Annotated in this window: 48 protein-coding genes and 2 tRNA genes (1 of these 50 running past the window's edge); 34 read left to right on the top strand and 16 right to left on the bottom strand. The window is 58.4% G+C overall.

Annotated elements, in window-relative coordinates; translation table 11 throughout:
- Positions 1 to 3,286: the 5' portion of a BTAD domain-containing putative transcriptional regulator gene (locus Q1A00_RS05755; protein ID WP_299755687.1), read on the bottom strand. Its footprint begins 161 nt before the window's first position; the window shows 3,286 of its 3,447 coding nt (coding positions 1-3,286); the start codon lies at positions 3,284 to 3,286; the stop codon falls past the left edge of the window.
- A gap of 200 nt (positions 3,287 to 3,486) precedes the next feature.
- Here Q1A00_RS05755 and Q1A00_RS05750 point away from each other — a divergent pair, with 200 nt between their 5' ends.
- From Q1A00_RS05750 to Q1A00_RS05740, 3 genes are all read left to right on the top strand, one after another.
- Positions 3,487 to 5,529 (top strand): S8 family serine peptidase, encoded by a 2,043-nt coding sequence (locus Q1A00_RS05750; RefSeq protein ID WP_299755684.1) that lies wholly within the window; start codon positions 3,487 to 3,489, stop codon positions 5,527 to 5,529.
- Positions 5,530 to 5,812: 283 nt separating this feature from the next.
- Positions 5,813 to 7,018: a VWA domain-containing protein gene (locus tag Q1A00_RS05745; protein ID WP_298406153.1), complete on the top strand. Its 1,206-nt coding sequence runs from the start codon at positions 5,813 to 5,815 to the stop codon at positions 7,016 to 7,018.
- Positions 7,018 to 7,740, top strand: coding sequence for a tetratricopeptide repeat protein (locus Q1A00_RS05740; RefSeq protein WP_299755682.1), 723 nt, complete (start codon positions 7,018 to 7,020; stop codon positions 7,738 to 7,740). Before Q1A00_RS05745 ends, Q1A00_RS05740 begins: the two co-directional genes overlap by 1 nt.
- A 225-nt stretch (positions 7,741 to 7,965) precedes the next feature.
- On the opposite strand, the gene Q1A00_RS05735 is transcribed toward Q1A00_RS05740, so the two are convergent.
- A complete protein-coding gene (locus tag Q1A00_RS05735) occupies positions 7,966 to 8,847 on the bottom strand; it encodes an alpha/beta fold hydrolase (RefSeq protein WP_298402777.1) in 882 nt (293 codons plus the stop codon).
- A gap of 114 nt (positions 8,848 to 8,961) precedes the next feature.
- Here Q1A00_RS05735 and Q1A00_RS05730 point away from each other — a divergent pair, with 114 nt between their 5' ends.
- The 5 genes from Q1A00_RS05730 (at position 8,962) to Q1A00_RS05710 (ending at position 13,816) form a co-directional block, all read left to right on the top strand.
- Positions 8,962 to 10,002: a TAXI family TRAP transporter solute-binding subunit gene (locus Q1A00_RS05730; RefSeq protein ID WP_298482033.1), complete on the top strand. Its 1,041-nt coding sequence runs from the start codon at positions 8,962 to 8,964 to the stop codon at positions 10,000 to 10,002.
- A 93-nt stretch (positions 10,003 to 10,095) separates the two neighbouring features.
- Positions 10,096 to 12,252, top strand: a complete 2,157-nt coding sequence (locus Q1A00_RS05725; RefSeq protein WP_298490603.1) for a TRAP transporter permease — start codon at positions 10,096 to 10,098, stop codon at positions 12,250 to 12,252.
- Between the two features lie 18 nt (positions 12,253 to 12,270).
- Entirely contained in the window at positions 12,271 to 12,582 is a 312-nt protein-coding gene (locus tag Q1A00_RS05720) for an XdhC family protein (RefSeq protein WP_298402784.1), read from the top strand.
- Positions 12,583 to 12,710: 128 nt separating this feature from the next.
- Complete coding sequence (locus Q1A00_RS05715; protein WP_298402786.1) at positions 12,711 to 13,433, top strand: XdhC family protein; 723 nt, start codon at positions 12,711 to 12,713, stop codon at positions 13,431 to 13,433.
- Positions 13,434 to 13,555: 122 nt separating this feature from the next.
- On the top strand, positions 13,556 to 13,816 hold the full coding sequence (locus tag Q1A00_RS05710) for a hypothetical protein (RefSeq protein ID WP_299755676.1): 261 nt from the start codon (positions 13,556 to 13,558) through the stop codon (positions 13,814 to 13,816).
- Positions 13,817 to 14,010: 194 nt separating this feature from the next.
- Here Q1A00_RS05710 and Q1A00_RS05705 read toward each other — a convergent pair whose 3' ends face one another.
- The 3 genes from Q1A00_RS05705 to moaC all read right to left on the bottom strand — a co-directional run bounded on the left by Q1A00_RS05705 (position 14,011) and on the right by moaC (position 15,659).
- Positions 14,011 to 14,337, bottom strand: coding sequence for a hypothetical protein (locus tag Q1A00_RS05705; RefSeq protein WP_298402790.1), 327 nt, complete (start codon positions 14,335 to 14,337; stop codon positions 14,011 to 14,013).
- Between the two features lie 452 nt (positions 14,338 to 14,789).
- A complete protein-coding gene (locus Q1A00_RS05700) occupies positions 14,790 to 15,101 on the bottom strand; it encodes a hypothetical protein (RefSeq protein WP_299755673.1) in 312 nt (103 codons plus the stop codon).
- A 60-nt stretch (positions 15,102 to 15,161) separates the two neighbouring features.
- Positions 15,162 to 15,659, bottom strand: coding sequence for a cyclic pyranopterin monophosphate synthase MoaC (moaC, locus tag Q1A00_RS05695; protein WP_298402794.1), 498 nt, complete (start codon positions 15,657 to 15,659; stop codon positions 15,162 to 15,164).
- Positions 15,660 to 15,865: 206 nt separating this feature from the next.
- Here moaC and mraZ point away from each other — a divergent pair, with 206 nt between their 5' ends.
- The 17 genes from mraZ to ftsZ all read left to right on the top strand — a co-directional run bounded on the left by mraZ (position 15,866) and on the right by ftsZ (position 34,819).
- Entirely contained in the window at positions 15,866 to 16,297 is a 432-nt protein-coding gene (mraZ, locus tag Q1A00_RS05690) for a division/cell wall cluster transcriptional repressor MraZ (RefSeq protein ID WP_298402796.1), read from the top strand.
- Complete coding sequence (gene rsmH / locus Q1A00_RS05685) at positions 16,297 to 17,202, top strand: 16S rRNA (cytosine(1402)-N(4))-methyltransferase RsmH (RefSeq protein WP_299755668.1); 906 nt, start codon at positions 16,297 to 16,299, stop codon at positions 17,200 to 17,202. Before mraZ ends, rsmH begins: the two co-directional genes overlap by 1 nt.
- 23 nt (positions 17,203 to 17,225) lie before the next feature.
- Entirely contained in the window at positions 17,226 to 17,594 is a 369-nt protein-coding gene (locus tag Q1A00_RS05680; protein WP_066782644.1) for a hypothetical protein, read from the top strand.
- Positions 17,595 to 17,600: 6 nt separating this feature from the next.
- Positions 17,601 to 19,409 (top strand): penicillin-binding protein 2, encoded by a 1,809-nt coding sequence (locus Q1A00_RS05675; RefSeq protein ID WP_298402802.1) that lies wholly within the window; start codon positions 17,601 to 17,603, stop codon positions 19,407 to 19,409.
- A gap of 135 nt (positions 19,410 to 19,544) precedes the next feature.
- Complete coding sequence (gene murF / locus Q1A00_RS05670) at positions 19,545 to 21,008, top strand: UDP-N-acetylmuramoyl-tripeptide--D-alanyl-D-alanine ligase (protein WP_298402804.1); 1,464 nt, start codon at positions 19,545 to 19,547, stop codon at positions 21,006 to 21,008.
- Positions 21,009 to 21,038: 30 nt separating this feature from the next.
- The gene (mraY, locus tag Q1A00_RS05665; RefSeq protein WP_298402806.1) at positions 21,039 to 22,142 is read left to right on the top strand and encodes a phospho-N-acetylmuramoyl-pentapeptide-transferase; all 1,104 of its coding nucleotides are present in this window, start codon (positions 21,039 to 21,041) and stop codon (positions 22,140 to 22,142) included.
- Entirely contained in the window at positions 22,142 to 23,557 is a 1,416-nt protein-coding gene (murD, locus tag Q1A00_RS05660; protein ID WP_298402808.1) for a UDP-N-acetylmuramoyl-L-alanine--D-glutamate ligase, read from the top strand. Before mraY ends, murD begins: the two co-directional genes overlap by 1 nt.
- Entirely contained in the window at positions 23,541 to 24,353 is an 813-nt protein-coding gene (locus Q1A00_RS05655; protein WP_298402810.1) for a rhomboid family intramembrane serine protease, read from the top strand. The genes murD and Q1A00_RS05655 overlap by 17 nt, the downstream gene beginning before the upstream one ends.
- A gap of 486 nt (positions 24,354 to 24,839) precedes the next feature.
- The gene (gene ftsW / locus Q1A00_RS05650) at positions 24,840 to 26,114 is read left to right on the top strand and encodes a putative lipid II flippase FtsW (RefSeq protein WP_299755661.1); all 1,275 of its coding nucleotides are present in this window, start codon (positions 24,840 to 24,842) and stop codon (positions 26,112 to 26,114) included.
- Complete coding sequence (locus Q1A00_RS05645) at positions 26,077 to 27,177, top strand: glycosyltransferase (protein WP_298402814.1); 1,101 nt, start codon at positions 26,077 to 26,079, stop codon at positions 27,175 to 27,177. Before ftsW ends, Q1A00_RS05645 begins: the two co-directional genes overlap by 38 nt.
- Complete coding sequence (locus tag Q1A00_RS05640; RefSeq protein ID WP_298482957.1) at positions 27,174 to 27,818, top strand: hypothetical protein; 645 nt, start codon at positions 27,174 to 27,176, stop codon at positions 27,816 to 27,818. The genes Q1A00_RS05645 and Q1A00_RS05640 overlap by 4 nt, the downstream gene beginning before the upstream one ends.
- Positions 27,815 to 29,248: a UDP-N-acetylmuramate--L-alanine ligase gene (gene murC, locus Q1A00_RS05635; protein WP_299755657.1), complete on the top strand. Its 1,434-nt coding sequence runs from the start codon at positions 27,815 to 27,817 to the stop codon at positions 29,246 to 29,248. Before Q1A00_RS05640 ends, murC begins: the two co-directional genes overlap by 4 nt.
- On the top strand, positions 29,241 to 30,149 hold the full coding sequence (gene murB, locus Q1A00_RS05630; protein ID WP_298402820.1) for a UDP-N-acetylmuramate dehydrogenase: 909 nt from the start codon (positions 29,241 to 29,243) through the stop codon (positions 30,147 to 30,149). Before murC ends, murB begins: the two co-directional genes overlap by 8 nt.
- Before the next feature lie 259 nt (positions 30,150 to 30,408).
- Entirely contained in the window at positions 30,409 to 31,485 is a 1,077-nt protein-coding gene (locus Q1A00_RS05625; protein WP_298402822.1) for a D-alanine--D-alanine ligase family protein, read from the top strand.
- 30 nt (positions 31,486 to 31,515) lie between these two features.
- Entirely contained in the window at positions 31,516 to 32,334 is an 819-nt protein-coding gene (locus Q1A00_RS05620; RefSeq protein ID WP_298402824.1) for an FtsQ-type POTRA domain-containing protein, read from the top strand.
- Between the two features lie 30 nt (positions 32,335 to 32,364).
- Positions 32,365 to 33,612 carry a cell division protein FtsA gene (gene ftsA, locus Q1A00_RS05615; protein ID WP_298402826.1) on the top strand — a complete coding sequence of 416 codons (1,248 nt, stop codon included), beginning with the start codon at positions 32,365 to 32,367 and terminating at the stop codon, positions 33,610 to 33,612.
- A gap of 22 nt (positions 33,613 to 33,634) precedes the next feature.
- The gene (ftsZ, locus tag Q1A00_RS05610; protein ID WP_298402829.1) at positions 33,635 to 34,819 is read left to right on the top strand and encodes a cell division protein FtsZ; all 1,185 of its coding nucleotides are present in this window, start codon (positions 33,635 to 33,637) and stop codon (positions 34,817 to 34,819) included.
- A 138-nt stretch (positions 34,820 to 34,957) separates the two neighbouring features.
- Here the strand turns inward: ftsZ and cysS are convergent, their stop codons facing one another.
- From cysS to Q1A00_RS05590, 4 genes are all read right to left on the bottom strand, one after another.
- Positions 34,958 to 36,160, bottom strand: a complete 1,203-nt coding sequence (gene cysS, locus Q1A00_RS05605) for a cysteine--tRNA ligase (RefSeq protein WP_298402831.1) — start codon at positions 36,158 to 36,160, stop codon at positions 34,958 to 34,960.
- 148 nt (positions 36,161 to 36,308) lie between these two features.
- Positions 36,309 to 36,752: an SH3 domain-containing protein gene (locus Q1A00_RS05600; protein ID WP_298402833.1), complete on the bottom strand. Its 444-nt coding sequence runs from the start codon at positions 36,750 to 36,752 to the stop codon at positions 36,309 to 36,311.
- Between the two features lie 416 nt (positions 36,753 to 37,168).
- A tRNA-Pro gene (locus tag Q1A00_RS05595) sits at positions 37,169 to 37,245 on the bottom strand.
- Between the two features lie 13 nt (positions 37,246 to 37,258).
- Positions 37,259 to 37,346 (bottom strand) — tRNA-Leu (locus Q1A00_RS05590).
- 564 nt (positions 37,347 to 37,910) lie between these two features.
- Here Q1A00_RS05590 and Q1A00_RS05585 point away from each other — a divergent pair.
- The 5 genes from Q1A00_RS05585 (at position 37,911) to lgt (ending at position 45,023) form a co-directional block, all read left to right on the top strand.
- Positions 37,911 to 38,417 carry an arsenate reductase (azurin) small subunit gene (locus Q1A00_RS05585; protein ID WP_298402835.1) on the top strand — a complete coding sequence of 169 codons (507 nt, stop codon included), beginning with the start codon at positions 37,911 to 37,913 and terminating at the stop codon, positions 38,415 to 38,417.
- 26 nt (positions 38,418 to 38,443) lie between these two features.
- Complete coding sequence (locus Q1A00_RS05580; RefSeq protein WP_299755649.1) at positions 38,444 to 41,029, top strand: arsenate reductase (azurin) large subunit; 2,586 nt, start codon at positions 38,444 to 38,446, stop codon at positions 41,027 to 41,029.
- A gap of 919 nt (positions 41,030 to 41,948) precedes the next feature.
- The gene (locus Q1A00_RS05575; protein WP_298402838.1) at positions 41,949 to 43,331 is read left to right on the top strand and encodes a protein kinase; all 1,383 of its coding nucleotides are present in this window, start codon (positions 41,949 to 41,951) and stop codon (positions 43,329 to 43,331) included.
- Entirely contained in the window at positions 43,322 to 44,086 is a 765-nt protein-coding gene (gene purQ, locus Q1A00_RS05570; RefSeq protein WP_298402840.1) for a phosphoribosylformylglycinamidine synthase I, read from the top strand. Before Q1A00_RS05575 ends, purQ begins: the two co-directional genes overlap by 10 nt.
- A 49-nt stretch (positions 44,087 to 44,135) precedes the next feature.
- On the top strand, positions 44,136 to 45,023 hold the full coding sequence (gene lgt / locus Q1A00_RS05565) for a prolipoprotein diacylglyceryl transferase (RefSeq protein ID WP_299755644.1): 888 nt from the start codon (positions 44,136 to 44,138) through the stop codon (positions 45,021 to 45,023).
- 164 nt (positions 45,024 to 45,187) lie between these two features.
- Here lgt and Q1A00_RS05560 read toward each other — a convergent pair whose 3' ends face one another.
- From Q1A00_RS05560 to Q1A00_RS05545, 4 genes are all read right to left on the bottom strand, one after another.
- Complete coding sequence (locus tag Q1A00_RS05560; RefSeq protein ID WP_298402844.1) at positions 45,188 to 46,231, bottom strand: glycosyltransferase family 4 protein; 1,044 nt, start codon at positions 46,229 to 46,231, stop codon at positions 45,188 to 45,190.
- A 94-nt stretch (positions 46,232 to 46,325) separates the two neighbouring features.
- Complete coding sequence (locus Q1A00_RS05555; protein WP_298402846.1) at positions 46,326 to 47,498, bottom strand: GNAT family N-acetyltransferase; 1,173 nt, start codon at positions 47,496 to 47,498, stop codon at positions 46,326 to 46,328.
- Positions 47,499 to 47,701: 203 nt separating this feature from the next.
- The gene (locus Q1A00_RS05550) at positions 47,702 to 48,769 is read right to left on the bottom strand and encodes a class I SAM-dependent methyltransferase (protein WP_299755640.1); all 1,068 of its coding nucleotides are present in this window, start codon (positions 48,767 to 48,769) and stop codon (positions 47,702 to 47,704) included.
- The gene (locus tag Q1A00_RS05545) at positions 48,766 to 49,221 is read right to left on the bottom strand and encodes a hypothetical protein (RefSeq protein WP_298402849.1); all 456 of its coding nucleotides are present in this window, start codon (positions 49,219 to 49,221) and stop codon (positions 48,766 to 48,768) included. The genes Q1A00_RS05550 and Q1A00_RS05545 overlap by 4 nt, the downstream gene beginning before the upstream one ends.
- Positions 49,222 to 49,570: 349 nt before the next feature.
- Here Q1A00_RS05545 and Q1A00_RS18455 point away from each other — a divergent pair, with 349 nt between their 5' ends.
- On the top strand, positions 49,571 to 49,684 hold the full coding sequence (locus tag Q1A00_RS18455) for a hypothetical protein (protein WP_366917417.1): 114 nt from the start codon (positions 49,571 to 49,573) through the stop codon (positions 49,682 to 49,684).
- A gap of 45 nt (positions 49,685 to 49,729) precedes the next feature.
- On the opposite strand, the gene Q1A00_RS05540 is transcribed toward Q1A00_RS18455, so the two are convergent.
- Positions 49,730 to 51,697, bottom strand: a complete 1,968-nt coding sequence (locus tag Q1A00_RS05540; RefSeq protein WP_298402850.1) for a DUF4838 domain-containing protein — start codon at positions 51,695 to 51,697, stop codon at positions 49,730 to 49,732.
- A gap of 294 nt (positions 51,698 to 51,991) precedes the next feature.
- Between Q1A00_RS05540 and glgP the strand changes: the two genes are divergently transcribed.
- The 3 genes from glgP to chrA all read left to right on the top strand — a co-directional run bounded on the left by glgP (position 51,992) and on the right by chrA (position 56,269).
- Positions 51,992 to 54,142, top strand: a complete 2,151-nt coding sequence (glgP, locus tag Q1A00_RS05535; RefSeq protein WP_298402852.1) for an alpha-glucan family phosphorylase — start codon at positions 51,992 to 51,994, stop codon at positions 54,140 to 54,142.
- Between the two features lie 78 nt (positions 54,143 to 54,220).
- Positions 54,221 to 54,991 carry a Fe-S cluster assembly protein HesB gene (locus Q1A00_RS05530; RefSeq protein WP_298402854.1) on the top strand — a complete coding sequence of 257 codons (771 nt, stop codon included), beginning with the start codon at positions 54,221 to 54,223 and terminating at the stop codon, positions 54,989 to 54,991.
- 111 nt (positions 54,992 to 55,102) lie between these two features.
- Complete coding sequence (chrA, locus tag Q1A00_RS05525; RefSeq protein ID WP_298402856.1) at positions 55,103 to 56,269, top strand: chromate efflux transporter; 1,167 nt, start codon at positions 55,103 to 55,105, stop codon at positions 56,267 to 56,269.
- A 72-nt stretch (positions 56,270 to 56,341) separates the two neighbouring features.
- Here the strand turns inward: chrA and Q1A00_RS05520 are convergent, their stop codons facing one another.
- Together Q1A00_RS05520 and Q1A00_RS05515 are read right to left on the bottom strand one after the other, a co-directional pair.
- Positions 56,342 to 57,187 (bottom strand): low molecular weight phosphatase family protein, encoded by an 846-nt coding sequence (locus Q1A00_RS05520; RefSeq protein ID WP_298402858.1) that lies wholly within the window; start codon positions 57,185 to 57,187, stop codon positions 56,342 to 56,344.
- 306 nt (positions 57,188 to 57,493) lie between these two features.
- Positions 57,494 to 57,671 (bottom strand): M48 family metallopeptidase (locus tag Q1A00_RS05515; RefSeq protein ID WP_299755695.1); only part of this gene is annotated, 178 nt, incomplete at its 5' end.

Below are 57,671 nucleotides of genomic sequence, written 5' to 3'. Positions count from 1 at the left end.
GCGGATCGCGATTGGCTTCCAACGCTTGATAAGCTGTCCAATAGATGCGCAACGTCTCTTCGGCGCCGTAGAGATTGCCACCGCCGAGGAGATGCTCGATAATCGGTGTTGCCCGGCGTAGCGCTTCAGCCGCGTCATTGCGCATTAGGGTAACGCGCACAAGGCCCGCCTGTGATTCGAGTGCCAACACATGTCGCCGGAGCCGCTGACGGATCGTGTGAGCCTGTTGATATGCTTGTTCGGCCTCGTCGATTCGACCAAGCGCTAGTAACGCATGCCCCTGAAAATCGTATCCGTATGCCTCTAGGTCAGGAAAGCCTTTGGTCTGAGCCTGTTCGGTCGCCGTGCGTGCGTAGTCAAGTGCCAATTCGTGGTGTTGGTTGTGATGAGCATGCAAGCTGAGGTTGGCCAGTATCACAGTACGATGTTTCGGGTTGCCGACTTTATCACAGAGTGCCAGTGCGATCTGGGTGTGAGCAAGTGCTCGTTCATAGTGACCCATCTGGTCGTAAGAGATACCGAGATTAATATGGGCTACCAACTCGGCATCCCGATTACCGCATTCGCGGGCCAGCACCAAGGCTTGCCAGTAATAGCGTTGTGCTTGGGCATAATCACCGTAGGCGTCAGCGTTTTGCGCTAATAGGTCAAGGACGTTGATTTGATGATAGATTAGCCGTAGCCGTTGATATATTGCCAATGCCTGCTGTAGATAGCGTTCTGAGTCGGCCAAGTTGCTTTGTGTGCTCGCTGCGGTGCTCAATGACTCGCAGCAGCGTGCGAGGGCAAACTGATTGTTGGATTGAATGGCGATCTGAAAGGCTTTTTGGGCATACTGTTCGGCTAAAACTGCGTTTCCTGATCCCAGCTCAAGCTCACTCATACAGCGCCAGTAGGTAATTTCGATAGTCAGCAGGTCTTCGGTCGCATCAGCAGAAGGCATCTGATCAAGGAGCCGACGCGCCTGTTCGAGGTTGACTCGTCCGGCTACGTAGTTGCCGTCGATACACTGCTGCAAGCTCAACCGAATGAGCGTCTGCGCACGGAGCAATGGAATGGTCAGTTGTTCGGCCAATGCCACAGCTTCTTGCAACATCAGCTCAATCGCTATGCCACGGTTTCGGTACCGTTGCATCGTGGCATACGCGAGCAGCAAATGCGTGCGTAGCCGTTGGGCGGCAGGCTGAATCGGTTGGCCGACGTAGCTGAGGCTCTGCTGCATGCGTTCTAGTCCGTCGATGAATCGTCCGCTAAGGTAGAAGAGGTCTTCATACGCTATCACTGCATCGGCTGCCCAATCCCATGCCCCATTGGTCAACGCCCAATGCCATGCTGCTTCAAGATCGCTCAAACTGGCGAAGAGTCGCTCGCGGATTGCAAAGCTTTCCGCACCGTGCATGTCGACGGAGGCGCTGGCAAGCCAATCTAGAAACCAGCGGGCATGGCGGCGCCGGGCTTCGGCGGCCAGTTCGTGCGCGAAGTCGGTGGTGAGCTTCTCGCTAGCAAATTGGCGTACATGCTCGTGGAGCCATACGGTGCTGTCGGTCAGCCGACGGGCTAATGCCAGATCGAATAACTCAGCGAGCGCGTGTTGGTTACCAGTAATCGCCAGCGCAGCCTCGATCGGGCATGGTGCGTTCACGACGCTAAGCACTGCCAATGCCTGCTGGCTCGTGGTCGCCAACGTCTGCCATGTCGACTCGAAGATGGCGTGTAGGCTGCGATGGCGGTACGGGGTGTCGGCGAGTGGGCTTTGTAATACCTTGAGGCCTTGTTGTACAGTTTGGCGTAGTGTGGCCAGACCCATACTGTGCAGCGAAGCTGCTGCCAATTCGATACCGAGCGGTAAGCCGGCGAGATCGGCACAGATGTGTTCGATGTCATCAAACGCCATCGTATCGCTGATCTCGGTACCGCTGCGCTGCGCCAGTTCGAGAAACAGTTGTGCGCTAGGGCTTGGCCCTTCGGTAGTTGCTTTCGTGGGTAGCGGCCCCAACTTCAGTAGGTGCTCGCGGCGCAGATGCAGTGGTTGACGTGCCGTAACCAAAGCGACACAGTTGGGTGCGGCTTCAAGCAATTCGTTCACAAAGAGGTTGGCGGCGGCAGCATGCTCGAAACTGTCAAATACCAGTAGGTAGGCACGCGATTGAAGTGCGGCAATGACTTGCGCCGACAGTGGCAGGCGGTCGTGCAGTTCGATGTGGCAAGCAATCGCAATGGCCCGTGCCAGATGTGTTGCCGCGTCATCGGCAGGAGTCGTCGCGCTCTCTTCAGGATGCAGAAAGATATACTGCACGCCGTCGTGAAAGGCGGCTTGCATCAAGCGAGCGGCGCGGATGGCCAGCCGCGTTTTCCCGATGCCACCCATCCCAATCACGCTAATCAGTTGGATGTCGGAGTCATTGATCAACCCGATCAGCTTTTCGAGTTCGCTTGCCCGTCCGATCAGGGGTAATTGGTCGATGGCGAGAGCTTGCTGTTGCGCCGGGAGGGTTGGCACAACGGCATTTGGCAGATGACCGGTGCGAATAATCGCAACCAGATGCTGCGTTTCTGCCTCTGGCTCAATCCCCAACTCGCGTTGTAATATGTCGCGGCAACTTTGATAATGGGCCAACGCAGCCGTGCGTTGGCCTTGTTGCGCGAGCGCCAGCATCAGTTGCCGATGAGCCGCTTCGTGCCAAGGTTCGAGTTGCAGTTGTTTGCTGGCGTAGGTTTGAGCAGTATGCCAGTCACGTTCACGCAGGGCGTGCTCAGCAAGATGAGCAAAGACCTCGATGGCAGCTCGATGGATCGCCTCGCCTTGATGTATCGTCCACTCGAGCAGTGGTTCGCTTTCCGGCGTTATTCCGGCTAAAAATGGGCCACGATACAGCGTGGCAGCCGCGCGCAAATGGGTCTGACAGCTTGGACATCCTGTGGTCGACCGATGGCGGTGGGTGCGGTAGGCCTTGACAGCTTGTTCAAAGTCTAGCGCATCGACACGCCACGAATCGGGTAAGTCAAGGTTGACGGTCGCGGAGTCGGTGCGGAGGACGTGTTGTGCGTCACCGAGGGCGTGCCGGATACGGCTTAGGGTAACGCGCAGTGCGTTCTGGGCAGCGTTCTGCGGTCGTTCAGGCCAGAGCAAGTTGGCTAGCGTCTCACGCCGCACGGCTTGGCGCTGATGGCAGCAGAGCCATGCAAAGAGCAGCCGCGCGCTGTCAGTTTGGAATGCTCCGCTAAACGAAACGCCGCGCTGCTGAATGTCGAAACCGCCGAGCAGTTGGATATGCCATTCTGTCATGATGAAAGATTGTAATGATTTTGTTACGTGTCTCTGATTATATCATCTGTACAGGACCACGAAAGGGCTTTCAAGCCAGAGTTTGCCAACTGTTAGGGGGAGGTGTTGGTTGCAAACGATGCGGTGAGCGAGACGTTGCACAGCGATGGTCAGCATGGTAGGTATCGATACGTTAATGATTACGATGAAAGAGGTATCTCATGCGAAGAAGGACCAGTTCGATGGTGGTAGGGTTGTTGCTGATCGGGATTGTGTTGTCAGTGCTTCCAACACTCTCGTTCACCGCTCCGTCAAGCTATCTGATACGGCTACGCTCGCGCGAGTTCGTGCCGCGACCGGGTTTTCCTGCTGACCAACGCGCAATACTTCGCACACAAGCTGAGACTACGACAGATGATCGTGTTCATGTGTTGATCCAATTTGCGCACCATCCGAGTGATGAGGTGCATTCTCAACTTGCGCGTGACGGGGTGACGTTGCTCGCATATGTGCCGGAGTCTACGTGGTACGCTTCGATCCCTTCAGTATGGCTTCGCCAGTCAACGTTCCCTGCTGAGGTGCAAGCGATTGTGGCAATCCAGCCGAGCGATAAGGTGTCGCCACGCTTGCTGCATCATCGTGATCAACAGCCGTTACCGGTGTTGGTGATGACGTATCCCGATAGTGATCTTGTAGCCGTGGGCGAGGCTGTCACGCACGTCGGTGGCCTTGTCGAAAAGATGGTGTTAGAGCGCTCGTATTTGCTCGCGTGGTTGCCCGATGCAGCGGCGCTGACCACACTGGCGCAGAGAGATAGCGTGTTCTGGCTTGATATGTGGCCGGGGCCATTTGGCCAAAAGAATGATGGTGGTCGCCAAGCGACCAAGACCACACTGGCGCATGCGGCTGGGTATCACGGTAATCCGGCTTCGGCGCCCGGCAGTATTGTGATCGGTGTGTGGGATTGTGGCTGGGTTGAGAACAATCATCCCGGTTTTGCCGGACGATTGACCATTGGCGATCCGGCATCAACCGATAATGGCTGTGGAGGTGCGGCTGGTATCAATGACCACGCGACTCACGTGGCTGGTACTGCCGCCGGTAGCGGTGCCGGAGGGCCGGCAGGTCGTGATCTGCGCGGGCATGCCGATCAAGCAACGGTGCTCTCGTATGATGTTGATAATGCCGCCCAAGAGGTCATTCTGGCGATCCAGAACTACAATGTCGATATTTCGCAGAATTCCTGGGGGCCTGATCCGGGGAGCTGTGACACCACGGTGTTAGGTGTCTATGACACGACGGCGGCTGAGTTTGATGCGCTCGTGCGTGGCAGTTTTTCCGAGACGATAACAAAGACCGTTCACGTTGTGTTTGCCAATGGGAACGAGCAAACGTATTGCCCTGATGGCTGGCGTACTTCAAGCGGTGGAGCGATGGGTAAGAATGTGATCGCTGTTGGTGCAACCAATTCTGATGATAAAACGATGACGAATTTCAGCTCATTTGGACCAACTGAAGATGGCCGCGTGAATCCGGTTGTGGTTGGGCCGGGTTGTGAAGCCGGTGGCGAAGCGGCAATCTGGTCAACGTTGCCGGGGCAAACGTATGGGGGCAGCGAATGGTGTGGCACCTCGATGGCAGCGCCAGCAGTGTCCGGTATTCTTGGCTTAATGCTCGAAGCGTATAACTTGACCTACAATACCGATCCGATTCCCTCAACGTTGCGTGCAGTGTTGATCCACACTGCTGAAGATTTAGGCAATCCCGGCCCTGATTACCGCTTCGGTTACGGTCACGTTGATGCATTGACGGCGATCAATGTGATAACGACGACTGTTAGTAGCAATACATCAGCCTATATCGTGACGGCGCCGATTACGAATACCGAAATAAAAACGTATTCGATGAATCATGCCGGTGGTTTGCTGAAGTGTACGTTAGCATGGGATGATGTGCCGGCGACGCTCCCGGCTAGCCAGACGCTGGTGAATAACCTTGATCTTGCCTTGATTGCGCCGGATAATACCACGTATTCGCCGTGGGTTCTGGATAAGAATAATCCGGCCAATGCCGCTACGACCGGACTGAATACTGTTGATACGGTCGAGCAAGTTGTGGTTGCCGATGCAATGGCTGGCGAGTGGACAGTGCGAGTGACAGGCAGTAGTGTGCCGCAAGGTCCACAAACCTTTTCGCTCGTATGCCCGTTTGCCGAGACGGCGGTGACGAGTGTGAGTGTTTTTGTTCCATTGATCAGTCGGTAATCAGAAGGGTCAGTTTGCGAGTCCGCTTCTGATAAATGGGCTGCAGATGACCACGGATGTTGACTCGTCCGATCCGTGGTGATCCGTCTCGATCCGTGTGCATCCGTGGGCTATTTCGATCCCTCACGCTCGGGAATAGGCCACGGCTTGCCACGGATGTTGACTTGTCCGATCCGTGCCCATCTGTCTCGATCCATGCATAGATGCTACGCCAGCGTGGTGCTGTGTTACAATACGTTACAGGATCGTCTGATTCGTGCGCATTCTCCGTCATCTATCCACTATGAACGCTCAAACCAGCGGGAATATTTTGTCTCACATCGTCAGTTTCGGCTATCTACTGCGCGAAATGGGTATTCCGGTCAGTCCCGGCCAGATCGTCGAGCTGATCGAAGCCATCGAGCACGTTGGCTTGCTGCGCCGCGAGGATTTGCGGGCCACGATGCGCTGCATACTGGTCTTGCGCCGCGAAGATCTGCCGTTGTTCGAGATGGCCTTTGAATTCTTTTGGAAGAAGGCGCTTGGCGTCGATCTTGAACGCGAAATGATGCGGATGCTCTTGCCAGAGGTCAAGATTCCGCGCCGCCAGTTGCGCTTGCCGCGTCGCCAACCCACTGCCGACGATGCCGAGTCGTCTGAAGGGCAAGAGCGGGAAGAGTTCGATATTCAGCTCACCTTTAGCCGTGACGAGGCATTGCGCACGAAAGATTTCGCCCAGTGTACGTGGGAAGAAGTGCAAGCCTGCAAAGAGCTGATCCGGCGTATGGAATGGCGTATCCCGCCGCGCCGCACCCGCCGGCGCCGTCCGGCCCGTGCCGGTCGCCTGCTCGATATGCGCCGCACCTTGCGCCAAAGTTGGCGATTCGGCGGTGAGCCGGTTGAATTGGCGTGGCGCGATATTCGCACCGAGCCGCGCCCGCTGGTGCTGATTTGCGATATTTCCGGCAGCATGGAGCGATATTCACGCATTCTGCTCCAGTTTGCCCATGCGATTTCGGCTGGCTTGGGCGATGTCGAGACCTTTGTGTTCGGCACTCGTCTGACCCGCATCACCCGCCAGTTGCGCCACAAAGACATTGACGACGCGATTGATGCGGTCAGCAAGCATGTGGTTGATTGGAGTGGTGGCACCCGCATCGGCGAGGCGATCAAGGAGTTCAATTTTCGCTGGGGTCGGCGCGTGCTCGGTCGCAGCCCAGTGGTGCTCTTGATTAGCGATGGCTGGGATCGTGGCGAGCCTGAACTGCTGGCCCGCGAAATGGATCGGCTGCAACGATCGTGCCATCGGCTTATTTGGCTAAACCCGCTGCTCGGTACGCCCGGCTACGAGCCGCTGACCGTCGGGATGCAAGCAGCGCTGCCGTTTGTTGATGATTTTTTACCCGTGCATAATTTAGTGAGTTTAGAGCAACTCGGCGCGAAACTGGCCTCGCTCAGTGCGCAGCGCCCACCGCGCCGCCAGCGCATGACGACGGTGCGAGGGATGTGATGACAAATCCTGATCAGTTAAAGGCGGAAGCCGATGCTTTGATTGCGCACGGCAAGGCGTTAATTGCCACCGATCTGCCGCAGGCGACCGACCTGCTCAATCAGGCAGTCAGGTTGTATTGGGCAGCGGGTGAATACTATAGTGCGGCGGCGCAGACCGGCAACTACGGTTGGGCGTTGCGCCGCATGGGTCGGCCCGATTTGGCTCGGCCCTATCTTGCTCGCGCCGCCGAGATTTTCGCCGATCTTGGTCTGACTGATTTCGCCGAGCGTCATCGGGCCGCTGCCGAAGATATTGCCGCTGATCTGACCCCCGAATTTCTCGCTAGTTTGCCGCCAGCGGTACGGCAGGCGATCGAGCAAGGCGACGGCGCGGCGTTGCAGTTTGCGATCAATGGCTTGCCACTCTCTGAACAGCAACAGGTGATCGACCGGCTAGTCGCAATTGGTCTCATCAGCCTAGCCGATAGTGAAGAAGATACCGCCCACGCCGTACAACAGTTTGAGCCGTTGTTGCAAGCGATAGCCGCCGTTGCCCGCGGTGATGAGAGCGAGCGCGCCGATGTTGAGCAGGCGTTAGATGACCTCGAACGTAAGGGTTGGCGTATCCGCAAAGCTGTGCGCCAAATCTGGCAGGGGGAGCGCCGCCGCCAGCGTCTGACTTATGGTCTTGATGAGGTTGATACAGCGATTGTTAATCGCATCCTCGATCTGTTGGCGTGAGGGATAGCCGTAACAAGGCGTAGAAGATATTGGGGATGGCCCCCGCCCACCTGATGGCGGGTGAGGACAGGAAATAGCCACGACGAGACACAAAAGACCCCAAAAATCGTCTGGTAAACACTTGTATCTGGTTGTGGCGTTTCCCCTAAACTCTCTGCGCCTTCGCGTTCAGACACGCTACGGCTTTGCGATGGCGAAATGCAGCAGCACCCCGCAGCGCGCGCTTCAGTTAAAGAACTGTCGCAACGCCGCAAGCGTCGCTGCCGGCGCCTCTTCAGGCAAGAAATGGCCGCCGGGAACGCTATGGCCCTGCACATCAACGGCATACTCCCGCCAGACTTGCAGCACATCGTAACGCTTGCCGACAAAACCGTCGCTACCCCACAACACCAGCAGTGGGCACGTCACTTTGCGTCCAGCCCGGAAATCTTCATCATCGTGCGCGAGATCGATGCTGGCCGCTGCCCGGTAATCGGCGCAACTGGCGGCAATTGCGGCAGGATCGCGAAAACAGCGCACATATTCGGCTACAGCCTGATCGGTAAAAGCGGTTGGCGTGCGTCCCCAATGCGCCAGCTTGCTGCGCACCCAGAACTCAGGATCAGCCCCGATCAGCCGTTCGGGCAGCGGGGCCGGTTGGATGAGAAAAAACCAGTGGTAGTAAGCTGTGGCAAAGGCGCGGTCAGCGGTGAGGTACATATGATGAGTCGGCACAATATCGAGCATGGCGGCGCGTGTTACCCGATCAGGATGGTCAAGGCACATACGATGCGTTACCCGTGCCCCGCGATCGTGCCCGGCGACGGCAAAGCGGGCAAAGCCCAACAGTTCCATCAACCCCACCATATCGGCGGCCATTGTCCGTTTGCTATACGTTGCGTGCTCGGCATCGTCAGCCGGCTTGTCGCTATCGCCATAGCCACGGAGGTCAGCGGCTACCACTGTAAACGAATCTGCCAACGCCGGCGCAATCGCATACCACATCGCATGAGTTTGCGGGTAACCGTGCAGTAACAACAGCGGCGGCCCGCTGCCGCCGATCGCGCCGGCAATCGTCACCCCATGAACCTGTTGCCGAAACGGTGTATATCCGTTAATAATCGTCATGTTGCCACCTCGTATTAGTTGTGAAATCCTTTCCCATTTCGTTTTCATATCGAGTATAATCTAGTCTATCTGAATTCAGCGTAACCGTTGATCTTAGGCAAAGGAGGAAACGACGTGGTTTCTCGCATGCGTGTAATCGTGCTTGTGCTGGTAGCGTTGCTCGTAAGCGCCTGCGGTACGACGACACCAACTACTGCGCCGACCGCTGCGCCGGCTGCTGGCGAAGCGGCGCCCGCACCTGCCCCTGCACAGACTCTCCGTTACGCCTTTGGTGGCGGGCCGGTAGGTGGCGTATTTCAGGTCTACGCAGATGTGCTCTCACTAATCATTAAAGAGAAAGTCCCCGGCGTGGATATCACTGCCGAGGGTACCGGCGGCTCGGCTGAGAATTTGCGCTCGGTCAACGCGGGTGATCGCCAGTTTGGGATTGTCTATTCTGGTGATGTTGCCCTAGGGGCGCTGGGTCAATTGCCCGACGACACCACTGTGTACGATAAGGTTATGCCAGTAGCGCCACTTTACGGCGGTGTTGCGCATCTCGTGGTGTCGGAAAAGAGTGGGATTAATTCGGTGGAAGATCTGGTCGGGAAGCGGATTGCATTGGGTAATGCCGGTTCCGGGGCTGCGTTGAGCGCCGAGCGCTACTTTAAAGCGTTAGGGCTATTCGATAAGATTAAGATCGAGTACCTTGGCTACTCGCAAGCTGCGGCGGCGATGGCTGATGGTCAACTCGATGGTTTCTGGGTGTTGGCTGGTTTCCCTAATGCCTCGGTACGTGAGGCGGCAGCGGCAACCAAGATTAAATTGATCGACATCTATACCCCTGCAGCGGCTGCCGGTTTCTTCGATCAGTATCCCTTCTATTCGAAGCGTGCCCTGACCGGCGGTGCGTATGATGGCGTCCCCAATGATGTGCTGAGCTTCCAAGATACAGCATTGTGGGTAGCGAATGCGAGTGTGCCGGAATCGATCGTCTATCAGGCGCTGAAGGCGGTGTACCTTGAGGGCGGTCTCGACCGGTTGCGCGAAGCCCATCCATCGGCCAAAGAGATGGGTTTGGACGTTGGCATTACCGGTATCGCGAACAAATTGCATCCCGGCGCAGTCAAGTTCTGGACAGAGCAGGGTGTGCAGATTCCCGACGAACTGAAGTAGTGTAAGAATGACGATCATAGTGACAACGGTGTCGCTGAAGCGGAACCGGAGGGAGTGATAACTCCCTCCGGCACTCCTGCGTAAGAGGTGGTTATGGCTGAGCAAAAGCAGTCTGGTGCGATCGAATCTGCGCCGACCAGCGATGAGATTGATCAGGAAAAGGTTCGTAAATACCTTGAACAGGAAGAAAAACCAACCCGTACACTTGGTCGCTTCTGGGGAGTGGTTGTTGCGCTTGTTGCGGTCGGGATGGCCGGTTTTTATATCTATACTGCCGGTACCTTGCCAGCGCCGGTGCAGTGGCAACGCGGCATTTATGTGATGCTGACGTATATTCTCGTGTTACTGCTCTACCCTGCTGTGGGAAAGAAAAGCGTGCTACAGCCTGCACTGGGGCGTGTTGCCGACCGTTTGCCGGGGCGATTGCGCACTATCGTTATGCCGCGCGGTGGGCCGACCATTGTTGACCTGATCCTGATTGGGGTGGTCGTTGTGGTGGTTGGCTACTTCATTGTCAACTATCCGGCACTGCAACGACGAGCTGGCGCCTATACCCAAACCGATTTTACCGTGAGTGTGATCGGTTTGATCGTCTCGCTCGAAATTGCTCGTCGGGTGCTTGGATGGTCGATGACGCTCATTGGCCTCTTTTTCATTCTCTACTTGCGGTTTGGTTTTGTACTTTACGATATTCCTATTCTTGATACGTTTGCCCATCGCGGTCAACCGTGGCAGCGTGTAGCGACGGTGCTTTTCCTCGATCAAGAGGGTGTGTTTGGGGTGATGGCCAACGTATTGGTCAGCTACGTCATTATCTTTATCTTCTTCGGCGCATTTCTGAACAAGGCTGGTGCTAGTCGCTTCTTTATCGATCTTCCCTTGGCGTTGGCCGGTCGCAGCACCGGTGGGCCGGCGAAGGTGGCAGTGATCTCGTCGGCCTTGTTTGGCTCGATTTCAGGGAGTGCGATTGCCAATACGGTAAGCACTGGCACTTTCACAATTCCGTTGATGAAGCGGGCCGGTTTTCGACCACATGTGGCCGGTGCTATCGAACCGTCGGCTTCTATTGGCGGCGCCTTTATGCCGCCGGTGATGGGCGCCGGTGCCTTCTTGATGTCGGAATTGACCAATACACCGTATTCGGTCATTGTGGCCATTTCTATCGTACCGGCCATTCTTTACTTCCTGTCGGTGTTGACCATGGTGCATTTTGAGGCCAAGAAGTTTGGTCTCAGCGGTATTCATACTGAACAAACGGCTTGGCAGATTCTTCGTAACGAGTGGTATTTATCACTGCCCTTGCTGGTAGTGATCTTTATGTTGGCCTCTGGTTACTCACCCGGTTATGCTGCCTTCTGGTCGATCTTATCATGTATTCCACTGATGTATATGCTACCGGAAAACGTGGCTGACTTGAAGAATCCGGCAGCACAGGGTGGGACGGTACTACACGCATTTGCGCGCAGCACGGTGCGTGTAATGAAGACGATCAACGAAGCTATTCAGAAGGGTGTGCGCGATTCGTTAGTGATCGGTGCGACGGTTGGCGTCATTGGTATGATCGTCGGTACGATTTACGCCACCGGTGTTGGTCAACGGTTTGCCAATATCATCGTTAGCCTCAGTGGTGGTGATGTTTTGGCTGCGGTCATCTTGATCGGTCTGGCCTCCCTCTTGCTTGGCATGGGGGTTCCGGTGACGGCAGCGTATTTGATCACTGCCGTGATTGCGGTGCCGGCGCTGACCAGCCTCGGTGTCGCGTTGTTGGCGGCACATATGATCGTCTACTGGTTTAGCCAAGACAGCAATATCACCCCGCCGGTGTGTGTCGCGGCGTATGCCGGTGCTGCGATTGCTGGCGCCGATCCGTGGAAGACCGGCTGGACGTCGTTCAAGTTTGCGAAACTGCTCTACGTGATGCCCATCTTGTTTGCCTTTACGCCTGAAATCCTCATGATTGGCTCAAGTGGTCAGCCGCTGGTCGATATCGAATGGGGTAAGGTGGCGATGTCATGGTTCTCAGCTACGCTGGGTACGATTGCTTTTTCAGCCGTCACCATGTTCTATCTTGTTCGTAAGACAACATGGTGGGAGTGGATCATTGCTGCGGTTGGTACATTTTTCTGCTTCTGGCCAAACCTGTTGACTGATATCCTTGGTGTGGCAATTGTCGGTAGTGTGTGGTTGTGGCAGTGGTACGATGTGCGTCGGCAGCGACAGGCGAAGATACAGTCGAGCATGGCTGATTAGGGTGGAGGATCGTTTGTGATGCATGACATAATTGAGGCTATTGATCGCTGGCTCGCTCGCGGTGAGCGAGTGGCAGTGGCGACAGTTGTGCGCACAATGGGGTCGTCACCACGGCAGGTGGGCGCCAAGATGGCGGTGTCGTCGGGCGGCGCCATGATTGGCTCGGTCAGCGGCGGTTGTATCGAGGGCGCAGTGTTTGAAGCGTGCCAAGAAGCGATTGCTACCGGTCAAACGCGGCTGCTCCATTTTGGTGTTGCCGACGAGACAGCGTGGGAAGTGGGGCTTGCTTGTGGCGGGTCGGTCGATGTGCTTGTTGAGCCATTGCGGTAGCGTGGCTGAATCAACGCCAAGACGCAAGGCGTGTAGGTGATAGGCGCCTATTGAGTGCTGTGCGTCTTGGCAACACTGTGTTCAGCATCTTTGCGTCTTGGTGGCTTGGTGTTGACCAAGGGAAAAGTATGAGCACATTCTACGAACTGGTGCGAGAAGCGGTACGCAGTGGCCGACCGCTGGCCACTATCACCGTACTAACGGATGGCCCGGTGGGGGCAAAGATGGCCTTGATGCCAGACGGTCAGACCGTTGGCGATCTCGGTGATGCGGAGTTGACCTCGCAAGCGGTACAGGCGGCGTTGCCGTTGCTGGTGCAAGGTGAAACGCAAGCGATGACGCTGGCCTCTGGCACAACTGTCTTTGTCGAGAGTTTTGTACCGCCGCCAACCCTGTTTATGGTCGGTGGCGTGCATATCAGTATCGCCCTAGCAGCGCTGGCCAAAGTCGTCGGCTTCCGCACCGTCGTCATTGATGCCCGTGAAGCGTTTGCCACCGGTGAGCGGTTTGCCCATGTTGATGAACTCGTCATCGCATGGCCTGACGAGGCGCTGGCCGGACGGCTCGATGCGCGCAGCAGTGTGGCAGTGTTGACCCACGATCCCAAGCTTGACGATCCGGCCTTGCGGGTGGCGTTGCGCTCACCAGCGCGCTACATCGGCGCATTGGGCAGCCCCAAAACCCATGCCCGTCGCCTCGAGCGGCTTGCCGCCGAGGGGTTTACCGCCGAGGAATTGGCCCGCATCCACGGCCCGATTGGGTTGCCGATCGGCGCGAAGACGCCGGAAGAGATCGCGCTGAGCATTTTGGCGCAGGTGGTGCAAGTTGGCCGGCGGGGTAGGACGGCATAATCGGCAACGCACACGGGGCACGGATATCCACGGATGGGACGGATTAGTTCAGATAGGGCAAGTGATTAGCCCGCTGTTATTATCGTTGAAGATGCTCTCGGTGCTAGCGAGGAGACTTGACCATGCCGCCGCTTGATCGCCGTCAAGCCGAATTGCTCTATGAAGGCGCGCAGGCGCTAGTGCGCGGGGATAGGGAACGCGCGCGCGAGTTGCTGATAGAACTGGTTGAATTGAACGAACAGATCCCAGAAGCGTGGCTTTGGCTGAGCGGTGCGGTTGATGATCCCGCCGATCAGCGGGTTGCGCTTGAGAATGTATTAGCGCTTGACCCTGATAATCCCTATGCCCAAGAAGGCTTGGCGTATCTCGATGCGCAGGGGTGACAAAATGGCATGAGGAACCAGTTATTGGGTCAGCGCGCCAAGCCATCCGAATATCGACCAATTCTGCACAAGCGCATGGCGTGCGGTAGTCAAACTGCTGCATACCAAACGGTGGTCTGGCGGAGAAGGCGCTCGCTTCATCAATTGCGCAACATGCACGCCATCAGACAGCATTCAGGTGTCCCCATTGCCGCTTACCTCGCCATCGCCTGCCCAACCCAATACGTATGCCGGCTGACCGTCACCATCCCGCGCACGGCAATGCCCTCAACTGGAGTGACTTCCGCTTCATTGACTAAGACGAGGGTCGGTTCGACGCCGGGGAAGCGCATCTTGTAGGCGGCAATCGCCGCAGCGATCTTCTGCGCTACCGGTGTTTTAGGATTGTCGTCGTACCACATCAAGAAGGGTGGCTGCCGGCGTATGAGAGTATCACTGACCGATGTAAGAGCGGGATCGGCAGCTACGGGTGCCAGCGTCGTGACGGGTGCGCTGACCGGCGCTGATGATTTTCGAGCCATAACCAGTTCTCTTTCTCTCAAATTGCGGGAACGACCGCGTAACTGCGTGAGTCTACCGAATCCCAGCGTCACTCAGGTTGTCATAAGAGATGGCTGCTGGGGCGGATCTTAGGAGCGTAGTGGCCGGGATTACGCCCTCATAATGACAAGAGATCAAGCGCATCATATGCTCATACACCACTTGATCGATCTGCGAAGGACGTTGTACGCACCCCTCCCTAGCTTCCAAGCGCGGCGTGGTCTGCGGTATGACGGTCTTGAAGAAGCTTTGTTCTGCACCACCCCTTGTTGCGCGCGACATAGTCTGATTTTTCTGCTAATGGGAAATTGGGGCCGTAAGAGCTAAACCTTCGTTCTCAACCGAGTGAGTCGCCGGTCAAGCGCCTGCTTAGGTCTGCCTTCCCCGCAAGGGTGCGCTAAAGTGGGACGGTAAGATGTGCGCTAGCGCCTGATTACCAACGTGATAAGTGCCCTCGCTCGTGTTGCTGATACCACTTGCCCGTCACCAGATCGTGGATCAATGTCTGCTCGCTGCTGTCGGTGCAACGTACCCGATAGTAGCGTAAATCGCCGTCGTGACGGCATACATCACGAATCCAGACAATGCTGCTCACCCGATACACGCGATCATCGTAGCAGAATGCGGCTGGCAGGAAGCCAAACCGCAGCGTGACTCGCTCGATGGGTTTGCTGCGCGGTGGGCAGCGCATCCGTCGCGGCACCGGTCGATAGGCCGCCTTTTGTAACGTTTTCCAGCTCAGCATCGCGTTCTCCCGGTGGTGGAATGACTACTGAGCTGAGTATATCAGAACATTTGTTCGGTGTCAAGCCGGATCAGGACGCTGCCAGTCGCCGCTGCGCCCGCCTCGCTTGGCGATGAGGCGAATCCCATCGATCTGCATCACCTTATCAACTGCCTTGCACATGTCATAGATCGTCAATGCAGCGATGCTCACCGCCGTGAGCGCCTCCATCTCGACCCCGGTCTGGCCAGTGCAACGCACGGTTGCTTCAATCTCAATCGCATTGCCGGCTGGGTCAGGGGTAAATGTGACGCTGGCATGGCTGAGGTTGAGCAGATGGCAGAGCGGGATCAGTTCAGAGGTGCGTTTGGCCGCCATGATCCCCGCCACCCGTGCCACCGCCAGCACGTCACCCTTAGGCATTCCCCCGCTCATAATCAGACTGAGCGTCGCCGGCTGCATAATGACCCTTCCGCGCGCAATCGCTTCGCGCGCGGTGATCGCCTTGTTACCGACATCAACCATCCGCGCATGCCCGGCTGCATCGAGGTGGCTCAGTTCGTTCCCTGATTCGCTCATGCGTTCCTCACTGACTATGGTTTCGCTTCCTATACGCTCAAATATTCTACTCGATCTTTGGCTACACTCATATTTAAACCAAATTGTTATGTTTGTAGATGCTTTAGCCGCTTGAAACTGGGTGCTAGGTCGGCTATAATGTGGCGGCAGGTGGGGAAAAGTGGGGAAAAGTGGGCGACTTCCCTATCTACGCAGGAGCAACGAGCGTGTTTCTGGGGACACACGAACATTCCATCGACGAGAAGGGCCGGCTGGCAATTCCGGCCCGCTTTCGTGCTGAGCTGGCCGGTGGGATGGTCGTGACCCGCGGGTTTGATCGTTGTCTGCTGATTTTCCCCTTGCCGTTCTGGAGTGATTTGACCCGCCGCGTGAGCGCGCTGTCGTTGACCGATGAAGATGCGCGCATGTTGCGCCGGTTGCTGTTTGCCAACGCCTCCGAGCAAGAAATGGATCGGCAGGGGCGGATTTTGCTGCCCCAGAGCTTGCGTGAAGGTGGCGGCTTGGCCGATCAGGCGGTGTTGGTGGGTCTTGACACCTTTATCGAGGTGTGGGCGCCTGATCGCTGGCGCGAGGTCGAAGAGCGGCTCGCTAGTCAAGGCCCGCGCTTTGACGAACAGATGCGAAAGTTAGGGATTTAATGGTGGTGACGTTCCAACATACGCCGGTGTTGTTAGCTGAAGTCATTGCGGCGCTGGCCCCGCGTCCCGGCGGTTGCTATCTCGATGCGACCGTTGGCGGTGGCGGGCATGCGCTGGCCGTGTTGCAAGCCGCCCAACCCGGCGGGATGTTGTTGGGGATAGATGCCGATCCGGCGGCATTGGCCGCCACTGCTGAGCGACTGGCTGAGGCCGGTCTCAGCCAGCAGGCCGTCTTGCGCCATGGATCGTTCGCCGATTTGGCTGCATTGGCCACAGAGGCCGGTTTTGCCGCCGTTGATGGCATTCTATTCGATCTGGGGGTGTCGTCGTACCAACTTGATACGCCGGAACGCGGTTTCTCGTTTGCCGCCGATGGCCCGCTTGATATGCGGCTTGACCCGACGCAAGGCCCGACAGCGGCTGATCTTGTGAATCGTTTGAGCGAGCGCGAGCTAGCCGACATCATCTTTCAGTATGGCGAAGAGCACGCGGCGCGCCGGGTTGCGCGCGCGATTGTCGAACGCCGGCGCTCGCAGCCATTTCGGTCTACTGCCGATTTAGCGGCGGTTGTGGCCCGTGCCGTGGGTGGCCGTCACGGGCGGATCCATCCGGCCACGCGCACGTTTCAAGCGTTGCGGATTGCGGTCAATCACGAGCTTGACCAGTTGGCGGCGGCGTTGCCGCAGGCGGTTGCGCTGCTCACCCTTGGCGGCAAGTTGGCGGTGATCAGTTTTCATTCGCTCGAAGATCGGATCGTCAAGCAATTTCTGCGCGCTGAGGCCGCTGGTGAAGCACCACGCTTAGCCATCATCACCAAGAAGCCGGTGGTAGCCAGCGATGCAGAAGTCGCTGCCAATCCGCGGGCGCGGAGCGCCAAATTGCGAGTTGCCGTTCGGATTGCGTGAGTGCGGCTAGAGGAGGAAACGCGATGGCAGTCAGAAGCGAACAGATTCCAGCTCTGTTGGGGCGAGTACGGCTGCGCCGGATTGATCTCTCGCGGTATCTCAAGCTCGATGGCGCGCGCTATATGCTGTTGCTGGCGCTAATCTGCTGCCTGTTGAGTGTGTTAACCCTCTTGCAGAGCGGATTGGTGGCGCGGATGAACTACGAGCTGGTGGAGCTGCGCCAGCAGCAGGTGCAACTGACTCGCGAGTATTCGCAGTTGCAAGAGCAATTGGCGCGCGTGCAATCGGTCGAGGCGCGCCTCAAACGGGCCGCCGAATTGGGGTTCCGCCAACCAACGCCTGATCAGTTGCGTTATGTGCGGATTCCGAATCTGCCGAATTTAGATGAGTAACGAACGATGGCTGCCACCACTCGCCGTACACATTCGACCGCTTCCGCAACGGCTGTCACGCCGCCGGTCGGGCGTCTAGCCCGCTGGCGGCTGCAGGTGTTATTGATTGGTTGCGTGGTGATCATGCTGATCGTAACCGTGCGGTTAGTTGATTTACAAGTGGTGCGCAGCCAAGAGTTGGTCAGCAAAGCGCGGCTAGAGATTGAAACGCCGGTGCTACTGGCCCCGCGCCGGGGCCAAATTACCGATGCGAATGGCACGGTACTGGCGATGGATGTCGAACGGCAAAGCCTCTTTGCGATTCCGCCGCAGGTGCCGGCAGACCGTAAAGCTGAGATTGCCTTGCTGGTCGCCGGTCTGACCGGCGCTCCCGCCGAGCCGATTCTGTCGGCGCTTCGCTCTGACCGGCAGTGGGTGCGCTTGGCACGCTGGCTCGAACCAGAGGTGGCGGCGAAAGTGGCCGAACTCAAACTACCCGGCCTCCGGCTGGTCTACGAGCCGATGCGCTTCTATCCGCAAGGGATTACGGCGGCGCAGGTGGTAGGGGCGTTGAATCTGAATGGCGAGGGTATTAGCGGGATCGAAGCGTATTACGATCAGATGCTGCGTGGCACGGAAGGACGGGTGGAGGGCGAATTCGATCCGGCCCGCAACCCGATTGCCACCAGCCTCTCACGCACGCTGCCGCCGCAAGATGGCGCCAACCTCCAATTGACGATTGATCCGTTCATCCAGCAGGTAGCCGAGCGCGAGTTGAAGCAGGCAATTGATGAGCAAAATGCCGACGGCGGCACGATCATCGTGCTCGATCCGCGTACCGGCGCGATCCTCGCGATGGCGAGCTGGCCGTTCTTCGACCCCAACCGCTGGCAAGAGTATCCGCCGGAGGTGTACGGGCGCAATCCGGCGATTGGCGTGGTCTATGAACCGGGTAGCACCTTCAAGATGTTTACCGCCAGTGCTGCACTCAGTTCGGGTGCGGTGACGACGAGTACCACCGTGGATGATCCGGGGTGGGTAGTGCGCTATGGTCGCACGCTGCGTAATTTCGACGGTGCACCGCGCGGGCCATTGACGCTGGCCGGCATGCTTTACTATTCGAGTAATGTGGCAGCGTTGCAGTTTAACGAACTGACTGGCCCGGAAGCGTTTTACCGCACGCTGACCCGCTTCGGCTTCGGTCAACCGACCGGGGTTGATTTGGCTGGCGAAGAGAGCGGGATTGTCAATTTCTACGGCGGCGCTGGCTACAATCCGCTGACCTTTTTGATCAACGCCTACGGCCAAGCGATTTCGGTGACACCGTTACAATTGGTGCAGGCGGCGGCGGCTATCGCCAACGATGGGGTGATGATGCAGCCTTACGTCGTGCAGCGGATCTGCCGCAACGATGAGTGTGTACCGATGCAACCGCAGGTGGCGGGCAAGCCAATTGAGCCGGAGGTGGCTCGCGCTGTGCGCGAGATGCTAGTCGAGGCGGCGAACCACTACGCTCCGGTGGTTTGGGGGCCGCGCACCGGTAATTGGCGTGATCAGTGGTTGATCCCCGGCTATCGGGTCGGGGCCAAGACAGGTACCGCGTCGATCCCGTTGCCCGGTGGCGGCTATGACCCAATCTATACCATCGGTTCAGTGTTGGGGATTGCGCCGGTTGATGAGCCACGTTTTGTGGTCTTGGTCAAGATCGATCGGCCTAAGAAAGATACGCTTGGCGTGTTAACGGCGATTCCGGTTTACTACAACATTGTTGATCAGTTGCTGCGGTACGCACACGTACCGCCGGATCGGTCGCTCGTCAGTCCGGGACAACCGTAGGTGTTGGTATGGTATTCGCTCTCTCAGTTGATTATCATCTGCCGCGGTCGGCGCTCAACCAAGCTGGTTGGAACGGAGATGCTATAATGGCCTCCGCGAGGCGTTTGGCGTGCAAGGCGACGTTGGGAGGGCGATTTGATCAGGCTCGACAATTTATTGTATGGGGTGCAACCGCGCGCGACGCGACAGGAGGTGGCAGTGCCGCCGCTGTGGGCCGGACGGCTGATCGGTCCGGTGGTGACCGATTCGCGCGAGGTGACGCCGGGATCGCTCTTTGTAGCGTTGGCCGGCGAACGCACCGATGGGCATCGTTTTTTACCCGATGTGGTGGCGCGCGGCGCGGCGGCAGCGTTGGTGTCGCCGGTGACGCTCGCGGCGTTGGCTCCCGATCTGGCAGCGGCAGCCCGGCCATGGCGGTTGATCGAGCCAACCCAAAGCGCGTTGTTGGCGAACGTTCCGCCTGATGCATGCCTCCTCATCGCCGTAGACGACCCGCTGCAAGCGTTGCAGCGCGTGGCCGTCTACCATCGGCAGATGTTCACGCCAACGGTGATTGGTATCACTGGCAGCGTGGGCAAGACCTCGACCAAAGAGGTCGTCGCGGCTGTAGTAAGCCAGCGATTGCGAACCTTAAAAAGCCAACGTAGCTTTAATAGTGATGTGACATTGCCGGCTACCTTGCTCGGGCTAACTGCCGACCATCAAGTGGCAGTGCTCGAGATGGGGATGTGGGCGGCGGGTGAGATCCGCTTCTTGGCGGCGCTCGCTCGTCCCCACATTGGAATTGTGACCAATGTCGGTCCGTCGCACCTCGAACGGCTCGGCAGTATCGAGGCAATTGTCAATGCGAAAGCGGAATTGCCTGAGTCGTTGCCGGCTGATGGCTGGTGCATCCTCAACGCCGATGATCCGCGGGTGGCAGCAATGGCGGCGCGCACGTCGGCGCGGGTGCTAACGTATGGCTATGCGCCGCACGCCGATGTGCGCGTGACCGAAGTGATTAGCTATGGTCTCTACGGGATAGCGCTAACGGTCGTCTATCAAGGCGAGCAGTATCGCTTACGTACCCCCTTGATCGGGAAGCACCACGCCTATACGGCGCTGGCGGCAATCGCGACTGGTGTGGTGTTAGGTTTGGATTGGGCAGCGATTGAAGCCGGTTTGCGCGAACCCGGTGAGCAGTTGCGCCTGCGGGTGGTGCAGAGCCAGACCGGGGTGACGATTATTGACGACACCTACAATGCTGCACCGTTATCAACGATCGCCGCGCTGAACGTGTTGGCCGAGACGCCGGGCCGCCGGATCGCCGTGTTAGGTGAGATGCTCGAATTAGGGGCGGCAACCGAAGAAGGGCACCGGCAAGTGGGTGCTGCCGCTGCTCAGACGGCTGATTGGTTGGTGGCGGTTGGCCGGCAAGCGCAGACAATGGTTGAAGCGGCATTAGCGGCTGGCATGCCGCTCGATCGGGTGGCAATCTGCCCTGATAACGAATCGGCAATCGAACTGCTCAATCAGATGATCCGCTCTGGTGATTGTCTACTCATTAAAGGATCGCGCGGTGTGCAGATGGAAACAATCGTTGCCGCGCTCCAAGCCTGAGCGTTACCCCATGATAACAGGAGAAGTTGCGTGAGCGTCCTGCGTGCAGTGTTGGTTCAAGATATGGCGCGCGCCCTGTTGCTCGCCGCTGCTGCATTTGCGCTAACCCTGATCGTTGGCGCATGGTGGGTGCGATTCGCCCGCAAACATAAACTGGGCAAGCGCATCCGGCCCGATGGCCCGCAGAGCCATCTGGTCAAGGTGGGCACGCCGACGATGGGTGGGATCATGATCGTCAGCACCGTAGTTGTGTTGACCGCGCTCTTCAATCTGGTTGATCGCTGGTCAATGCTGTTGCCGCTCGGCGTGATGGTGAGTTTCGCCGTCTTAGGTGGGATCGATGATTGGTTGTCGCTGACCGGCTCGCGTTCCAAGACGCATGGCTTCACGGCCCGGTTTAAGTTTTGGATCATGATGGCGGTGGCCTTCGTCGCTAGTCTTGCGCTCTACCTACCGCAGCCATACGGGTTAGAGCACGAAGGTTTGGTGCAGATTCCCTTTGTCGGCGAGGTCAATATCGGCCTATGGTTTATCCCGCTTGCGGTGCTGATCATCGTGTTCATCTCGAATGCCGTGAACATTACCGATGGCCTCGACAGTCTGGCTGGCTGGAATTTGACCCTCGCCTTTGGCGCGTATGGCGTAATCACCTTTCTCGCCGAGCCGCGCCTCACCAACCTGATGGCGTTCTGTTTTACCGTTGTCGGTGCGTGCGCCGCTTTCCTGTGGTACAACGCCTATCCGGCGCAGGTGTTTATGGGTGATCTGGGGGCGTTGGCGTTGGGAGCAACCCTCGCCGTGGTGGCCTTGCAGTCGCAGCAATGGCTGCTCTTGCCGGTAATCGGAATTGTGTTCGTGATTGAGGCGCTTTCAACGATGATCCAGACCGGTTATTTTAAATGGACGAAATGGCGTTACGGTGAGGGCCGGCGGGTGTTTAAGATGGCCCCGCTCCACCACCATTTTGAATTGCTCGGCTGGAGCCAGCCACAGGTGACGCAACGCTTCGTGTTGATCGGGACGGTGGCGGCAATGGTGGGGATTTCGCTGGCGCTGATCTTTGGGCCGCCACGGGTCGAGACGCGGGTGAATCAGGCGCCTGCTATTATGCAAGAGCGTGATGGGGGCCGGTGATGGTTGCGGTGGCCGGAAAACGAGTGTTGGTCATGGGCTTGGGCGTGCATGGCGGCGGGTTAGGTGTGGCCCGCTGGCTATTGCGCCACGGGGCCGACGTGACAGTGACCGACCTTGCTTCGCCAGAGGCGCTGGCCGAACCGATTGCCCGCCTTAACGCTTTTGCCGCCGAACTCGGCAAGCAAGTGCGCTATACGTTAGGTGAACATCGCGCCGAAGATATTCGTGCCGCCGAGATGCTGGTGGTTAATCCGGCGGTGCGTCCCGACTCGCCGTGGCTGGCGCTGGCCCGCTCGTGCGGCGTGCCGATCGAAACCGAGATGACCCTCTTTTTCCGTGCTTGCCCCGGCCCGATCCTCGGTGTAACCGGCACTAAAGGCAAAACGACCACCACCTTGTTGTTGGCAGCAATGATCCGGCAACGCTATCCCGATACGGTAGTGGCAGGCAATCTGCGCGTCTCGGCGCTCGAGGCGCTCGATCAGATCGGTTCGCAGACGCCGGTGGTGCTGGAATTGAGCAGTTTTCAGCTCGAACGATTGGGTGAAGCGCGGCTGAGTCCGGCATACGCCCTTCTGACCAATCTGGGGAACGATCATCTTAATTGGCACGGTTCACTCGCAGCCTATGCCAATGCCAAACGGCAGATTATGGCCCATCAAGGGCCGGACGGCGTCGCGGTCTTGCCGCCGGAACAGGCGCAGGAGTGGGGCGGCGGGAGGCAAGGGGTGATCAGCTACAGCCTGACCGATCCGACCGCTGATGCGACGGTAACGGCTGATGGCGCATTTCGCTATCGCGATGTGATCCTGTTTCACCGGTCAGATCTACGGTTGCCGGGGGAACACAACGCGGCCAATGCGTTAGCGGCGGCGACGCTGGCCTACCGGTTTAGGATTGACCCTACCGCCATTGCAGCGGCGCTGCATACTGTGAGCAGCGTTGAACACCGGCTCGAACTGGTAGCGACGATCGATGGTGTACGCTATATTAATGACACCACTGCAACGAATCCGGCAGCCACCGCAGTGGCGCTGGCGACGGTGCCGGGGCCAATTGTATTGTTGGCTGGCGGGGCCGACAAGAATCTGGATTTAGCGGCATTAGCAGACTCCATTGCGAAAGGCGCCGCAGCGGTCGTGCTCTTGGCCGGCAGCGCTACGCCGACCCTGCGAGCATTGTTACAAGCGCAAGCGCCGTCGTTGCCGGTGATCGGCCCCTTCGATGATTTGCGAGTCGCTGTGGCGCAGGCTCGCATGCTCGCTCAACCCGGCGGTGTTGTATTGCTCTCACCCGGCTGCGCGAGTTTCGGCATGTTTCGGAATGAATTTCATCGCGGCGAAGCGTTTCGCCTCATTGTGCGCGAGTTGGCTGCCGTTCGCGCCGGGGAGCAAGCTCATGGCACGCCCGCCTAATGAACCCGACGAGATCGAAGAGTTTTTGCGCCGGGCCGAACGGGAATTTGGCCGCCGGTCTGATGTGCCCGATGAGCCACCGCGGCCCGCACCCCTGCTGCCGCCGCGCCCGGTCGTGACGTATAGCCTGCTCTGGGCGATTGGGATGGTGTATGTGTTAGCCAGTGCCCTCAGCGGCTCTGTCTTCCAACCAGCGTTTCCGGTGTTGGTGGCGCTAGGGGCGAAGGTGAATGAGCGGATCGCTAACGGCGAAGTGTGGCGGTTGCTGACAGCCGTCTTTCTACATGCCAATCTGATCCATATCCTCTTCAACGGTTACGCGCTCTCGGTGTTGGGGCCGGAAACTGAACGCTTCTATGGGCACGGGCGGTTTCTGACGCTCTACATGCTTAGCGGGCTAGGCGGCAGCATCGCGTCGTATGCGCTCTCACCGGCGCCGGCAGTTGGCGCGAGTGGTGCAATCTTCGGCTTGATCGGCGGTTTAGGCATCTTTTACTACCTCAACCGGCAAGCGTTGGGTGAATTCGGCCGCAATCAGGTGCGCGGCATTGCAGCGATTGCCTTTATCAACCTGCTGATCGGGTTTGCCGCGCAAGGGGTCATCGATAATTGGGGGCATTTGGGAGGGTTGGTCAGTGGCGTGCTGATCGGGATGGCGCTGTCGCCCCGGCTTACGATTGACCTGCGCTTCTTTCCGCCGTTGCTGATCCGGCGCTTTCCGGCGCAGGGCTGGCTGTGGGCAATGGCGATTACTCTGGTGATGATGGCGCTAGTGCGTTTAGTCACCCCGGCGTAACGGCGGGTTTGCCACCGGTTGTCGATGAACATGCCGATAGGGAGTGTGGCAAGCAAACTACCGGGCGTTTCCGATAGGTGTGCTCGCGCTAGCGCAAGCATTGCTGCGATCGCGCCACCCGTGTTTCGGGCGAGTGAGAGGGGCGCGGGCCGTTGGCCCGCCAAGTGCGAGTTCAAGGGTGGAGAGAACCCATAAGCGAAGATGAGGGTAATGGCTGTGCGATGCGCCGGTTCACCCTCACCCCCAGCCCCTCTTTCACTAATGCGGAAAAGGGGAGTGCAGAGCCGGTCTTTGAGGCAGCGCACAGCGATCAACGGTTGTACTCGACCAAATGATCTATCCGCTCCTCAAGGGGCGAGACAGGGACGCGGGTCAGCGGCCCGCGCTCGCAGCAGAAGATCGCTCGCTCAGCGCCGATCGCCTTGCAGCCGGTGACGGAAGTATCACATTCAGTCTACAGTTGCGAGCACGATGAAAGAGGACAGTATGACCAACTCTGAACCATCACCTGCTACAATCCCGCTGTTCGATCGCGCCACGCACCCACCTGATCGGGTATTGCTGGCGACCGTAATTGGTCTAACAGCGTTCGGGCTGGTGATGGTCTATAGCGCCAGCTTTGTCGAGGCGGCGGTGTTCAAAAGCAATCTGTTCTACTATGCCTTGCGGCAGATTACCGGTGCGCTCATTGGTTTTGGGATAATGTTCGTCGTGCAACGGATCGATCACCGGATCTGGCAACGCTATTCGATCCATCTGATGGTTGGGGCGCTGGTCTTGTTGGCAGTCGTGTTGATCTTGCCGGCCAGTATGACCGAGGTCAACGGCGCGCGGTCGTGGATCCGCTTCGGCGAAGGGTGGCTTGGCATTTTCAGTCTTCAGCCGTCAGAATTTGCCAAACTGGCGATGATTATCTACTTTGCCCATTGGCTCTCACGGCGCAGCCACCGGCTCGGCAATGTAACGTATGGGTTAGCGCCGTTTGCGGTGATGCTAGGGTTTATCTGCGGTCTAATTATGCTACAACCCGATTTAGGCACCACCATCGTGGTAGTTTTGATCGGGGGCGCAATCTTCTTTGCTGCGGGTGCGAATCTCTTGCACGTCGGCGGCGCGGCGCTATTGGGGGCAACGGCATTTTGGGCGCTGATCGTGACCTTTCGGAGCGGGCGGTGGGAAGCGTTTCTTGATCCATGGTCACGGGCCAGCGCCGAGGGGTATCAGATCATCCATGCACTGTACGCGCTAGGCAGTGGCGGGATCTTCGGTCAAGGCGTAGGGATGAGTCGGCAAAAGCATCTCTGGTTGCCGCAGCCGCATACCGATACCATCTATGCGATTATCGGCGAAGAATGGGGGTTAGTTGGCACACTTGCCGTCTTGATCGCGTTTGTCATTATCGCCGCTCGTGGCTACCGGATTGCAGCGCGCGCGCCATCACCGTTCGCGGCACTGATGGCGGTCGGGATTACATCGTGGTTGGTGTTTCAGGCATTTATTAACATTGCGGTCACGGTCGCGCTCATTCCGTTTACCGGCTTGACGCTGCCGTTTCTGTCGTATGGCAGCTCATCGCTGATCAGTTGTTTAATGGCAGTGGGCATCTTGTTGAACATTTCACGCCATGTTGATCGGTCAGAACCAGTTAGTACAACATCCAAACGTTACCTCCAAACCGAACCCCCTCCGTCTGATCCTGTCGGGTGGCGGAACTGGCGGCCACGTGTATCCCGCCTTAGCCGTCGCCAACGCGCTCGCTGAAGGGGTGCAGGTAGTGTATGTTGGTAGTGTGGGCGGGATGGAAGAGCGGATTGTCGCCCGCGAGAGCGCGTTGCCGTTTCGCGCCTTGCCGGCAGCGGCCATCCGCGGGCGCGGGCCGGTGCAGATAATGCGGTCACTGCTGATCCTGCTACGCGGTGTGGTGGCGGCCGTGCAGTTGCTCGGTCGCGAACGACCAGACGCAATCCTCGGCACCGGCGGGTATGTCTGTGTGCCATTGTTCGTTGCCGCCAAACTCCGGCGTATTCCCACGATGATCTACCTGCCCGACGTGGTACCCGGTTTGGCGGTGCGATTGCTGAGCCGGATCGCCGATCTGACAGCGGTGAGCGTGAGCGATGCCTTGCCGCGGCTGGGGTTGCACGAAGGCCACCGCCGGGCGATTGTCACTGGTTATCCGGTGCGGCCCGAACTGTTTACGATCGATCGGGCGGCAGCGCGGGCCGCGTTTGGGATTGCGCCCGACCAAATGGTCTTGCTCGTTTATGGCGGTAGCCGGGGGGCGCGGAGCGTGAATCGGGCGATTGCTACACTCTTGCCAACGTTGCTGCCGCTTTGTACCATTATTCACGTCTGTGGACGCGAAGGCGATCAGGTATGGTTGGAAGAAGCGGCGGCGCGCCTTGAACCAGCGTTGCGCGCGCGCTATCTGCTCTTCCCCTATCTCGAAAGCGGCAGCGCACAGAGTATGACGGCGGCGCTGGCAGCGGCAGATGTGACCGTCTGCCGCAGTGGCGCTTCGACATTAGCCGAATTGCCGGCGGTGGGGTTGCCGGCGGTGTTGGTACCCTATCCGTATGTGCATCAAGATGAAAATGCTGATTATCTGGTGCAACGCGGTGCGGCACTGAAGGTCGCCGATCAGGCGATGCTGGGTAATGGTGATCCAGCCGAAGGGCCGCTCGCGCAGGCGGTGCGGCAATTACTGACGGATGGGGGGATGCGGAAGCAGATGGCAGCTCGTAGCCGCGCGCTGGCCCGTCCTGATGCGGCCCACGCTTTGGCTATGGCGCTGATTGGCCTCGCGCAGAGGAGTTCGGCATGATTGAGCAATGGATGGTGCTCCCCCTTGGGCAGACAGCTATTACTGTTAATCTCAACGGCGTGACGATTTTGCTCATTCTGATGGCGTTGGGTGGTTATGCCGGTTATCAGCAGGGTTTGCGCAATCTGTTGACCCTTGCGATTTGGACAATTATTGCGTATGTGTTGTGCGTGCGCGGCGGTACATTTGTGGTTGAGGTGATTAACCGGTTGTGGGTCAATGCGCCGCGCTTCGTGGCGTTTCTGATCGGGAATGATCCCACCCTAGCCCCGTCGCTCGACCCGCTGATCACGCCGGGATTTCAGGTGCCACTCTTCTTTCGCACCATGGCCTTTATTGCATTGATCTTGCTGGGAATGTTTTTTGATAGCAAGGCCGCTTGGAAGGGGCCGCCCAAGGAAAAGCTAGCTCGCCCGCTGGGCCTGTTTGTAGGTGCATTGATTGCGCTTCTCTGGTCGAACGCGGCAGTCGTGTTCTGGCGTGAGTTTATCGAGGGCGGCGGCACATTTGAAGGGCCGATTGCGACCTTCTTGAATGTGTTGCCTGATGTTAGCATCTTGTTACCTTCGCTGATTGCCATCTTCTTTATGATTTTGGGTTTGCTGATCTTGTTCAACTTCCCAAAGGTCTGGAAGCCGTGAGTCACTATCACATCATCGGAATTGCTGGGGCTGGCATGAGCGCCATTGCCCACCTGTTGCTTGACCAAGGCCATACGGTTAGCGGGTCTGATCTGGCTGCTAATCGGGCGACGGCGGCGTTGGCGTTGCGGGGGGCGCAGATTTGGCAGGGTCACGACGCAGCGTATGTACGTGGAGCCGATATTGTGCTAGCCACTGCCGCCATTCGTGGCTCGCATCCTGAACTCGAAGCAGCCGCTGCGCTCGGTATTCCCCGCCTGAGCCGGGCCGATCTCTGGCGCACATGGTCGGCCCAGCGTCCGGTCATCGCAGTTGCTGGCACCCACGGTAAGACGACCACCAGTGCGATGACGGCGCTGGCCCTGCGGGCCGGTGGCATTCCGTGCGGCTTTCTCATCGGCGCCGAGGCGCCCGATCTTGGCGGAAGCGCGCAGTGGGGCGACCCGGCAGCGCCGCTGGTGATCGAGGCCGATGAGTATGATCGGGTATTTCTGGCCCTGACGCCGGCGCTGGCGATTGTCACCAACGTCGAGTGGGATCATCCCGATATCTACCCATCTGCCGATGCATATGCCGCAGCGTTTGCAACCTTTGCCCGGCAGGTGCGCGATCCGCGCCGTTTGTTGCTCTGCGCCGATGATCCCGGCGCGGCGGCGTTGGATAGCGATGGCCAAGCTCGCCTCTATGGGATCGACGAACAGATTGCGTGCGATCCGGTTTCGTGCCGGCTGGCCCCACTCGATTGGACGGCGAGTCGGGTGGAGGCCGCCGCGACTGGCCAGCAGTTCGAACTCTGGTATTACGACCGGCGGACATTTGCCCGCCGGTTGGCGGCGGGGGTGACGTTGGCGGTGCCCGGCTTGCATAACGTGCGCAACGCGACAGCGGCGTTGGCGGCGGCGGCGTTATGGGGGGCCGATCTCAGCGCAGCAGCGGTGGCGCTGGCAACGTATCGCGGCAGTAGTCGGCGGTTTGAATGGCGCGGCGAGGCGGCGGGGGTGACGGTGATTGATGATTATGCGCATCACCCGACCGAAGTGCAGGCCACTATCGCAGCGGCGCAGCAGCGTTACCCCGGCCAGCGGGTGATCGTCTACCTGCAACCGCATACTTTCAGCCGCACGCGCAGTTTGTGGGAAGCGTGGCCCGATGCTTGCCGAGAAGCGGCGGTGGTGCTAGTGGGCGATGTTTATCCGGCCCGTGAGCAGGGTGATCCGGCGGCACTGGCGGCTGAGCTGGCGGCGCATCTGGTGGCTCACGGCATCACTGCCCATTACGCTGGCGCTCCAACCGCAGCGGTGACGCTGATCGCCACCGTGGCCCGGCCCGGCGATGTGGTCTTGACCCTCGGTGCGGGCGATAGCGATCGGGTAGCGGCGTTGACGTTGGAACGGTTGCGCGCTGCGCAGACGGAGGCCATCTATGAATGAGACGCTGCCAATCACGCTTCACACCGATGAGCCGATGGCGCGCCATACCTCATGGCGGGTAGGAGGGCCGGCGCGCTATTATGCTGAACCGGCCACCCCTGATGAGGCGATCGCATTGGCGGCGTGGGCGACCGCCCAAGGCTTGCCGTTGATCTGGGTGGGTCGCGGCACCAATTTACTGGTGCGTGATGAGGGCTTTGCCGGTGTGATCGCGTCGTATCGCGGCCAGCGCTGGGCATTGCGCGAAGCAGGTGATGAGGCAGAGTTGTGGATCGAGGCAGGTGCGCCGATGGCAGGCACGGCGCGCCGGTTGGCGGCAATGGGCTGGGCAGGTTTGGAATGGGCCGAAGGGTTGCCCGGCGCGATCGGCGGCGCGATTGTCGGCAATGCCGGTTGCTATGGTGGCGATACCGCCAGTGTGCTGATTGCTGCCGAGCTATTGCTCAACGGACGCGAACGGGTGGAGTGGCCGGTGAGCGCGTTGGCGTATGCGTACCGCGAGAGCGCGCTCAAGCATCTGGTGGCGGAAGGCATTCCCCCGCTGGTGTTGGCCGGACGCTTTCGCCTGCGGCGGGCCGATCCGGCGGTCTTGGCGGCGCGGATGGCAGCGATTGCCGCCGAGCGGAAACGCAAAACGCCGGCGGGCAGTTCGTGCGGCAGCGTATTTAAAAATCCACCCGGCGAGAGCGCTGGGCGCTTGCTCGAAGCTGCCGGTCTCAAAGGCGTACAGATCGGCGACGCCGAGATCAGCCCGATCCACGCCAACTACATCGTTAATCGCGGCCAAGCCCGTGCTGCCGACATTCTGGCTCTGATCGAACTGGCTCGCGCTACTGTTGCCGAACGGTTTGGGATAACGTTGCAACTTGAGGTTCGGGTGATTGAGGGCGTGGGGAGATAGGGGGCGCGGGCGAGCTGAGCTGCCTGCGCTCCGAGGATGGGAAGAGGGTGTGGGATGCCGGCCCACAGAAGGATTAAAAAGTTGCGTACTGAAAAACCTGCTTGATCCATTACTGAGTCTGCTATCGTTTCAAATGCTTAGCTCAAATCAAATTCAAGATCAACATGAACGAAATCCTGCGCAAAATTTTCCTGACTACTTCGTTTATTCAAAAAACGATCGGTTCAGCGATCGATGATACGGTTCCGGGAGGCGGCCAATGAGCCAACCGATCACGATTGCCGTCATCTTCGGCGGGCAGAGCGGTGAACACGAGGTATCGCTGGTTTCAGCGCATGCCGTGATCAATAACCTCGATCCCAAACGATACCACATCGAAACCATTGGTATCGGCAAAGACGGCTGCTGGTGGCACGGCACCGGCGCGTTAGCGGCGTTGATGGCAACCGCCGATCCGGCCCGCTTGCCGGCCAGTGCTACGATGGCTACTCCCGGCCCGGTGCGCGAATTAGGGCGAGTTGGCGCGCCGGGGTGGGCTTTGCCTGCGGCTGATGTCTACTTTCCTGTATTGCACGGGCCGTATGGTGAAGATGGCACCATACAGGGGTTGCTCGAGCTGGCTGGCGTGCCGTATGTCGGTTGCGGCGTCGCGGCCAGCGCTGTCGGTATGGATAAGGGCTTGATGAAAGCGGCCTTTGCCGCCGCTGGCTTGCCGGTGTTGCCGTGGTTGCTAGTGCGGCGCGCTGAATTGGCGGCCATCGAGTCGGTATGCGACCGGATCGAAGCGGCGTTACGCTTCCCAATCTTTGTCAAGCCGGCCAATCTCGGTAGTAGCGTTGGCGTCAGCAAAGCACGTGATCGGGCGGAATTGATCGCTGCGCTGCACGAAGCTGCCCGCTACGATCGCCGGATCGTGGTCGAGCAAGGCATCCCGGCGCGCGAAATCGAGATTTCGGTGTTGGGGAACGATCAGATTGAAGCCAGCATTCCCGGCGAGATCATTCCCGCCGGTGAGTGGTATGACTACCACGCCAAGTATATCGATGGCGGCTCGCAAACGATTGTGCCGGCGGCGCTCACGCCAGTCCAGATCGCGCAGGTGCAGGCGCTGGCGATACAGGCCTTTCAAGCGATTGATGGGGCGGGGTTGGCGCGGGTTGATTTCTTGCTCGACCGCGATCAGGGCACCATCTGGCTAAATGAGGTGAATACGATGCCCGGTTTTACGCCAATCAGTATGTACGCCAAGATGTGGGCCGCGAGCGGCCTGCCTTATCCCCGGCTGCTCGACCGGCTGGTGGCATTGGCGTTAGCGCGGGCCGGACATAGGGCATAACCGGCGGGAGTGAAGGGTATACACAAGATTATGGAATACAATCCGCCAAACACACGCGAACGAGTTGCCGCGCGCCGGCAGCGAGCGCGCCGGCCCAGTGATAAACCGGCTGTGCCGGGTTGGCGCCGGCGCTTGCTTGATAGCTTGCACAGCGGGCGGATTGCCAGCGGCGCAATCTTTGCCGTGAGCTGTTTGGCCCTCTTTTATGCGCTCTTCAGCAGCCAATTCCGCGTGCAGACTGTCGAAGTAGTAGGGGTGGAGTTTCTTAGCCCTGAGCGGATTGTGGACGCTATCCCGTTGCGCGGGCGGCCAATCTGGCTGATTGATGAAGAGCAGACGATCGCGCCGTTGCTGGCTAGTCCCTTTGTCGAGCATGCCCGGCTGAGTCTGATCCTGCCCGACCGGGCGCGGATTGTGATTGTCGAGCGCCAGCCGGCGGTCTATTGGCGCACTGGCGGGATCGATTATCTGGTTGACCGGCAGGGCTATGTGATTGAGCCGGCGCCGGCGCCGCCGCCAGACGATGCGCTTGTCATCGTTGATACTTCTCATTTGCCGGTCGAACCGAATATGCGGCTCGACACCGACGCTTTGGCGCTGGCGCGCGAACTGGCTCTGTTGTTGCCGAATGAGTTGGGTTTGCAACCGGCCCAGATCGGCTGGGATTTCGGTTTAGGCGTCTTTGTGCGTACCGCCCAAGATCAGATGATCGTGTTTGGCCGCAGTGAGCGGCTCGAACGCAAACTGACGATATTGGCGTATGTGCTTTCTGATGGTACACCATTTACCTATCTCGATTTACGACCGATCAACCCATATTACCAAAACCGCACCGACGGCAGGCCGTGAGCGCCGTCTGCGGCAGGCAGCGAGGACACTATGGCACGAACCATGGCACGCACCATTGTCGGGATAGATGTTGGCACAAACAAAATCTGTACTATCGTCGGCCAAATCGGCGATGGTCGGCGGCTGAATATTCTTGGCGTGGGAATGGTGCCCAGCCGTGGGATTGATAAAGGGGTGGTCGTCAATATCGACGATGCGGCCTCGGCTATTGAGGCCAGTCTGGAAAAGGCCGAGCGGGCCAGCGGGTTGCGTATCAACCATGCCTTTGTTGGGATTGCCGGGCGCCATATTTCCTCACTTAATAGCCGGGGGGTGGTGGCGGTGCAGGATCCCGATGGGATTTCGCGCCACGATGTGGCGCGGGCCATCGAAGCGGCGCAGGCCGTAGCATTGCCGACCCAGCGCGAGATTATTCACATTATTCCCCGTGCCTATGTGATCGACGGCAACGATGGTATTCGCGATCCGATCGGGATGAGCGGCCTACGGTTGGAAGTAGAGACCCACATCATCACTGGCGAAGCAATGGCGATTCAAAACCTGATTCGCAGCGTCGAGCGGGCCGGGGTCCAGATCGACGATCTGGTCTTGCAACCGTTAGCCGCTGCGGAAGCAGTGCTCAGCGATGACGACAAAGAGCGCGGGGTGATGCTGATCAATATTGGCGGCGCGACAACCGACCTCGCAATTTTTGCCCAAGGCGGGGTGTGGCACACCGGCGTGATCCCGGTGGGCGGTCAGCACTTTACCAACGATATTGTCTACGTGCTGCACACGCCGCCCAACACCGCCGAATATCTCAAACTGCGCTATGGCAGCGCCATCGCCGGCAACCCGCCGGCGCCGGGTGACGAAAGCGATCTGATTGATGCCGAGACGTTGACGGTAGGGGAAAAGCAGCAGATCAGCGCCTATCTGCTAAGACAGGTCTTGCAAGCGCGCGCCGAAGAACTGATCGAGTTGATCGTCGACGAAGCGCGGCGCAGCGGCTACGAGAGCATGTTGCCGGCGGGCATCGTCTTGACCGGCGGTGGCGCGCAGCTCAGCCGGTTCGACGATTTGTTGCGCGACGATTTGCGGTTACCGGTACGCATCGGCATTCCTAGCGGGTTAGGCGGCTTACACGACGCTCTTGACTCGCCGGCGTATGCAACGGCCGTTGGGCTTTTACGATGGGGAATGCGGTACGGCGGGCGGCCGCTTGAGCAGTCTTCGTCTGATGATACGAGTTCGCTATACGAGCGCTTCCGCCGCTGGTTGCGCGAATTATTGCCATAACACTACCCAAGGAGGTTCGCACATGGTTGATCGGAGCAGCAATGGCTTCTCGCTCGAAGACTTCGCCCAGATCAAGGTGGTTGGCGTTGGCGGCGGCGGCAGCAATGCAGTGGATCGCATGATTGCCGCTGGCGTGCAGGGGGTCGAATTTATTACCGTCAATACCGATGTGCAGGCATTGATGCACTCGTTGGCACCGGTGCGGATTCGCATCGGTGACAAGCTCACCCGCGGCTTGGGCAGCGGCGGCAATCCAGTGATTGGGCAGAAGGCGGCGGAGGAGAATCAGGAAGATATCTACGAGCAGTTGAAGGGCGCTGATATGGTCTTTGTCGCTGCCGGTATGGGTGGCGGCACCGGCACCGGCGCGTCGCCGATCATCGCCGGGATTGCCCACGACCTCGGCGCGCTAACGGTTGGCGTCGTGACCCGCCCCTTCACCTTTGAAGGTAATCACCGTCGCAAAGTGGCCGAGGCCGGCATCGAACAGTTACGCCCGGTGGTTGATACCTTGATCGTCATTCCTAATGACCGCCTGTTGCAAACGGCCAGCAAGAATACCACGTTCCAACAGGCGTTTCTGATGGCTGATGATGTGTTGCGCCAAGGCATTCAGGGCATTTCTGACCTGATCACCCAGCGCGGTCTGATTAATGTGGATTTCGCCGACGTCAAGACGATTATGGCCCAGCAAGGTTCGGCTTTGATGGCGGTCGGGTATGGTAAGGGCGACACTCGCGCGCTTGATGCGGTCAATCAGGCGATTGCCAGCCCCTTGCTCGAGGTCAGCATCGATGGGGCGAAGGGCGTGCTCTTTAACATCACCGGCGGCGAAGATCTCGGCATTATGGAAGTCTACGAGGCAGCCGATATTGTCGCCAAGCAGGTTGATCCCGACGCCAATATTATCATCGGCGCCGTGATCGATCCCAACTTCCCGCCCGGTGAAATCAAGATCACGCTGATCGCGACCGGTTTTGATATGAACCGCAACTCCAACGTGCAACGCACCCGCTCGTATCCAACCGCAGCGACCAGCACCAGCCAAGCGACCGGGCAGATTGGCGGGCAGCCGGCCCAGCGCCCCAAGCAGACGACCCCGGCGCCGGTGCAGCCACCCGTGCAACCGGTGCGTCCGGCTATGCCCAACGACGATCTCGACATCCCGCCCTTCTTGCGCGGGCGCGATCGCAATCGCCAGCGGTGAGATGAAGTTCGGTTCTAGCGAGTACAGCAGGCTAACGCTTGAGCAGTGATGTATGGAGTGCGGTAGTCAGACTGCCGCACTCCAGAGGCCGGGAAGCTAAAACCCAACCGCAAACCCGCTTTGGTGCTCCACCCACCGCTACGGTGCGCGCAGGGTGAAACCTATCATTGTTGCCAAATCGCGCACGATCGCCTGAGCGGCGCTCACATCGCGACCCTCAGTGGCGGCATCGATGATCATGCCGGCCATCGTGTGCAGTGTCGCCAATGCTGCCGGCGTATCCAGATCATCGTCCATCGCCGCAATCACATCAGCGCGGCCACGGCTCACATCGAGCGAACTATGGTCGCCACTGTTGATGGTCAAGGCCCGGCGTAGATCGGCAGCGTACTGCTCGTAGCGCGCCACTGCATCGCGCCGGTAGTCAAATTCCTCGCGGTAGTGTTCGCTGAGCAAATACCAGCGGATCGCGTCGGGGTGGTGGATCTGTAACGCATCGCGGGCAAAGACCAAATTCCCCAGCGACTTGCTCATCTTCTCGCCATCGAGCCAGACCAATCCGACGTGTATCCAGTAGCGCGCGAAGGGCTTTTTGCCGGTGGCTGATTCGCTCTGCGCGATCTCGCACGAGTGATGCGGGAAGATGAGATCAGCTCCGCCGCCGTGCATGTCGATCTGATCGCCTAAATAGCGTTTCGACATCGCACTGCACTCGATATGCCAACCCGGACGACCCATCCCCCACGGACTCGCCCACTTCGGTTCGTCCGGATTCCCCCGTTGCCAGAGCACAAAATCGAGCGGATCGCGCTTACAGGGGTCATTGGGATTGTTACCGCGCTGATTGGCAATTGCCAGCAACTCGGCATAACCCATACGTGCCATCCGCCCGAAATCGGGGTCGGTTTGAATGCTGAAATAGACGTTGCCATCGACGACGTAAGCATGGCCGAGTTCGATGAGACGCTCGATGATCGGAATCATCGTGCCGATTTCCTCGCTCACCCGTGGGAAGAAGGTGGGCGGCAGAATGTTGAGACCGGCACAATCAGCGCGCAACTGGGCAATTTGGCGTTCGGCCAGCTCGTACCAATCCACCCCATCGCGGCGGGCGCGCTCGAAGAGCGGATCATCAACGTCGGTCACGTTCTGGCAGTAGCGTACTGTCGCGCCGTGCCATTGCAGATAGCGCACCAACACGTCAAAGACGATAAAGGTGCGCACGTGCCCCATATGAGTGGTATCGTAAGGCGTTACTCCACAGACGTAGAGTGTTACCGGACGGTCAGTGGGGATAGTAAATGGTTCGCGGATCCGGGAAAACGTATTAAAAAGCTGCATAGAGAGTGTCCTTTGCTGAAGCCATCAGGCATCGCGATTCTGCTGCTCTCTACTATGGTAGCACTAATTAACATTGCTGCGTTGCTCTGAACTCATCAAGAGCCGGCCCCCGGGGCCGGCTCTTCGATCATAAACCTATGGGCCAGTTCTATGGCGTAGCTACCGGTACCTTCGCCGCGATGTCGGGCGCCACCTCAAGCACGGCTGCCGACATCCAGCCGGTCTGGCCATCGGGTAGGCGCACAACGTACCAATTGGCGCGCTGGCCTTCGAGTAGCACTTCGGTATTAGACGGCACGACCGTGATAATCCGAAAGGAGGTACCGGGGCCGTTACGCAGATTCGCTGCCACGTTGACACGCCCAACCAAGCGTTCAGCGGTGGGTGTGACCGTGCTTGGCGGAACGAGCACAATCGTGACTGGTGAACGGGTTGGTTGTGGCGTCACCGGTGTGACAGTCGGCAAGCGGGCTAAGGTAGGGAAGGGACTGGGAGTAGGCGGCAGCGCTGCCGCCAGATCAGTACAGGCGGTGAGCAGTAACGCACCGCTCAACCACAGGCACCACCACCAAGCAGAGAGTTTTTGGTTCATAGGAGTTCCTGTTGCACGTGCGATCACGGAGGTGAGGAATGACAGCAAATATTCCCTGCTAACAGTCTACCAATTGTGTAGCTGAAGCGAGGGTGTCAGATCGAGTGGAATCTTAGCATCAAACCTGCGGTAGCGACAGGGCTGAGTGACAAGAGTGATGAGTCCCGTTTGGGGAGGTCATCGATCAGACTAGCAATGACCCGCCGCGGAAGAGTTGGGCTAGGGTTACGATGGCTCTCACCTCCCCGGCCCCGACGGCGGGCGAGGGGGGAGTCGCATGGCAGCACAGGCATTGCTGCAACGGAACCCAACAACGCTCGCTCTTGCACCAGTGGGAGCGGGGCTGGGGTAAGGGTTCTTGAGGGCTGGACATAAACCAAAAACGTCTGTGCGATCGCACAGACGTTTTTAGTATCTGGTCGGGGCGAGTGGATTTGAACCACCGACCTCCGCGACCCGAACGCGGCGCTCTACCAGGCTGAGCCACGCCCCGATATACTTTTTCGTGGTGCCGAAGGTGGGACTTGAACCCACACGGGGGTTGATCCCCAGCGGTTTTTGAGACCGCCGCGTCTGCCATTCCGCCACTTCGGCGCGACAGTCCAGATTATAGCAGCCATTGCGTTGTTCGTCAAGGTGAGGCATAGTAACAATGGAGTGAGTCAATATCCTAACATTATTGTAGTGCTAACTGAAAGTTGTACTAGCATTTATCATATTTTAATCAAAAATTAAAGAATAAAAGTGTTTTTAATTTCAAATAGCATCTTTTTAAAATAAGATATCGGTTGGAAGAAAATAGTTCAGTTTTATGAAACGAGCAGTTTTGCAGTGTTATTATCTTGTAAGAGCATTTCGCATGCTATTTCTGAACATTTCATACTTTCTTTGTAAGGAATAGCCAAACGGTTATGTGGAAACGAGAGAGATTTTGTAACGAAGGCGGTTTTAGCGTATGTCTCAATAGTTTGACAAAAGATGTTTGTCTAGTCATGTTCCTGAGTAATCTTTTATTGTTAAGTATATAATATCGAAATTATCAAATGGTTTTTGTGAACATAGTGTACTTGATTCAAACCCTATTGACAGAAATAACGAAATGCGATAATATTGATGCACCGTGGATCGCAAAAAGTTAAGACAGCGAGGTGCAATGGTATGCAACGAATGCTCAGTCGCAGAGGATTTCTGAAGGTCATGGCGATGACAGCAGCTCTTTTTTCCTCGTGGGGGAAGGCTGCACTGGCGGCTGGAAGTAAGCTTAAACCGTGGCTAGCGCCAAGCTTGCCTTACAAATCGGTGAAGGTAGGGAATGTAGCCGATCTAACTGTTAACAAGCCGGTCACGTTCAACTATCCTGATGCAAACACTCCGGCTGTTCTGGTGAAGCTTGGTAAGCCTGCTCTGGGCGGTGTCGGTCCACAAAATGACATTGTGGCGTTCTCGGGTGTTTGCACGCACATGGGGTGTCCGATTCAGTACCAAGGTGAGCGGTTTGTCTGTAGATGTCACTACTCAATGTTCGATCCAGCCAAAGCGGGCCAGACGTACCAAGGTTTGGCTAGTACGTGGTTGCCGCAAATCACGTTAACCGTGGACAAGAAGGGTGATATCTACGCAACTGCAGTTAATGGGCTTATCTGGGGTCGAGCGAAGAACATTTAGCGAACACCCAAGAGGAGTGGTACTCTATGAGCATTCTTCCGCGCTTTGATCAAGTTCCCCTTCCACCTACCAGTGCGACTGAGTACAACACGGTCTGCCAGTTTTGCAATGTCGGTTGTGGATACAAGGTGTACGTTTGGCCGGTCGGCGAGCAGGGCGGCTTGAAAGCAGATGAAAATGCGTTCAAAGTCGATTTTACGAAACCGCAGGCAGTGCTGAAAGGCCAGAGCTACACCGAGGTTATGCACTCGACGACAGTTGGTAAGGACGGTCGAGAGTACAATATTGTGATTGTACCAGCAACAAATAGTCCGATTAATCAGGGCAATTACTCCTACCGCGGTGGCTCCAATGCGCTGACGATGTGGAGCCTTGATCGCGGGACGCAAGATCGGCTAACGTATCCCTTGTTGCGGGTAGGTGATCAGTTCCAAGCCATTACTTGGGATGACGCCCTTGCCCTCATGGCAGGTATCATTAAGGGTATTCGTGATCGTGACAAGAACGATGATAACATCGCCGTAAAGTGCTATGACCACGGCGGTTCGGGTGCTGGTTTTGAAGACAACTATGGTGCGGGTAAGCTGTTTTTCACTGCGCTCTCGGTCAAGCACATTGCCATCCACAACCGTCCGGCCTACAACTCGGAGGTGTGGGGTAGCCGTGAACGGGGTGTGCATGAGCTAAACTACGACTACAGCGATGCTCGACTTGCCGATACTGTCGTGCTGTGGGGAGCGAACTCTTACGAAACGGCGACCATTCTTTACACGCAGCATATTCTTGAGAACATTCAAGGATCGACGGTTGCCGAGAAGAAGAAGGTGTTTGACAAGGATGAACCTGCCGAGGCAGGATATCTGATCGTCATCGATCCACGGAAGACATCTTCGTATACCGTTGCGGAAGCGGTGGCAAAGAATCGGGTGCTGTTGCTCCAGCCGAACTTTGGCACCGACTACATCTTGGCCAACGCGATCGCGCGCGTGGTTTGGGAGCGTGGCTACTACGATAAAGCCTATCTAGAGGCACGCACCGATATGAAGCTCTTCGAGGATTACAAGAAGAAGAGCCTCAAGCTGGATGTGAAGTACAACGAGTTTATGGCCCAAGCCGAGCGCATTACCGGTGTGCCAAAGGCACAAATTGAGCAAGCGGCCGATTGGATTGCAAAGCCAAAGGGGAATAAGTTCAAGCGGCGCACGTTGACCATTTATGAGAAGGGCATCATTTGGAACATGAAAAATTATGACCAAGTGGCAGCCCTTGTCCAGCTCGCCGTCTTGACGCATAACATCGGTCGGCCCGGTACAGGCTGTGGTCGCCAAGGTGGTCACCAAGAGGGTTATGTCCGTCCACCATCACCGACACCCGGTTCTATCTACAATGGTGGTCCGCCCGTCAATGTTGATAAGTTCCTCACTAGCGGGAAAGGTAAGTTCTACTGGGTCATTGCAAACGATCCGTACCTCTCGACGCCAAACAACCAGATTTTCCGCAAGCGCATCCACGAGCGGACTAAGAAGTTGACGCGCGCGATAGGTGAGAGTGGTGAGCCAAGCACGACTCAAGGTCGGATTGACGCCATCTTGAAGGCACTCTATGCCGATCCTGACGCGCTCTTTATGGTTGTGCAAGACATTTACATGACCGAAACTGCGCGCGATGCTCACCTTGTACTGCCGGCTGCCGGTTGGGGTGAGGCGAACGAGACGTCTATCAACTGCAACAGCCGTCTGTTGCGGTTGTACGAGAAGTTCATGGATCCACCCGGAGAGGCGAAGCCTGACTGGGAAATCTTCAAGTTGGTTGGTGAAGAGATTGCCAAGCTCTATCGGGCCGAGAAGAAGAATGATGTCGCAGCGAAGTTTGAGTTTGGCAAGAACTGGAAGACCGATGAGGATGTCTTCCTCGCAGGTTCAGAAGAATTTGCGGACAATCAAGTCAGTGAGGAAGACGAAGCGAAGCTGGAGGCCGAGAACTACAAGGGCGTCACTTACGCCTTCCTGAAGCAGGTTGGTCAGGAGGGTATCCGTACCCCGGTGCGGCTTGATCCGAAGACGAAGAAGTTGGTAGGGACGCTCCGGCGCTACACGGTGAAGTTCGGTACCGCTGATGGTAAGTTCAAGTGGTACGGCACGGATGACTGGGAGGGGTATCCCGCTGAGGTGGCGAAGTATCTGGAAGGGAACAAGGCGAAGGAGTATCCTTTCTGGGTTACGACCGGACGGGTCCAGCATCTCTGGCAGTCAACGTACCACGATCGACAATTGCCTGAGCGGGTGATTGCGAATCCGCTGCCGTATGCAGAGATTAACCCAGAGGATGCAAAGAAGCTGAACATCGAGTCCGGAGATCTGATCGAGATTTTCAATGAGGAAGGGAATGCCATATACATGGCATACGTGACCGATGCGGTGAAACCGGGTTCGATCTTTATGGTGATGTACCACTGGCGTGGAACGTCGAACTCGCTGACAACCGGCTATACCGATCCAAAGACAACCATTCCGTGGTACAAGGGAACGCGAGCCAATGTCCGTAAGGTGGCCGGGGCGATCCCGTTCATCAAGCAGACGGCGAGCTTCCTCCAGCAGAATAAGTTTAGTTGATACAGTCGGTGTGCGTCACAAATGACTCCCGCCCCTATCAGGGGCGGGAGTCATTCTGTTAGGTGCGAGTGGTTCCATTGTCTTCGCTACGGACTAGACTCACTTACTGCGTATCATTTGGTGTTTGCCCTTGTGCCCCCGCTCCTCACCGGGGAACGAGAGATTCGAGCGCGATGTGTCAACCCTTGTTTGAACCTCCGCACTGGTTCAAACATCCTCATTACTAGACCTCCTTCGTGTGCCAGAAGGAAAGGGTGATGGCACGCACCGGTCTAGAACCGCGCAGACCTGTATCCCAACCGTGCTGGCCCGTCTGCACGGCTCTACGGCCGGTGCGGTGTGACGGTCAGATGCGCATGACCCGACACTGCTACCACGGGTGGCTGTGGGGTCACGTGTGGGTGTGCGCCGGGCCGTCGCCGGTTCCGGGTGGTAATGTCCCGTTGCATATGCATTGACCGTCCTTATGCCGAACAACGGCATATATCCCGTCCTTATGGTATTGAACGTTGTGTGCCGCACCGTAGGGGTACTGTAGGGGGCACAGTATGCTGTGCCCCTACGGTGTAACGATACGGCCGGTGCGGTGTGACCCACCTTGTGGTGTGCCTCCACCTTGAAGGGAGATTCGAGCGCGACGTGTCAACCCGAGCCTCCGCTTACTAGACCTCCCTCGTGTGCCAGAAGGAGAGGGTGATGGGACGCACCAGTCTAGAACGGCGCATACAGACCTGTATCCCAACCGTGCTGGCCCGTCTGTGCAATGCGCGTGACGCGATATGTGCGCCGCACGGCCGTAAGGTGTTTGCGTGCTCTGCACTGTGTGCCCCTCACAACCGTACCCCGTGTCCCCTCTCCCACGGAAAAGAGAGGGGGGTGGTATAATTGCTCTAGCACAGCAATGATACAGTAGCCCGTTATGTTCACACTTGACCGGCTAGCAGACAATGTAACGGTGCGTGGCACTGATGATGCCTACACTATCCTCAACCTGATCGGGCGAGGTGGGATGGGTGCGGTCTATCGTGTGCGGCGGGTGAGTGATGGCAGCATTTGGGCGCTGAAGGAGATGCGACCCGCCGGTGAGGTGACTGCCGAAGAGTTGCTCGAGGCGCGCCAGCTCTTCCTGCAAGAGGCTGAATTGCTGCGTTCGCTCTCGTTTCCGAATCTGCCGGTGGTGATCGATCTATTCGAGTATGAAGGTCGCCCGACGATGATCATGGAGTTTGTGCCGGGCAAGACGCTTGAGGCAATGATTCGCGAGGCGAATGCACCGATGCTCGAACAACAAGTGATCGGCTATGGGATTCAGCTCTGCCGGGTGTTACACTACCTGCACACGCGCCAGCCGCCAATCATCTACCGTGACCTCAAGCCGCCAAATGTAATCCTAACCCCGGACGGCGTGCTCAAACTGATCGACTTTGGCGTGGCTCGTAAGCACAAGATTGGCAAGTCGAAAGACACGATCGCGATGGGATCAGCCGGGTATGCGCCACCCGAACAGTACGGCAAAGGGCAGACCGATGCCCGTTCGGATATTTATGCGCTTGGGGCGACTATGCTGCACCTGCTGACGGCGATGCCGCCGATCCCGTTGCAGCCGCCGCGCCGTGGCGAGATCACGCGCATAAACCGCTCGGTAGCCCCGGAAACCGAGGCAATTATTATTCGGGCTATGAGTCTCGAACGCGAGCAGCGGTTTGCCAGTTGCGCCGAGTTTGAGCAGGCGCTGCACAAGCGTCTCAAGAGGCCGTATGTCGATCCGACGGTGCAGATGGCGCCGGTGCCGCCAGTTAAACCGGTGGTTCCCCCGGCCCCGCCGCCGGTGGTTGCCCCGCCGCCGGTCACGCCGGCGCCAGCAGATGGGGTGGTGTGTGAAAAGTGTGGGAGGGTCAATAAGCCGCAGGCCCGGTTTTGCGCCGGTTGCGGTACCGCGCTACAACGAATCGGGCCGGTTGCCACTGCTGCGCCGATCTTGCCGCCGGCCCGCTTGATCGTCCGTTCACCTTACCGCCACTGGGAGATGGTGCTCGACCACTCGCCGGTGCGGATTGGCCGGCGCGATCCGCGTCGCGCTCACTTTCCTGAATTGGATCTGGCTGAACACGACCGTGGGATCGCCTCGCGTCTGCACGCCATTATCGAGCGGCGCGGCGATCACTATACCCTCACCGATCAGCAGAGCACCAACGGCACCCGGATTAACGGGGTCTTGATCCCGCCGAATGTGCCGCAACGGTTGAAATCGGGTGATCTGATCCAGATCGGTGAGGTGGAGATGGAGTTTCGGTGGAACTGAAAGCTCTCATTTTGCGCGCTCCCGGCATCAATCGCGATGCCGACGCGGCGCTGGCCTGCGAGTTGGCCGGCGCGCGTCCGGAACGGGTGCATGTCAACCGAATTGCCGAAGGTTCGGTAAAGTTGGCCGATTATGCATTATTAGTCATCCCCGGCGGCTTTTCGTATGGCGATCATCTCGGCGCTGGCCGGTTGTTGGCGGTTGATCTGATCCATCGCCTTGGCGAGGAGTTAGAGCGATTTGTGGTTGATGGCCGCCCGGTGATCGGGATTTGCAACGGGTTTCAGGTGTTGGTCAAGGCTGGCTTGTTGCCCGGCCCCACCCGCCAAGCGCCGCGGGTCACACTCACGACGAATGAGTCGTGTCAGTTTGAATGTCGCTGGGTGCAGTTGGAAGCGGTAAGTAACAGCCGTTGCTTGTTTACCTCCGGTATCGAACGCCCGATCGAAGTGCCGGTCGCTCACGGCGAGGGCCGGATCGCGGTGCGTGATCAGGCAACGTTAGCTGAATTGGAAGCCGCTGGCTTGGTGGCGCTGCGCTATGTTGGCGAGGGTTATCCGGCCAATCCCAATGGCTCGCCGCACAACATTGCCGGCTTGTGCAATGCGCAGGGCAATGTGTTGGGCCTGATGCCGCACCCGGAAAATGCGGTGTTGCCGCACCAGCATCCACGCTGGACGCGCGAACCCGCACGGCGGGAGGGTGACGGTTTGCAAATCTTCCGCAACGCAGTGCGCTATGCGGCGTCGTTGTAGCGGCGTAGTGTGCTATGTTGCTACAACAAGGTATGATGCTGGAGAAAGTATGGTTCTCTACCCACCTGACGATCCATTTTTGATAAGCTTTACCCTGTTTGGGTTCCCGATCGTGGTGCGCTGGTATGGCGCAATCATCATGACCGGGGCGTTGATTGCGGCCCTACTGGCGTCGCGGCGGGCGGTTGCGCGCGGCTATCACCCCGATCACGTCTGGAACCAGTTGATGTTAGGTTTGATCCTCGGCATTTCCGGCGCGCGGATCTATTACGTCGCCTTTGAGTGGGAACGGTTCGCGCCTAATCCATGGAGCGCGTTCAACCTCACCACTGGCGGGATCGCGATCCATGGCGCGATTATCGGCGCGCTGCTCTCGACCGTGATTTATACGCGCTACGCTAAATTGCCGTATTGGGATTGGCTCGATGTCTGTGTGCCCGGTTTCTTGCTGGCCCAGAGCATTGGACGGTGGGGAAATTTTTTTAATCAAGAAGCCTATGGCCGCCCGACCGATTTGCCATTCGGGTTGCGGATCGATCCCGAATATCGGGTACCGCCGTACAACGATCTCACAACCTATCCGATTACAACCCTCTTCCATCCGACCTTTCTCTACGAATCGGTGTGGAATCTGGTCGGAGTGGGCTTATTGCTCTGGCTTGATCGCCGGTTTGGTCGCTTAGCTCCGCCCGAACGGCGCCGGCTCAATCCGGGTGATCTGCTGTTTTTGTACGGAATCATCTATTCAAGTGGGCGATTTTGGATTGAAGGGTTGCGGATCGATAGCTTATGCACGAGCGGGGTTGGCGGTTCGTGCGAGGGCAGTATTCGGGTAGCGCAGTTGGTGAGCGTGATCGCGATTGTGCTGTGCGCGATTTTGCTCTTCCTCAACCACCGGCGGCCATTTGCCGGCACGGTAATTACCGAGCCGCAATAAGGAAGGCGCGAAGGAGTACACACAAAGACGCTAAGGTTGCAAAGGGGTAAACGCAAAGGCGCAGAGGGCGCGAAGGTTTGATATGGAGGCGGCACAAGGACACTTCTAGCCCAATCTCACAATATCTTGGTGGGCTTTGCGCTCTCCGCATCCTTTGCGTTAGATCATCCCTCGCGCCCTAACAAGCGGGTATACAGCCGCGTGAACCCCTCGCCAAGCGGGCCGTAGCCGAAATTAGCGACAACCTTCTCTCTCCCGTGTTCACCGAAGCGGCGGCGAAGCGCCGCGTCTTCACCGAGCGTGCGCACCTTTTCGGCGTAGCCGATTACATCGTCGCGAGCGACCAAGAAGCCATTCTGCCCGTCGTCAACCACTTCGGGCAGCGCGGCAACGTTGGTTGTCACCACCGGACGGCCACAGGCCAGTGCTTCGGCGGGGACAATCCCAAACCCTTCCAGCCGCGAGGGGAAAAGCAAGATATCGCAGCTCTGGTAGGCTGCCACCAAGCCGGCCCGGTCAGGCGAACCGATTGAGATCATGCGCGGATGGGGCGAGCCGGCATCGCGCCCTTGAAAGCCGCCGGTGTAGTAGAGTACGTAGTCCTCCGGCAGCCGATCCATAATTCGGGGCAGCAGATCGAACCCTTTGCGGCGGGTACGATTGCCGACAAAGAGCAGGCGGATGCGGGCATTACTCGGCGGCAAGCCATCGTCGCGGCGAACCATACCCGGCGGTGGCACAAAAACATCAGTATCAATGCCGTCATAAATCAGCACTGTATCACGGCGTCCGTAGGTCATCTCCACCATGCGCTGGGTGTAGCGGCTGACGCAGACCACCGCATCGGCGTAGGCGATGGACATGCCATCGTAGCGTGACTCGACCAGCCGGTAGAAGAGACGCTGGGCCAACGAGCTGTAGGGTTGTAGAGCCGGGTCGGTGGTGAGGTGGTGTACCGTCGTTACCACCGGCAAACCATACCCGCGCAGGCTAAATGCAACCCGCGAGCGGCCCTGCACAATATCGAAGCGGCGGGCCACATCGGCGGGCAACGTATTAGGAATGAGCATAGGTAGAAAGTTGTACAGTTCTGGCAAGCGCAGCAACTGCGGCGACAAACCGGCGCCTTGCACGGCGCGGGTGATATTCTGAATGCCAAAATCGACGCCGCCGCGACCAAGCGGCGAGACATAGAGTGGGCGCAGCATAGTGATAAAACTCCATCCAGCGGCCAACCTTCACGCAACCGCTCGATCTTGGCACAGATTGGCGAGAGTGTCAATGAGGGAATGGGTTGAGCCTCTACCAATAATCACCGCAAAACGGCGGCAAGCCGGCCAGCGCCTGTTCGAGCAGGGCCAGCGCACGCCGGTCGCTTACGCTGAGCAGGCCGAAAGCGGCGGCGGTGCGGGGGCGGAGGTAGCGGCTGAGGAGTTGGCTAAGGGTGGCGCTGGTGCAGGCGAGATCTCCCTCACCGGAGCCGAGGCGGGTGACGGTGGTGCGGCCATTGTGCCACGCGAGCTGATAGCGTCCGGCGTTATCCGTGATCCAGTCATCGGCGATCTGGATGGTAAGCTGGCCTGTTGTGTTGGCGAAGGGATAGAGGCTGAGCAGGCGTTGCACGTCGAGGACGCGCTGCATAAAGAGCGGCACAACGGTGGTTGGCGCCGGTGCGGGTAGTAACGCATTGAGTGGGGCGTCAATCGGGGTAGGAATCTCGGCGGCGACGATCTGATCGGCGTGGCGGGCGATGAAGACGAAGAGTTGGGCGCGGGCCTGCGGGTCAAGGGCAACAATATCGCGGCAGACTAGGCGGTCGCCATTATCGCTGCGTTCAAAGCGGTAGATCAGGTACGAACGCCCATTGCCCTGCTCATCGCGCCAGATGAAGGCGTGGTAGGGTTCGCCGCTCCACGTTTGCAAGACATCGACCTGCCACCATTCCGGTGAGCGCGCCAGTGGGCCGTAGCGCCCGCGCAACGCGCCGCGGTAGATGACATCGAGTTCGGCGATGTGGGTGGGGCCGACGGGGATATACACGCCGGGAGCGGACTGAAAGGCGCGCAGATGGGCCGGGGTAGGCTGCACCAAGCGCCGTTCGCCGGCCAGTGCCCAACCTAGCCGGTGGTAGAAGTCATGGCGGAAGGGGTGGAGAAGGGCTAGCACTGCGCCGCGCTCGCGCAATTCGTTGCAGGCGTGGCGCAAGAGCTGCTCGGCATAGCCGCGCCGGCGATGCTGCGGCCATGTCGCTACGCTGCCGATCGCACCCACCGGCAACTCGCCGTTGCCGGCCTGCATCTGAAACGGCATGATCTGCAATTGGGCCACGTGCTCGCCATTAATGAATAACCCGCGCAGTTGGGCGATGACGTCCGGCGTGTAGCGACCACGGTGGTACTGGCGGGCGAAAGCGTAGCTGTCAAGCGCCCAGAATTGCTCGAAGTCGGTTGGGGTGAGTTGCCGGTAGCTGATCATTCAGATCGCTCCATTGTTTGAATAGCCGCGAAGAGACACAAAAGACACGAAAAGAGTGGTAAGGGTTTTTGTGTCTGTTTGTGGCAATTTCAGCCCCTGCTGTTTGAATAGCCACGAAGAGACGCAAGAAACACAAAAAATTGTTGTGTCTTTTGCGTCTTTTTGTGACTATTCTTCATCCTCTGCGCCTGCGGCGGTAAACCTCACCCCCGTGGCTTTTCGACCAGAATAAAGTAGCTGCCGCAGCGCATCCAGCCAAACAGCCACAGGTCAAGCTCCATCAACAACGTCACGGCGAGCAAGACGTAGTAGACCGGCCCCTTGTTGCGTAAATAGCCGCGCATACGCTGGCGCGCGCGGATCTCGCGAGCTGCGCCGGCGCTTACTCTTGTCGGCAGATTGTTGGCTACCTTGCGCCCGCGTGCGCGCCCGATGATCGCCTCGCCGAGCTTCATCAGCACATGTTCCACAAACGTTGTAAACAGGCTGTTCCAGAAAATGACTTTCACCGGGCGTAATCCAGCCCGCTCGAAAGCGGCCAGCACGTCTTCCCACGTTTCGAGTGCTTTGATATGGTCAGACTTGCGCAGCTTTTCGCGTTCAAAATCGTAGACGCCGGCTTTGACGAATAGGCGACCGATATGGCGGCTAATGTCAATGACCGGTTGGATCGGCGAGCGTTCGCGGGTGTTCGAGAAGGCCAGCATACGCCCGCCGGGGCGCAGCACGCGGGCCGTTTCAGCCAGATAGGCATCGATCACCGGCAGCGGGAAATGTTCAAGGATGTCGATGGCGAAGACCTTATCGAAACTACCGTCGGCGAAAGGCAACATACGCGAATCGGCTTTGGCTAGCGTCACCGTGCGCACCGCTTCATCGGCAAAGAGCGTCGCCGGATCGGAACCTACCATCAACCCGACATACTTGGCGTTCCAGACGGCATGCTTGGCGGTACCGCAGCCGTTATCCAGCACCACATCGTTCTTACGCCAGCGCATCAAGCGGCGCAGAGTGCGGTCGCGCACGCCAGCGGCCAACAGCGGCGGCGCCAGTTCGCGGTAGTCAAGCTCAGCGGCCAACTGCTCTTCGTCGGTGACGTACTTAGAAACGTAATCGAACTCGGCCCCGCGCGGCATCAGGTCGATGAAGCCATCGCCGAAGGGGTAGAGCGTCTGGCAGCGTGGGCAACGCACGCCACCGGCTTCGACAATGAGCGGACGTACCCGGCAGGTTGGGCATTGCAACAGTGGAAAGATGCGTTGGTTGATCATGGCGATGGCGGAATCCAACGCCGGTTGATTTCAGCGGCGAGGATGCTATCAAAGAGTAAGAGAAAGAGACCCTGTACGAGGATGCCAGCGCCCATACCGCGTCGGTCGGCACGATCGCCTGCCGTGCGCAGCAGCCACAGACCGGCGCCGATGTAAAGCAGGTCGAGACCGGCATTGACGAGCAAGATGGTGCGGAACCGTTCAGCAGCGGCGTGTGCCACCGATTCGTCGAGATCGCCGGCAACCAAATCTTCGGCCTTGAGCAACGCTTGCCGACGGCCAGCAATCGCCAGCAGCCAGTCAATGACACCCCAACTGATCGCCTGTAAGCCGAAGTGACGCCAGAAACCGGGGAGCAAAGCTAAGACTGCGCCGCCAATCACGCTCCCGGCGCCCCATCGTTCAAGTGGCTTGAGGGCGTGATATTGAAAAGCAAAGAAGTTATCGTTCATAGCGGTCATCATACCCTCTGTCGTAGAATGCCTCACGTTCATTATACCCGGTTGGGGGGATGGCGGTGCGGGAAGGATTGCCGGGGTGTCGCTAGGTGTCGGTTGATGAATGCAGTTCGGAGGTTATCTAAAAAAGAATTGCAAATTGGTCTGAATAAAGGCTGTGATGTGCCTTCTGTAACGGATTGGCTATGCGCGGTCAATCCAACGACGCCTTCGGAATGGCTGGTATCAGCTTAAGGGACTGGCGGCGTTAGAGTATCCAGACCGGCTCGTGCTGCTTGATAACGCTTTGGCGCGCCGTATTGCGCCGGGAGCGAGTCTGCGCGTGTGGGGCACATAGAAGGTCTTGTTGGAAGCTAAAACCTATGGTCTCATTGCGCACCTTAGACCGAATGTATCGAGGTTAGCCAGCTCAGGCATATGGCTTTCGCCAGACATTAAAGCGCGTATCTTACGATGAGTGGGCGAATAAATCTAGAGTTGCTCGCCTCCTCTTACCCTTCGATCACCTCTGCCATTGCCACCACAATCTTGCCAACAACAGCACCAATTCGCGCCAGCGTTGCCAGCGTAGCCGCGCGCTGTGCCACGGCAGCGCAATGCGGCTCTCAAGTTGATCGAGGTGCAGCGCGAGCAACATGCGCAGCAGGCGATGGCCGGCGCGGGCCGGCGGTGGGACGTGGCGGGCGGCCCAGTTGAGCAGATCGGTGTGGGCGGCGCGGGCGGCGGCGAGTGCTTGTCGTTGGCGGGCCAGCGGTGCGCGGCGCGCTTGCACCACCGCTGCTTCTTGGCGAGCAGCGAGAAAGCGGAGCAGCAACGCACTCGCTGACCATTCGGCGGCATCGGCGGCGAGCGCGGCTTGCTCAGCGACGGCGGTGTGTTGCGCGGCGGCCAGTGCTGCTTCGCCGGCGGGCAGCGCGTCCAGCGCCTCGTGCAGCGCTGCCAGTCGCTGCTCGCAGTGGGGCGGCGGCGTATCATAGCTGTCGAGGATGTCGCGCGGCGGGTGCGCAACCGGGTCGCGCCGGTGGCCGTCGTGTTGGCGGCGCACGTCGGCGGGCTTGATGGCAAGGGCATGCCGCCACGCCGTCTCTAGGGCGGCGTAGGCCGTGTCGAGCAATGCCGCTGTAGCAGGGGCGCGGGTCGCAGCGTATTCACCGCGCAGCGCCGCCGATTCGCGTTGCGGTTGCCATGCCAGCGCCGCGAAGCTGTGCGGGTTGGGGCCAACCGCTAGCCATGGCCGGTCGCCAGTTAGCAAAACGTGAACGCCGTCAAGCCCCCACTCGTAGTAGGCGCGCAGATCGGCGGCGATGGTCGGGCCGAGCGGCGGCAAAGCCGATTTGAACAAAATTCCGTCGAGGTAGTACTCAAACATGCTCGCGCCAGCAGGGAAGGAGACGCGCAAGGCGGCAATCTGCTCGGCCAGCGGCCCGTTGACCGGGTTGGTTGTGTCGCTGATCCCGGCGGCATACGAGCGTTGGCGTGGCGCAATCACCACTTCGACATTGACTGCCGGCGCGATCTGCTGCGGCGGGGCAAAGGTGTCGTGGTAGGCGAGGAAGGAAATACGGGCTGTAGGGTTGCATTCGGCCAAGGCCGCGGCCATTACATTGACAAGGATCAAGGACTGATCAGACGGCGAGAGTGCAGCGCAACGCGAACATACACACCAGCCGCCGCCGAGTCGGTCTTCTGGCCAGAGGTGATACACGCTGGCGTTGGGTTCGGCGGCGAACAACCCACGCGCCCAATCGCGCACGATAGCTTGCGTGGCTGGGTTGGTCGGGCAAGGGTTGCCGCTGGTCACCCGCCGGCGACCATCGTGACGGAACAGATCGGGTTGCTGGCGGAAGAGCTGACGTGGCACGGCGTCGCGCAGATGATGGCCGCCGATTTCGAGGCGTAAGCCGCGTTCTTCGATCAGCGGCCAGAGTCGTTGGCGGCGTTGCTGCCAGTAGCGCCAGCGGCATGCACCGAGCGGCATCCCGCTGGTGCCAATGGTATGAACGAAGATCGTGTTGAGTCGTGCCCGCGCCGCCCATGCGATCCACGCTTCGGCCTGCGCGAGAAAGAGATCGTGCCCGATCACCAACCCGCGGCGCGCGAATGCTGGTTGCTCGGCAACCGTTGCGGCAGGCAAGCGAATTTGGGCCCAGCGCGGCACATGCTCATCGGCGGGGCCGGGGCCAATCCAACGCCATCCCAACGCTTCTAGTAAGCTATAGACCGCGTAGAGCAAGCCGCGCGGCCCTTCACCGATCAACACCAGACCGCGCTCATCGGCCATGCGCACAAAGCCATCACCGTCGGGACCGTGGCGCAACGCGATGCGCGGGCCGGCGGCAGCGCCGGTGATTGGCAACACCGGCCCTCCCATCCGTTGGAGGGCACGGCGCAACTCGTGAGCGGCAAACTGGGCCGTAGAATGATCGCTCGGCAACTCGATTGCCCAGTGACTGGTGAGAAGATGGTTCATGCCATGTGCTGAGCCGGTGCAACGTTGGATATCGCGGCTATTATAGCAGGAGTGGTGACGTGGGGGATAGGAAACAGATGCGCACGGATAGGACGGATTGACACGGATCGGGCGGGAATCGCACAGAAATTAGTTGCATAGTGGACAAATTCGCCTTCAGCGGCTACAATGCAGACAAGCCGTCATTTTCTACTCTCGAATCCACATGCGATCATGAGTGGCGGTTACAAGCAAGATCCTGTTATCATGCCGGTATCGCCGGTGGTTAGCATCAGATGATGATGTGAGGAAACCATGCTACGGTTTGAACACGAGATCCTGTTCACGCCCTGTCCGGAACGGATTGCTCGGCTCCGTGAGCTTGCCTACAATCTCTGGTGGACGTGGCATCCTGAAGCGCAAGACTTGTACCGATCGATCGACTCGGAGCTATGGGAATTGGTGTATCACAATCCGGTCGAATTTCTCCGCGATGTTCGTCAGCGCAAACTCGAAGCAGCGGCAAACGATCCAGCGTATCTCAAGCGGTACGACGCGGTGCTCAAAAGTTTTGACAGCTACATGAGCGCCAAGAAGACATGGTTTAGCAAGCATTACCCTGACTCGAAAGACACGCTGATCGCTTACTTTAGCGCCGAGTTTGGCCTGCACGAGAGTTTGCCGATCTATTCGGGCGGTTTGGGCATTTTGTCGGGCGATCACATCAAAGAGGCCAGCGATATGGGGATTCCGCTGGTCGGTGTCGGCTTCATCTACCCGCAGGGGTACTTCCGGCAGCGACTCGATCAGAGCGGTTGGCAACATGCCGAGTACAACAAGCTCAACTTTGCCGACGTGCCGGCGTTGCCCGCGCTCGATCCCGAAGGTCGCGAGGTGGTGGTTGAAGTTGAACTGCCCGGACGCACAATTTATGCCAAAGTCTACAAATTTCAGGTGGGTCGCACCGAGTTACTTTTGATGGATACCGACATCCACCCGAACAGCCCGCAAGATCGCGAGTTATCGGCGCGGCTGTACGGCGGCGACCAAGAGATGCGCATCTCGCAAGAGCTAGTGTTGGGGATCGGTGGTGTGCGCGCGTTGCGCCGGCTTGGCTACAGACCGACTGTCTGGCACATGAATGAAGGCCATTCGGCCTTCCTTGTGCTTGAGCTGTGCCGCGAGCTGGTAGCGCAAGGCTACAGCTTTGAAGAGGCAATGGAACAGGTCAAAGCGCACTGCGTCTTTACCACCCACACCCCGGTACCGGCGGGCAACGATGCCTTCCCGCTACCAATGATCGAGAAGTTCTTCTGGAGCTTCTGGCCGCAGCTTAACCTCACCCGCGATGAGTTTATGAATCTGGCCTTGCAAGAGCAGCACTGGGGGCCGACCTTCGCCATGACGGCGCTGGCGCTGCGCTTCTCGGCCTACCACAACGGCGTGAGCAAGCTGCACGGCCACGTGGCGCGCGGGATGTGGCAATGGCTCTACCCCGGACGTGCTCAGGACGAGGTACCGATTACTTCGATTACGAACGGTGTGCATACCGCGACGTGGTTGGCACCCGAAATGCGCACGCTCTACAATTCATACCTTGGGAAGCATTGGGAAGATAATCTCGATGATCCGCAACTTTGGCGGAAGGTATACCAGATTCCTGACGAAACCTTCTGGCGCACGCGCCAAAAGCTCAAGAGCGATCTGATCGCGTTCAGTCGCCAACGCCTGCAACAGCACTACATGCGGCTCGGCATTCCGGCGCCGGTGTGGCCAGTGCTCGAAGAGAACATTCTTACCATCGGCTTTGCCCGCCGGTTTGCGACGTACAAGCGGGCGACGTTGCTGTTCAAAGATATTGAGCGACTGAAGGCCATTCTCAATCGACCGGGCAAACCAGTGCAGATTATCTTCTCTGGTAAAGCCCATCCCAAAGATGATCCGGGAAAGCAATTCATCCAAGATGTCTACCGGCTATCGATGCAACCGGGCTTAGCTGGCCGGATCGTCTTCCTCGAGGAGTACGATATAGCGGTTGGGCGAGCGTTAGTGCAGGGGGTTGATGTCTGGCTCAACAATCCGCGCCGTCCGTATGAAGCCAGCGGCACCAGCGGGATGAAGGCTAGCTTGAACGGCGTGCCGAATTGTTCGGTGCTCGATGGCTGGTGGCCAGAGGCGTACAATGGGCGGAACGGTTGGGCGATCGGGGACGAGCGCGAGTATGCCAATCAAGACGAGCAAGACTGGAATGATGCGCAGTCGCTCTATCACCTGCTCGAACACGAGATTGTACCGCGCTATTACGACAATCGTGACGCGAACGGTATTCCGGTGGAGTGGGTGCAGATTTGCAAAGAGGCTGTCGCAACGGTCGCGCCAATCTTTAGCACGCGCCGGATGCTGGCCGATTACCTGCGCGATATGTATATGCCGGTAGCGGTGCAAGGTGCGATGCCAACGGTATAAAGTGTTCAACGCCAAGGCGCGCAGCGAGGGTGATGGGCGTCTCGTGCTCTCGGCGCGCCTTTGTGTTTAGCAATGATGATGCAGCGGATCATTGATATCTACCACCGGCTAGTGGCTCACTTCGGCCCGCTGTATGGGCCAGAGGCTTCTAGTCCGTGGTGGCCGATCATTAGTGATCGGCCACAGCTTGAGATAGTGATCGGCGCGGTGCTGGTGCAGCAGACGCGCTGGGAGACGGTAGAAGCGGCGGTGGTGCGCATGCACGCCGCCGGTTTGCTTGATCTGGCGGCATTGGCGGATGTTGAAGCCGAGCAGTTGGCGGCGTTGATCTATCCTTGTGCGTTTTACCGGCAAAAGGCGAGCGGTTTGATCGCGCTGGCCCGCGCTATTCAAGAACGGTATGGCGATCTGGCAACCATGCTTAGCCGCCCGACGGCGACGCTGCGGACCGAACTGTTACAGTTGCCGCGGATTGGGCCAGAGACAGCAGATGTGATCTTACTTTACGCCGGTCAGCATCCCCTGTTTGTGGTTGACGCTTATACTCGTCGCATCTTTGCTCGTCTTGCGCCGGATCGGCTTGCGTGGGAGCGGGCGAGCTACGGCCAAGTGCAACAGGCGATTGCCAAGGAATTGCCATCTGATCCGGTGTTGTTGGCTGATTTCCATGCCCAATTGAATGAATTGGCTGTGCGTTATTGTTTGGTGCGGCCCCGCTGTGATGGCCCGCCGGCGCGACGGGTCTATTCACGCCAGCCGGGACGTAACAGTTTTCTTGATCGGCATGATGGTTGCCCGTTGCAGGCAGTGTGTGCATGGTACAACAGGAAACAGTTTGACGGTGAATAAGCAGCGTGAAGAGTACACGGGTATCTCCTGCCTAGCGTTAGGGCACACGGCTGGTCTGTTGCGAATCAGGAGCTGTCAGTAGCTGAATGTTATGCCTTGCGGGTATTCTCAATGATTTCACCTCTCACCATCTTCCTCGTATTTCTGCGCTTAGGATTGACCTCATTCGGTGGGCCGGTGGCTCATCTTGGTTATTTTCGCACCGAACTGGTTGAGCGACGGCGCTGGATCGACGAGGCAACGTATGCCGATCTGATCGCGTTGAGTCAGTTTTTGCCCGGCCCGGCCAGTAGTCAAGTCGGGATTGCCATTGGTTCTATACGTGCTGGTTTAGCTGGCGGACTAGCGGCATGGCTTGGTTTTACGTTACCGTCGGCGCTGATCATGATCGGCGTAGCGTATGGAGTGAAAGTACTGGGCGACCCGGCCAGCAGTTGGTTGCACGGGTTGAAAGTGGTCGTAGTAGCTGTAGTCGCACAGGCAATCTGGCAGATGGCACAGCGCCTCTGTCCAGACCGGCTGCGAGCCAGTATTGCGATTGGAGCGGCGATGTTATTACTGATCTGGCCGGATGCATGGGTGCAACTACTGGTGATCGGGTTGGGTGGGGTGGCAGGATGGCGATTGCTGAGGGCAGCGGATCGTAATGGGGCAGTGGTGTTATCACCAATTACACCACGTACTGGCCTTGCGTTCGGGGCACTGTTCGCTGTTGTGCTCGGCGGTTCATTGTTAGCAACCTTTAGTGACAATACGACCTTGGTCTTGTTGGCCGGCATGGTGCGCAGCGGATCGTTAGTGTTTGGCGGCGGACACGTGGTCTTACCGCTGCTCGAACCGGTTGTGGTCGGGTCGGGCTTGCTCAATGCCGAGACTTTCATTGCTGGCTATGGCGCAGCGCAGGCGCTGCCGGGGCCATTGCTCAGCTTCAGCGCCTACCTTGGGGCGGTGGTGGCGGTGCCTCCGAGTGGTTGGCTTGGCGGAATATTGGCACTGATCGCAATCTTTTTACCGTCGTTTTTGCTGGTATGGGCGGCATTGCCCTTTTGGGCTGAGTTGCGCGCGCAGCCGGCGGCACAAGCGGCGATGAATGGGATCAATGCAGCAGTGGTGGGTATTTTGCTAGCGGCCTTGTATCAGCCAGTGATTACCAGTGCGATCCGTGGCCCGATTGATGTTGCGCTGGCGATAAGCGCCTTTGCTGCACTGCACCTTTGGCAGGTTCCGCCGTGGGCAGTGGTGATAGGGTGGGCAGTGATCGGCGGGGTAGTGGGGTGACGGTGTGGCGCGGGGTGGGGCGCGGCATCGCTGCGTCCCTACGGGGACGGTGGCGGTTCCGGTGGGGGCCTCTTACTTCTCGATTCCCCAGCGCATGACCTCGGCTACCTCAGCTTGACCGACCGGCTGTTGCACACGCTCGATGGCGGCGCGCAGGCGTTCGAGCTGGTTGGTAGCGGGCATACTGGTTTGCCGTGTGAGCCAGAGGTTGATCGCTTCGACGTAAAGGGTCGTAAGGTCGTTTGGTTCGGTCACCAGTGAGACGAGTTCGGCTAAGGTGCTTTGAATGCGGCCACGCGCTGCCGGCCAGTCGATCACGTCAGGCATAGCCTGTATCGCATCGATCAGGCGGGTGGCGCGAGTACAGATGGCTTGCCGTTCGGCAGGCGGTTGCGCTGGGGCTGGCGGAGTTAGCGGCGGCGCTGCTGCCGGTTCCGGCGGTGCCGGTGCAGTTTTACCGCTGAGCATAGCAACAATGCGCGCAAACCCCTCGTGCAGCAACTGTTCCATTTCGCGGCTATAGTGCAGCCACGCGCCGACCTGCATCCCGGCGGGATCGGGAATATCCCGCGCCCGTCCGGCCAGTTCGCCGAGGGTAACGACTCGTGCTTGCGGGTAACGACCGCGTACTACACGGGCGATGCCGCTGTCAATAGCGATCAACAGATCAGCGTTCTCGACCAGCTCGGCAGTGAGCGAGCGCGCAATGTGTTCCTCGCAATCAATGCCGAGCACGGCCAACGCATCGCGCGCCGCTGGTTGCAATGGGTCGTCGTCGTGACCGACAACGCCAGCCGAGGCAATGTGCCATTGGTAACTGTGTGCTTGCGCTATGCGGCGTAGCAGCGCAACGGCGATCGGTGCGCGTCCGGTGTCGGCGGCGCCGACGATGAGGATGGATGTTGTGGTGGGCTGCATAGCGGTGTGATAGAGAAAGCTCACGGCAAGGGCGCAAAGCGATTTACTGTTGGCAATCTATTTGCTCGTATTGTACCACGTTGGTGGTTGGGGTAAGGGTGGGAGGATGCAGTGTCTGGGGTATCCTAAAGGATGTGGGCACGCGGCGATGGGGGTCATACGGTGGTGGGGCACGACGGTGTGCTCCTATGGGGCATGGCGCGTGGTCAGTGTTTTTGTTAAGGGTCGGAATGGTGTAGTAATAGAATAGATTGGATGCGGTGCTGCGCAATGACGCCCTCCCACATATTCGCTCCTCACTGTTCACTATTTGCTCGCGGTAAGAACACTCGTTTTTGCTGACTCTAGGTAGGCTCTGAGCAGCGCTTTAAAAACCTTTCCATGATTAGGAACTTTAAGGTGTAGTAGTTCGTGGATAATAACCTCGCGACGGAATTCGGCTGGTTGGCGAAGCAAATCGGTATCGAATGTAAGCCGGCCACGT

The organism is uncultured Chloroflexus sp. (genome assembly GCF_938091255.1).
Lineage (GTDB): Bacteria > Chloroflexota > Chloroflexia > Chloroflexales > Chloroflexaceae > Chloroflexus.
Note: the sequence above shows the minus strand (reverse complement) of the source record. Positions and strands in the feature narration are given on the sequence as shown.

Bases quoted from the DNA above. Each gene is read 5' to 3' on its own strand.
- Q1A00_RS05740 (WP_299755682.1), top strand. From the start codon at position 7,018: ATGACAAATCCTGATCAGTTAAAGGCGGAAGCCGATGCTTTGATTGCG.
- Q1A00_RS05530 (WP_298402854.1), top strand. From the start codon at position 54,221: ATGCAGCGGATCATTGATATCTACCACCGGCTAGTGGCTCACTTCGGC.
- ftsA (WP_298402826.1), top strand. From the start codon at position 32,365: ATGGCACGAACCATGGCACGCACCATTGTCGGGATAGATGTTGGCACA.
- Q1A00_RS05550 (WP_299755640.1), bottom strand. From the start codon at position 48,769: ATGATCAACCAACGCATCTTTCCACTGTTGCAATGCCCAACCTGCCGG.
- Q1A00_RS05520 (WP_298402858.1), bottom strand. From the start codon at position 57,187: ATGCAGCCCACCACAACATCCATCCTCATCGTCGGCGCCGCCGACACC.
- Q1A00_RS05655 (WP_298402810.1), top strand. From the start codon at position 23,541: ATGGCACGCCCGCCTAATGAACCCGACGAGATCGAAGAGTTTTTGCGC.
- lgt (WP_299755644.1), top strand. From the start codon at position 44,136: ATGGTTCTCTACCCACCTGACGATCCATTTTTGATAAGCTTTACCCTG.
- Q1A00_RS05640 (WP_298482957.1), top strand. From the start codon at position 27,174: ATGATTGAGCAATGGATGGTGCTCCCCCTTGGGCAGACAGCTATTACT.
- chrA (WP_298402856.1), top strand. From the start codon at position 55,103: ATGATTTCACCTCTCACCATCTTCCTCGTATTTCTGCGCTTAGGATTG.
- Q1A00_RS05675 (WP_298402802.1), top strand. From the start codon at position 17,601: ATGGCTGCCACCACTCGCCGTACACATTCGACCGCTTCCGCAACGGCT.
- Q1A00_RS05700 (WP_299755673.1), bottom strand. From the start codon at position 15,101: ATGCTGAGCTGGAAAACGTTACAAAAGGCGGCCTATCGACCGGTGCCG.
- Q1A00_RS05625 (WP_298402822.1), top strand. From the start codon at position 30,409: ATGAGCCAACCGATCACGATTGCCGTCATCTTCGGCGGGCAGAGCGGT.
- ftsW (WP_299755661.1), top strand. From the start codon at position 24,840: ATGACCAACTCTGAACCATCACCTGCTACAATCCCGCTGTTCGATCGC.
- Q1A00_RS05540 (WP_298402850.1), bottom strand. From the start codon at position 51,697: ATGAACCATCTTCTCACCAGTCACTGGGCAATCGAGTTGCCGAGCGAT.
- Q1A00_RS05750 (WP_299755684.1), top strand. From the start codon at position 3,487: ATGCGAAGAAGGACCAGTTCGATGGTGGTAGGGTTGTTGCTGATCGGG.
- Q1A00_RS05560 (WP_298402844.1), bottom strand. From the start codon at position 46,231: ATGCTGCGCCCACTCTATGTCTCGCCGCTTGGTCGCGGCGGCGTCGAT.
- Q1A00_RS05580 (WP_299755649.1), top strand. From the start codon at position 38,444: ATGAGCATTCTTCCGCGCTTTGATCAAGTTCCCCTTCCACCTACCAGT.
- Q1A00_RS05745 (WP_298406153.1), top strand. From the start codon at position 5,813: ATGAACGCTCAAACCAGCGGGAATATTTTGTCTCACATCGTCAGTTTC.
- Q1A00_RS05555 (WP_298402846.1), bottom strand. From the start codon at position 47,498: ATGATCAGCTACCGGCAACTCACCCCAACCGACTTCGAGCAATTCTGG.
- Q1A00_RS05720 (WP_298402784.1), top strand. From the start codon at position 12,271: ATGCATGACATAATTGAGGCTATTGATCGCTGGCTCGCTCGCGGTGAG.
- Q1A00_RS05620 (WP_298402824.1), top strand. From the start codon at position 31,516: ATGGAATACAATCCGCCAAACACACGCGAACGAGTTGCCGCGCGCCGG.
- glgP (WP_298402852.1), top strand. From the start codon at position 51,992: ATGCTACGGTTTGAACACGAGATCCTGTTCACGCCCTGTCCGGAACGG.
- ftsZ (WP_298402829.1), top strand. From the start codon at position 33,635: ATGGTTGATCGGAGCAGCAATGGCTTCTCGCTCGAAGACTTCGCCCAG.
- Q1A00_RS05705 (WP_298402790.1), bottom strand. From the start codon at position 14,337: ATGGCTCGAAAATCATCAGCGCCGGTCAGCGCACCCGTCACGACGCTG.
- moaC (WP_298402794.1), bottom strand. From the start codon at position 15,659: ATGAGCGAATCAGGGAACGAACTGAGCCACCTCGATGCAGCCGGGCAT.
- Q1A00_RS05735 (WP_298402777.1), bottom strand. From the start codon at position 8,847: ATGACGATTATTAACGGATATACACCGTTTCGGCAACAGGTTCATGGG.
- murD (WP_298402808.1), top strand. From the start codon at position 22,142: ATGGTTGCGGTGGCCGGAAAACGAGTGTTGGTCATGGGCTTGGGCGTG.
- Q1A00_RS05710 (WP_299755676.1), top strand. From the start codon at position 13,556: ATGCCGCCGCTTGATCGCCGTCAAGCCGAATTGCTCTATGAAGGCGCG.
- Q1A00_RS05575 (WP_298402838.1), top strand. From the start codon at position 41,949: ATGTTCACACTTGACCGGCTAGCAGACAATGTAACGGTGCGTGGCACT.
- Q1A00_RS05680 (WP_066782644.1), top strand. From the start codon at position 17,226: ATGGCAGTCAGAAGCGAACAGATTCCAGCTCTGTTGGGGCGAGTACGG.
- Q1A00_RS05600 (WP_298402833.1), bottom strand. From the start codon at position 36,752: ATGAACCAAAAACTCTCTGCTTGGTGGTGGTGCCTGTGGTTGAGCGGT.
- murB (WP_298402820.1), top strand. From the start codon at position 29,241: ATGAATGAGACGCTGCCAATCACGCTTCACACCGATGAGCCGATGGCG.
- Q1A00_RS05715 (WP_298402786.1), top strand. From the start codon at position 12,711: ATGAGCACATTCTACGAACTGGTGCGAGAAGCGGTACGCAGTGGCCGA.
- Q1A00_RS05545 (WP_298402849.1), bottom strand. From the start codon at position 49,221: ATGAACGATAACTTCTTTGCTTTTCAATATCACGCCCTCAAGCCACTT.
- Q1A00_RS05725 (WP_298490603.1), top strand. From the start codon at position 10,096: ATGGCTGAGCAAAAGCAGTCTGGTGCGATCGAATCTGCGCCGACCAGC.
- rsmH (WP_299755668.1), top strand. From the start codon at position 16,297: ATGGTGGTGACGTTCCAACATACGCCGGTGTTGTTAGCTGAAGTCATT.
- cysS (WP_298402831.1), bottom strand. From the start codon at position 36,160: ATGCAGCTTTTTAATACGTTTTCCCGGATCCGCGAACCATTTACTATC.
- Q1A00_RS05585 (WP_298402835.1), top strand. From the start codon at position 37,911: ATGCAACGAATGCTCAGTCGCAGAGGATTTCTGAAGGTCATGGCGATG.